Genomic DNA, 56,713 nt, shown 5'->3' on the forward strand with positions numbered 1-56,713 from the left:
TGCGGGAGCAGCCGGATGCCCATGCCCCTTCGGGTCCTCGCCCCGCCGCCCCCCGGCTTCCGCACACCGCTCTTTCCTGCATTCCAGCCATTGTTCGGCGCATCGGTGACGTACCGGTCCGGCTCTGTTGTGATCACCATGGACCGTCTCGCCGATCAACAGGAAAGGCCGGTGCACGCTCGTGGAACCCCGTGGACGCACCCGTTGGGCGATGGGTGGGCTGCTCGCCGGAGGCATCCTCGTCAACTTCCTCGACCGCACCGCGATATCGGTGGCGAGCTCCTCGATCGCCGACGACTTCGGGCTGGACCTCCAGCAACTCGGTGTGGTCCTCTCGGCCTTCACGTGGTCGTACTGTCTGGTCCAGTTACCCGCCGGTCTGCTGGTGGACCTCCTGGGCGTCTCGCGGCTGACCCGGATCGCCTCCGCGTTGTGGGCCGTTGCCGGGCTGCTGACCGCGGTGGCCGGCGGGGTGGGCCCCATCATCGCGGCCCGGCTGCTGCTCGGGGTCGCCGAGGGGCCCTCGATGGTCGGCGCCTCCAAGGCGACCGCGGCGTGGTTCCCGCTCGGCGAGCGCGGCAGGGCGACGGCGATGTTCGACGGCGCCACCAAGCTGGCCAACATGGTGGCGTTCCCCGTCCTGGCGTTCGTGATGAGCGAGTGGGGCTGGCGGGCCGGGTTCCTGTTCACCGCCGTGGTCAGCGCGCTGTTCACCGCGGTGTGGTGGTGGGGGTACCGGGACCCGTCCGCGTACCGGTCGCTGGGTCCGGCGGAGCGGGAGTTCATCCTCAAGGGCGGGGCCCGGGACGTCGACCGGGGCGGGGCGGAGCAGTTCCGCGTGGCGCTGCGCTCCGGCAGGATCTGGATCCTGTCGTGCGGTTTCGCCTGTTACGGCTACACCATCAACATCGTGCTGACCTGGATGCCGGAGTTCCTCCAGCGGGAGTTCCATGTGCAGCTGCTGCAGTCCGGCTTCTATTCGATGATTCCGTGGGCGGTGGCGACGGTGGCCGAACTCATCGTCGGAGGCTGGCTGGTGGACCGGCTGGTGCGCCGGGGCCACCATCCGTGGACGGTCCGCAAAACGGTTCTGACGTGCGGGCTGGCGCTCGGCGCGGCGATCGGCGCCGCCGGGAGTGCCGGGTCACCCGCCGTCGCCGTCGTCTGGATGTCCGTCTCCCTGGCGGGGCTGGCCATTGCCGCGCCCGTCGCCTGGGGCCTCCCGGGGCTGCTCGCACCGCCGGGGACGGTGGGGGCGGTCAGTGGACTGATGAACTTCCTCAATACGGCGGCCACGGCCGGTGGTGTGCTGCTCACCGGCCGGCTGGCGCAGGTGACCGGATCGTTCGACGCACCGTTCCTGTTCGCGGTCGCGGTGCTGGCCTGCGGGGTGGCGCTGTACTGGCTGGCGCTGCGCCCGGCCGCGGTACCGGACGCCGGCCCGGCCCGGCAGCTGCACCGAGTCTGAGGTCCTCGGCAAGCCTCCTTGTGCTTAGGCAACGCACCTGCACATGATGGGCAGTTGCTGTGTCCGTCATCACAGATTCGACACCTGGCGCCCGGGAATCCCTAGTATGGGTGGGCAGTTCTCGGCAGGGGGTGTGGAAAGCAGCTATGCACACTGTCGGCCCTCTCCCGCTCAGGCCTGACACAGCGCCAGGGCACCCCCAGCAGTCGCCGGAGCTGACCGATCCTGCCCCAGACACCACCACTTCAGCGTCGAGTGCCGCTGCGGTCGAGGTTCGCCGCCGATGAACGAGGTAGCTGTCTTAGCGTCTTGCCTGGCGCGATTATCCTGGCCGCCGGAACGGCTGGCCCGGGAGATCAACAAGCGGTGCGGTAGCGGCACCATCAGCAGCAAGGCCCCCTACAACTGGTTGAAGGGGGCCTGCCCCCGGCGCCGGCTGCCGTACATCGTCGCCAAGATCTTGTCCGACCAGCTCGGCGAGCCCATAGCGGTCGAAGCGCTGTGGCCCCAGCACTTCCCCGCGGCACCGTCACCTCAGCGCATCCCCGCTCAACGGCGCCCCATGACGTCCGTGCCGCCGCCGGCCGCCCTGGATCCGGTCACCGCCTCGGTGGACTGGCTGGTGGCCGACGACGCGCCGCCGCCCTCCCGGACGCGCGGCGAGGAGGTCCCCGAGGTCGCGGTCGAGGTGCTGACCGTCAGGATCCAGCAGTTGCGTCAGCTGGACGACAGCTGCAGCAGCGGGCTCGTACTGGACTGGGCGCTCCAGGACCTGCAGTGGGCGAAGAAGCTGGCCGCCACCTACTCCTATGACACCTCGACCGGTCTGCGACTGCACCGGATCATCGCCGAACTCGGCCAGCTCACCGCCTGGTTGACCGCCGACCAGGGCATGGACGAGCTGAGCAATACCCGCTTTCTGAGCGCCCTGAGCGCCGCACGTGCCGCCGGCGACCGGCCGCTCGCCGCGTACATCATCTCCTGTATGAGCTACCGGGCCGTCTGGGCCGGGCGGACGGAGGAGGCGCTGCGTCTGATCCGGATCGCCCGCAAGGGATCGGCGCAGGAGGACATGGGCATCGGTCAGGCGCTGCTGGCCACGCGCGAGGCCAGAGCCCGTGCGGGCCTCGGCGACGAGGCGGGCTGCCGGCGCGCCCTGGACGAGGCCGCCGAGCTGAGCCGGGCCGGCCGGCCCTCGTCCGAGCCGCCCTGGGCCTACTGGCTCACGCCCGCGGTCATGGTGGCCGATGCCGGGCGGGCCTGGCTGGAGTTGGGGCGTCCCCAACAGGCGGAGTGGCATCTCGCACACGGGATCGACCTGCTCCAGGGCAGCCAGCCGCGCAACCTGCTGCTGCACAGCACCTCGCTGGCCGAGGCACGACTGGCGCACCGCGAGGTCGACGGTGCCGCGGAGGCCGCCGCGGAAGCGCTGACCCTGGCCGAGAACATCAGCTCGCAGCGCGCCCACTCCCGGCTGATGGCTCTGCGGCAGCGATTCGTGCGATATGACAGTGCGGTGGCGCGCGAGATCGTGCAACGGGCCGACGATCTGCTGGAAGTGGATCGGACACGGGCGGCGTGCTAGACGGTGAACCCCGAGGTGTGTCAGTGAGCGCGGGCGGTCAGCGTGTGGACGGCCGGCCGGCCGGTGCGGCGGTGGCCGGGAACGCGCCGGCCAGGGCGCGGAACCGGCGCGGAACACCGACCGCGGCTGTGGCCGGGAGCCGGCCGCCGTGCCGCGGTGACGCCTTCGGCAGGCCGTCGGCCCACACCGGCGGTGCAGTGGCACGGGCACGGGTCCTGGTCGTCACACACTGAAGGACGGCCCCTCCCGCCGCGCGCCCCTCGGCGGGACCCCCAGACCCGGAACGGCATCCAGGAGAACAGGAACATATGCGAGTCACCCACGAGGCACCGCTTGCCCCGATGACGACGCTGGGCCTCGGCGGACCGGCGGCGGCTCTCATCGAGCTGCACGACCCCGCGGACTTCCCCGAGTTCGTCGCACTGGCCGACAGCTTCCCCGGCGAGCCCGTCTGTCTGGGCGAAGGAAGCAATGTGCTGGTCAGCGACGCCGGATGCGACAGCGCCGTGCTGCGGATGAGCACCAAGGGCGTACGCATGGCCGGGAGCACCGCCGACGGACGGGTGCTGGTGGAGGTCCAGGCCGGTCATCCGCTCGCCGATCTGGTCGAAACCACCGTCGCCGAGGGCCTCACCGGTATGGAGATGCTGGTGGGCATCCCCGGGACCGCCGGCGCCACACCGGTGCAGAATGTCGGCGCCTACGGCCAGGAGACCGCCGACACCTTGGTGGAAGTGACGGCATGGGACTGGACGTTGCGCCGCACGGTCACCATGGATGCCGCGGCCTGCGGGCTGGGCCACCGCACCAGCGTCTTCAAGCGCTCCCGCCGATGGACCTTGCTGAGCCTGGTCTTTGCGCTGCGCCGGTCCGAGCTGAGCGCGCCGCTCACCTACCGGACGGTCGCCGCCGAGCTCGACGTTCCGGTCGGTAGCCGGGTGCCACTGGACGAGGTGGCCCAGGCGGTGCTCGCCGTCCGGAAGAGCAAGGGGATGGTGCTGGGGTGCAGCGGCACCGACGACCGCTCGGTCGGCAGTGTGTTCCTGAGCCCCGAGATCTCCCCCGCCCAGGCCGAGAGCCTGCGGGCGCGCAACGCACCGGTGAACCGCTTCCCCGACGGCTCGATCCGGGTCAGTGCGAGCTGGCTCATCCGGCAGGCCGGATTCGAGCTGCGTCGGCCGCTCGTCACGGGCGTCCGCATTTCCTCACTGCACTACACCCTGGTCGCCGAGGAGGGTGCGAGCGCCGCCGGTTTCACCAAGGCGGTCGAGATCGTGCTCCAGGAGGTCCTGCGCCGTACCGGAGTACGGCTCACCGCCGAAATCGACGTCCTCTGAACTCGGCCGCCCGCTCCCGGAGTGAGAGAACTCACGCCGCTTCGCCCGTTTCCCCCCTGAACGATTCGGCATTGCGGGGAACGTCAATGCCCGGACGGCAGGTGAGGGGCGCAGTTGACGGGCCGATGGAACGCAAACCAGCATTCCGTCGGGTCTCTTTTCCCGCACGCACTCTCCTCGGGTACGCGCAAGTTCTTTTGCCCGAGGTGATATTCCGGCCCTCTTGATGGCTCGCCGAGAGGGCCGGAAGCGCCCGTCCGCTCCGCCGCGCTCCGGACAATGGTGGCAATTCGCCGGTGAACTCAAGCCGTTGGCAAGGGAAGTCGGGACGAACCGGATCCCCCCATTCCGAGGGCCGCACGAAGCGGAGCACATCCTCCATGCGCTTGACACGACATGCACCCCCGATGGAATATCCGACGGTTGCGAATTCTCGCTGCAACAACCGGAAATGCTCCGGGATTAAAACATCTTTCTTTGGAGGGGACCATGGAGAACATCATCACCAGCATGGACGAATTCGACCTCGACCTCGACATGGAAATCACGGATTCGGCCACGGTCGCCATGAGTGCGCAGGAGTCGAAGCTCATGACGCAGGTCTGTCCGGTCACCTCCTGGAGCTGTTGAGACAGGGGTGCGGGGCGGCGCGAGGACTTCGTCCGCCGCCCCGCACCGACGTCGGGCGAAGCAGGGCGCGCGAAGCGGGGCGGGGAGAATCGTGGGCGGCAGGAGTGACGTCGGTTTCGAGTGCGGGACGGTGGCTCTGGTGCGAGCCGCGGCCCTCCCCCTGCCTTCGGACGACGCACCGGCCAGGCGGCCCCGGCCCGCCGCCGGGGACCCGCGCGAAGAGAGCTGGCTGCGCCGTCAGGTGACCCAACTCGCCGCCGACCCACGGCTCATGGAGGCGGTGAGCCTGGCCAGCGCGGGCCTCGCGGCGGAGGTGGCCCGAGTCGTCACGGGCGAGCGGCTCAGGCTCAAGTCGCTTCGTCGAATCGCGGTGTCACTGACGAAATACCACTCCCGGATGTCCCACCGCCCCACCCCGTTCGGCTTCTTCGCGGGGGTCGGTGTCGCCGGATTCGGATCCGCGCCGGCACGGGAGATGGTCGGTGCCGGGCGCAGCGTGACCCGGCCGGACGCGGACTGGCTGGACGGTGTCCTGGAGACGCTGCTCGATGTCCCGGCCGTATTGGAGCGTTCCCGGCTCACCGCCACCAACCTGCGCACCGTACGAGACGGCCGGCTGGTGCTGGTCGACCACCATGACCGCACAGGGGAGCGGCAGTTGGCGGGCTCGGTGCGCCATACCCGGGTGGTCCGGCACCTCCTGGCGGCCGCGGCGCAGGCCACGCCCTTTCCCGAGCTGGTGGAGGACGGAAAGCGGCAGTTCCCCCAGGCACCCGAGGGCGCGGTCGAACGCAGCATCGGGCAGCTCGTACGTGGCCGCTTCCTGCTCAGCGATCTGACGCCGCCGCCCGACTGCACCGCCCCTCTCGACCACGTATGCGACCGCTTGTACGGACTCGACCATCCGACAGCTCACCAACTGCGCGGCATCAGAGCCGAGTTGACCTCGCTGGACGGCACGCCACCGGACTCCCGGCGAGCCCGGCTGACCGCGGTCTCCGAGCGGATGCGGGCGGTACGGCCGGCCGCTGACGTCCTCCAGGCCGACCTGGCGCTGGAGGTACGGCTGACCCTGCCGTATGAGGTGGCCCGGGAAGCGGAGCGCGCCGCGACGGTGCTGTCGCGGACCTCTCCCGTTCACCAGGGCAATCCGTACCTCCGCGACTACCACCTGGCCTTCCTTGAGCGGTACGGCACCGACAGGCCGGTCCCGGTCCTGGATCTGCTCGACGAGGCCCGGGGACTGGGGCTGCCCCGCGACTACCGGCGGCGCGGCGGCCCGCCGCCCGTCCCGCCCTCCCCCGATAGCACCGCCCGCGACCGCGTCCTCGGCGAACTGCTGATGGACGCCACCCGTCACGGCAGCCGCGACGTGGTGCTCGACGAGGAGACCGTAAGCGCCCTGGAACCGGCCGGGCGCGGACCGGCCCCCCTGAGCATGGAGGTGGGAGCCGAGCTGGTCACACCGGGCTGGGACGCCCTGTGCGGCGGGGACTTCCATCTGGTGCTCGGGCCCCACGCGGTGTCCCCCCTGGCCGGGGCGATGTTCAGCCGGTTTGCTCCGGTGGTCGGCGGCCGGTCGGCCGGGCAGATTCAGGAGCTGGCCCTGCACACCGTGCGGACCGCGCCGCACGACGAGATCCCGGCGTGTGTCGCCTACCGGCCCAGGGTGGCGCGTTCCGGCAATGTGTCCGCCGTCCCGCAGTGGCTGCCCCACCGCATCCCGCTGGGCGTCGGCCCCGCCGCGTCGGAGACCGCACACGATCTGCGCCTGGAGAACCTGGCGGTGTACGCGGACGCGGACAGCCTCCGGCTCGTCGACAGCGCGACCGGCCGAAGGGTGCGGCCGCTGTCGTACTCCATGCTCAACCCGAGCAGCGGTCATCTTCCGTACGTGGCCCGGTTCCTGCTGGAAGTCGGGCAGGAGGGGCGGACCTTCTGTGCGCCGTGGAGCTGGGGAAGCTGGGCCTCGGCGCCCGTGCTGCCCCGGGTGCGCCACGGCCGGACGGTGCTCTCCCCGGCACGCTGGCTGCCGGACCGGGCCCTGCGCGCCGCGGCCGGCCGCGGGGACGAGGAATGGCGCGCAGGGGTCGGACAGTGGCGGCGGCGCTGGGACGTCCCGCGGCAGGTGCTGCTCACCAAAGCGGACCACCGCGTCGCGGCCGACCTCGACGACCCCCTGCACCTCATGGCCTTCCGCGACGAGGTGCGGCGGGCGCCCGGCCTGACGGTGGTGGAGCAGTTCGGAGGCCGAGCCGAGCGGCAGTGGTTCCGAGGCCCCGAAGGCTCCCATGCCGCAGAGTTCTTCTTCCCCGTCTTCGCCAGGCCCACCGGCCGGAACACCGCGCGCGACACCCCCACGACGGCGCCGGTCCCGCTCCCGCTCCCGACGAGCGACACGGACAGCGGCCGCGGAGCGCGGGCTCACCTGCCCGGTGGCGAATGGCTCTACGCCAAGATCTACGTACCCGGGGCCCGCCAGACGGAGGTGCTGGCCCGTCACCTCGCACCGCTGACCGACCCCGGCCTGCTCCGCAGGGCGGGCGCCGACCTCTGGTTCTTCCTCCGTTACGAGGATCCGGCACCCCACATCCGGCTGCGCTTCCACGGCAAGCCGGAATCCCTGTGGCCGGTGCTGCTGCCCGAGCTCCGCTCCTGGGCGCAGGCGCGCGAGGAGGCGGGGCTGCTCGGCAAGGTGGTGCTGGACACCTATGAGCCCGAGGTCGAGCGGTACGGCGGCCCGGCCGCCATCGGCCACGCCGAGCGCTTCTTCCACAGCGACAGCGAATCCGCCGTCACCCTCCTGGCCGGGGCCCCCGACCGGCTGGGCGATCCGACGCTGCCGGCCGCGCTGGGCATCCTCGACATCCTCACCCACCTCGGGGACCCGGACCAGGCGCTCGGCTGGCTCAGCCGCCCGTCGGTACTGGAGCGCAGGGGAGACGTACCGCGATCCCGGAAGCAGGCCCTCGCGGCCCTGCTGGATCCCCACGGCAGGCCCCGGCCGCCGGCCGCCGCGGACGGCTGGGGCGCGGGATGGAGCACCCGCGGCCCCGCGCTGACCGGTCTGCGCGAGGCGCTCTCCGCCGCCGGGACGGACCCCGACCGGACGGGACGGATCGCCCTGAGCCTGACGCATATGCACTGCAACCGGCTGCTCGGCCCGCGCCCCGAACAGGAACTGGCGGCGCATGTGACGGCCCGTGAGGCGCTCGCACTGTGGCTCGGCCGGAAGAGGAACAACAGGTGACCGCGACCGCACCCCATGCTGTGTGCGCCGCGGCGTCGGACATCGCCCACCGCGTCGCCGGCCTGCTGAGCCTCCCGGAGCAGGTGGCCGAGGCCGCCCGTGGCGCCTGCGCCGCGCTGCCGCCCCCACTGCCGCAGGCCGGCTGGCAGCCCGCCTCGCTGCTGATCGGACACCCCGGCATCGCGCTGCTGCACACCAGATGCGCCCGGAAGGACGCCCGTCACGCGGCCCTCGGCCACGCCCATCTCGCGGCGGCCGTGGCGGCGGCCACCGACGCCGGCCCGGCCGCGGTCGGTGACCTGCTGCTGCCCGCGCGGCTGCACGCGGACGCACACGGCGGATACGCCAGGCTGCTGGCACGCAGCGCCGAGATCCATGCCGCATACGTCCGCGCACGGGTAGCCCACCTCGTCGCACGGCGGCAGGAACACGGCCCCGGGCTGGCGTACGGCGACTACGACGTGATCGCGGGCCTGGCGGGAGAGGGACGCGGCCTCCTGCTGGCGGCCGACCACGGCGACGAGCGGTGCGCCTCGGCCCTCGGCGACGTCCTGGACTTTCTCGTCGGCATCAGCCACCCCGTCCGCCCCGCCGGAGGAAACGGAACCGAGGTGCCGGGATGGTGGTGCGCACCCGACCGGTACCTCGTCCCGCGCGACCGCCAGGAGTTCCCGCGGGGCGACTTCAACGTCGGTGTCGCCCACGGGATTTGCGGCCCGCTCGCCCTGCTGTCACTGGCCCACCGCTCCGGGCACCGGGTGTCGGGGATGCAGGACGCCATCCGACGCATGGCCGACTGGGTGCTGAGCATCGGGTACACCGACGGCCGGGGCATGCAGTGGCCCGGCCGCGTCGCCTTCCCCGGCCGCCCCGGAGAGCCTCCCCGTTCCCGGCCCTCCCCGGACACGGGAGCGCGCAGCAGACCCGGGTGGTGCTACGGGACATCCGGCATCGCCTGGACCCTCCGCCTGGCCGGGCAGGCGCTCGGCGACCACCGGATCACGGCCTTGGCCGAGGAGGCGGTCAGCGCTCTCGCACACCGCACACCCGACGGGCCGACGGCCGACGACCCGGGCCTGTGCCACGGCCGTGCGGGCATCCTCCACACCACCGTTCGCATGGCCACCGCCACCGGACGTACCGAATGGTGGGAGGCCGCGGACGACCTCGCCCGGGAACTCGTCGCGGAATTCGACGAGCGAACTCCCTTCGGCTACACCCAGGTTCTGCCGCCCGCACCACCGCCGATACCGTCCCCGAACCCCGCCCCGCACCGCGTCGACAACGCCGGACTGCTGGACGGCGCCACCGGCATCGCCCTCGTACTGGCCGACTACGCCGACGCCCGCCGGGGAACCGCACCCGCCCCGCACAACGGCTGGGACGCGGCGCTCCTCATGGGCTGACGGAACTTGCTTTCCCGCCGGCACGGCGGTTCCGGGGCCCGGGGCGGCGAGCCGTCGGCGGCGGGAGGCGCACCCGACGACGGTGAAAGCACCGGTGAAACCCGGCGACTCAGTACCCGCCAGGCGTCGGCCGGATCTCGAAGCCCGTCAGGCCCTCCGGCTCTTCCTCATGGACGGACACGGTGTTGACGGTCGCCATGGGCGGACCCTCGCGGGCCCAGTCCACCAGCTTCTGAACGGGCTCGGGTTCCCCCTCGAACACCGCCTCCACCGTCCCGTCCGGCAGATTGCGCACCCAGCCGGCCACTCCCTGCTCGTCGGCCGTGCGCCGGCAGGTGTCGCGGAAGAACACACCCTGCACGTCTCCGGAGACCACCACCCGTCTGCGGATCATCCGTGCCTCACCTCGTTCGCTCGCCCCGGCGGTACGAGCGCAGATATATCCCGGCCCCGCGGTCAGGGGGCGGAGGCACGCCCGGACGGCGTACGGCTCACGGAGCGTCCGGCGGCCGAGACGGCACGGGCGAAGTGGACGGCGTCGAGGACGGCCGCCCCACCCACATCGTTGTTGAAGTACGTGTACACGTCGGCCCGGTCCGGCCAGGTGTCGGCGATCCGTCGTGCCCAGGTGGTGAGCGCCTGTCTGCCGTAGCGGGGCTCGGGTTCCGCACGGCCGCCGTGGCAGCGCAGATACCCCCAGTCGGCGGTCCGCCAGAGGGGCGTCACGGGCCGGGAGCCCCGGTCCGCCCAGCACAGCGCGGCGCTGCGCCGCTCCAGCACGGCACGGATCTCCGTGGTCCACCACGAGGTGTGGCGGGGTTCGACCGCCACTCGCGTGCCGGCGGGGAAGCAGCCGAGGCAGGTGTCCAGCAGCCCGGCGTCCGCGTGCAGCGTGGGTGGCAGCTGGAGCAGGACGGGCCCGAGCCGCGGGCCCAGGGCGGCGGCGCGCGACATCAGGCGTCCGACCGGCTCCTGTGGATCCCGCAGCCGCTTGATGTGCGTCAGATAGCGGCTGGCCTTGACGGCCATCACGAACCCGTCGGGGGTACGGTCCCGCCAGTTCGCGAAGGTCTTCTCCTCGGGCAGCCGGTAGAAGGCGGCGTTGCTCTCGAGGGTGGCGAACTGCCGCGCGTACTCCTCCAGCCACAGCCGCTGCGGCTGGTCCGTCGGGTAGAGGACACCGCGCCAGTCCTTGTACTGCCAGCCGGAGGTGCCGACGAGGACGGTCATGGCCGGATGCCTGCCCGGTCCGGGGCGGGGACTATCAGCCGTCGCTCGTAGGAGACCGGCCGGCGGAGCTCGTCCGCACCCAGGACACCGCATCACCCGGCCCAGCGCCCCGACAGGAAGGTCACGGCGAAGACGGTCATCAGCGGCGCCGCGAGGCAGAGATACACGGTTTTCACGCGCGGATTCCGCAGGCTCCATGCGGCCAGGAGCACCCACAGGGGCCACCACAGGAGCGTGGCACGGGGGATGGAGGTGTACCAGTACGACGTGCCCAGTGCCCACAGGCTGAGTCCGACATAGACGGCCTCCGGCCAGCGGCGCTGCCGGGCCAGCACCCCGACCAGCAGCAGGCCGACGATCATGGCGAGGAGTTCGGCCTGGGACATCAGGGCGTACCCGGTGGGCAGTGACTCGGCGAAGGCGGCATGCCAGGTGTTCTGCCAGGCTTCCCAGGGGGCGTGGAAGTCGCGGTACCAGCCGCGTTCTTGGGCGTGCTTCCAGGCCATCCAGTCGCCGGTGTGGATCCGGAGATACCAGCTGTAGACGACGGCCGGCAGTGCGGGCAGCGCCAGCCAGGGCAGTGCGCGCCACTGCCGACGGGTGCGGGCGGTGACGGCGAAGTGGACGGCGAGGGCGGCGGCGAGAAAGAGGCCGCTGACGCGGACGGTGGTGGCCAGACAGGCCAGACCGGCCGCGGCGGGCCAGTTCTGCCGCTGGGCGGCGAGCCAGGCCGGCAGGGCGAGCGCGAGGAAGAGCGCTTCGGTGTACCCCGCCGCCAGGAATATCGCGCACGGTGAGAGCAGGAAGAAGAGGACCGCGCGCTGACCGGCGTTCACGTCGGGCAGATGCAGCCGGGTGACCCGGGCGAGGGCCAGGACGGCAACGGCTCCGGAGACAAAGGAGATCAGCAGGCCTGCCGAGGTCCAGCGCGGGATGACGGTATGGACGGCCCGCAGGAGAAGAGGGAAGCCGGGGAAGAAGGCTTCTCTGTTGTCCCAGCCGTTCACCCACGGCCCGGCCTGACCGGGGAAGTAGCCGTCGCGGGCGATGTGCAGGAAGTGCCCCCAATCCCACTGCTGCCACGGCGCGAGGACGTCGGCCACGTGAGGGGTCTTGCGGTCGTCGGGGAACAGCCACCGGGTGCAGTAGGCGGTGGTCCAGATCCCCGCCCGGGTCAGCAGATACAGCCACAGCACCTCACGGTCGGCCGGCCCCGGGACGAATCGTCGGTGGCGGGAGACCACATCCCCGGGGTGGGGCGAACGAGAGCGGTCGACCGTGCCGGCCGCTATGGCGGTACCGACCGTGCGCGGCGGAGCCGATCGCCGTTGTGGTCCGGCGACGCGGCCGGCGGCGAGGGGCGGATGCTTCCGGCGCAGGCGGGGCGACAAAGCGGGCATGACGGGATCTCCTGCTGGGGATTCGGGCGTGCGGGACCGCCCGGCGGCCGACCGCCGGGTCAGGGTGCGAAGGAGTCAGCGCGGTGGCGCGGTGGACGGCGGGGACATGCCGTGCGTGGCGGTGGAAGTGCCCTGGCCGGTCGGGGGCGGTGACGTGGCGGAAGCTCCCGAGGTGCCCTGGCCGGTCCGGGGCGGCGTAGTGGTGGGCGCTTCCGTTGAGGTCCGGCCGGGAACAGGTGCACCGGTCCCGGGTGAGCGACTGCGGGACGACGTCGGTACGGGGGTCGGCGTGGGAGTCGGCTTGGAGGGAGAAGGCGTGACGGCCGGGACACTGGTGCCCGAGTGGCCGGGCAGCAGTACGGCCGCGGCCGCACCGGTGCCGGCGAAGACCAGGCAGGCGCCGGCGGCGAGCGCGGCGATCCGGCGCCGGCGCATCCGCTCCCCGCGCCGGGTGACGAGCGAGACGGGCGCGAACCGCGCACGGGCCTGTCCGGTGGAGGCGGCTTCCTGGAACAACGACCGCAGCAGGTCATGGGGTTCAGGCACCGGGGGCCTCCTCGATACGCGGGTCCTGCAGACGAAGGGAGAGCGCGGTGCGGCCCCGGACCAGATGCGTCTTGACGGTGCTGGCGGACAACCCGGTCTCACCCGCGATCTGCTCGACGGTCAGGTCGCACACGTAGTGCAGCGTCATGGTCCGACGCTGTTTGACCGGCAGCTGCCGCAGTGCCTCCACCAGTGCCACGGACTCCGGCCCGGGCCCCTCGACATGCGGCGGGGCGCCGCTGCGCTGCCACGCATCCGCGGTACGGCGCCGTACGCGCCACCGGCTCACCGCCAGACGCCAGGCGACCGTGCGGACCCATGCCTCGGGCTGACCGTTCCGGTCGAGCTGACGCCGCCGGCTCCAGCCCTTGGCGAACGCCTCCTGCACCACATCCTGCGCCTCGTGCTGATCGCCGAGCATCACGTACAGCTGCCCGGTCAGCCGTGCGACCGTCTGCGCGTAAAACTCTTCGAACTCCTCGACGGTCAACAGCCACTCCCCGGATCTTTTCGGTCTCACCTGCCATACGCCTGGCGCACGGCATCCGGTCGACACCGGGTGCGAAGATTTCAGCGTGACCGTCATCACAGGCCACGGCGCAGCCGGCACACGGCCCCTGCCGAGCTCCACCCCGCGGCCGGGGACTGCGTGTCAGCTACGTGCGGCAGGCGCCCTTCGCCGGCGGTCCGACCGGCCGACGGCCGATCTCACGCGTCGCCCTGGACCCGCGCGTGAAGGTGCGTGTCGTGCCGGCCGTCCTGTTGCAGATGCGCGCCGCGCAGGGTCCCCTCCCATGCGAAGCCCGACTTGGTGGCCACCCGGCAGGAGGCCTCGTTGCTGACCGAGTGGGCAAGTTCGAGGCGGTGGAAGCCGGCCTCGTCCAGGGCCCAGGCGGTCACCGTGGCGACGGCGCGGGGGGCGACGCCGGCCCCGCGGGCGTTCGGCAGGACCCAGTAAGCGCACTCGGCGAGGCCGTGGACAAGGTTCATCCGGCGCAGGGCCGCCCGGCCGAGGATCTCGCCGTCGTCGGCCCGGGTGATGGTCCATTGAGCGTCCTGCTCCTGCTGCCAGGACCGGTGGGTGGCGGCGATCCACTCCTGGGCTTCGTCCGGCGATGTCACATGGTGCACGTGCCAGCGCTGGATTGTCCGGTCCTGGAAGGCGCGTTGCAGGACGGGGGCGTCGTCCACCTCCCAGGGCCGCAGCAGCAACTCACCGTCGTGCGACGGGAGGGAGGGTTGAGGGATACGGGAGAGGGTCCCCGGCCGGGATCGTGGGTGCCATCGCCAAGGTCATGAACGCATCATGTCCCACGGCGTGGCGCAGAGCGCCGGGTGAGCTGCCGCCCGCCGTACGACGAAATCGGTGTCACGGCAACGGACCAGGCTGGGCCTGGCCGACTCACGCCACCGCCCACGCCCCCGCCACTCCGCTTCCCCCCTCGCCCCCGTCCCGGTGAATCGGTGTCCGCGAGCCGGTCAGCGGGGCGCCCGTGCCGCCCTGCCGTGCCGCGACGATCTCGGCCGCGATGGACAGCGCGGTTTCCTCGGGGGTGCGGGCGCCGAGGTCGAGTCCGATCGGCGAGTGGAGGCGGGCCAGTTCGGAGTCGGTGACGCCCCCTTCCCGGAGTCTGCGGTTGCGGTCCTCGTGGGTGCGGCGTGAGCCCATCGCGCCGACGAAGGCGACGGGCAGCCGCAGGGCCTCCTGCAGCAGGGGAATGTCGAATTTGGCGTCATGGGTGAGCACGCACAGGACCGTGCGGCCATCGGTCGCGGTGCGCTGGAGGTAGCGGTGCGGCCAGTCGACCACGATGTCGTCGGCTTCCGGGAAGCGGACCCGGGTGGCGAAGACGGGGCGGGCGTCGCACACGGTCACGTGGTAGCCCAGGAACTTGCCCGTACGTACCAGCGCCGCGGCGAAGTCGATGGCGCCGAAGACGATCATGCGGGGTGGCGGCACGCTCGACTCGACGAACAGTGTCAGATCGGCCGCGCAGCGCGATCCGCTCTCCGAGACGGCAATGGCGGCGGTGCGACCGGCGTCCAGCAGGGCGCGGGTCTCCGCGACCGCCGTGCGGTCCAGCTCCTGATGCCCGCCGAGACCTCCTTCGTACGAGCCGTCGGGGTGGACGAGCAGCGCCCTGCCGAGCAGTTCGGCCGGGCCCCGGGCCACCCGGACGACTGCCGCCGGCTCTCCCCGGGCGGCGGCCGACAACCCCGCCGCGAACACCTTTCTGCCCGGTGCGTCCGCCCGTACCGGCGTGACCAGGACCTCGATCACCCCGCCGCAGGTCAGTCCCACCGCGAAGGCGTCCTCGGCGCTGTAGCCGAACTGCTCGACGACCGTCCCGCCGTCCTGGAGCGCCTGGGTGCACAGGTCGTACACCGCCGCTTCCACACAGCCGCCGGAGACCGAGCCGATGACCACGCCCCGACTGTCGACGGCGAGGGCCGCGCCGGGGTTGCGCGGTGCGCTGCCGGCGACGGCCACGACGGTGGCGACGGCGAAGTCCCGCCCCTCCTCCATCCATCGGTTCAACTCGTCGGCGATGTCGAGCATCTCGGTCTCCTCTTGGTGTGCGGGCCTGGCGCGCAGGCCGTTGCCCGGCGGGACGGGTGCCGAGCCCCGGACGTCCGGGCGGGCTCAGCCGGTCCCGTTGCCCCCGGTTCCCGCCAGCAGGACACGGTCCGGGCGGATCGGCAGATCCCGGTGGCGTACCCCGGTCGCATGCCGGACCGCGTTGGCGATGGCCGCCGCGGCTCCCACGATTCCGATCTCGCCGATGCCCTTGATCCCGACCGGGTCGTCCGGGTCCGGATCGTCCACCCAGTCCGCCTCGATGAGCGGGACGTCGGCGTTCGCGGCGAAGTGGTAGCCCGCGAGGTCGGCGCCGACATGGCCACCCGACGCCCGGTCCCTGATCGCTTCCTCGTGCAGCGCCATGGAAAGGCCCCAGATCATTCCGCCGATGAGCTGGCTGCGTGCGGTCAGCGGGTTGATGATCCGGCCCGCGGCGAAGATGCCGAGCATCCGCCGTACGCGGACCTCACCGCTGGTCACATCTACCGCGACCTCGGCGAACTGCGCCCCGAAGGAGTGCCGTTCCTTGTTCGCCAGCGCGCCGATGGCCGCGCCGGTGTCCGACCGTGCCGTGATCCCCTGCGGCGGGATGTCACCGCCCAGGGCCAGCTGCTCCCGCAGCTCGCTCACCGCGGCCGTGACCGCCCAGCCCCAGGAGCGGGTGCCCATCGAGCCGCCGGCGATCATCGCCGGGCCGAAGTCACTGTCGGCGATCTTCATCCGGATGCGCGCCGGTGCCACCTCCAGCGCCTCCGCGGCGATCAGGGTCAGCGCCGTCCGCGCTCCGGTCCCGACGTCTGCCGCGGTGATCCGTACCGTGAAGGTGCCGTCCGCCTCCGCCGTCACGGCGGCCGTGGACGGAATGGCCCTCGAAGGGAACGAGGCCGCGGCCGTGCCGGTACCGAGCAGCCAGCGCCCGTCGCGGCGCGTGCCGGGGCGCGGGTCCCGGTCCGCCCAGCCGAACCGGCGGGCGCCCTCCTGGAAGCAGGCGAGCACATTGCGGCTGCTGAACGGCAGACCGGAGACCGGCCCCGCGTCCGGTTCGTTGCGTGCGCGCAGCGCGATCGGGTCGATACCGCACTTCTCGGCGAGCTCGTCGAGCGCGGACTCCAGCGCGAACGAGCCGGGTGCCTCGCCCGGTGCGCGCATGAAGGTCGGGGTGGGCACATCGAGCTTCACCAGGCGGTTCACGGTGTGGTGCGCGTCGGCGTCGTACATCACGCGCCCCGGCTCGGCACTCCGCTCGACGAATTCGTGCACCGTCGAGGTGAGGCTCTGGGCCTGATGGTCGAAGGCACGCAGCCGCCCGTCGGCATCGGCGCCGAGCCTGACCCGCTGCGCCGTCGGGCTCCGGTAGCCGACGAGGGAGAAGGTCTGACGGCGGGTCAGGACAACCCGGACCGGGCGGTGGAGGAGTGTCGCGGCCATCACGGCGCAGACTTGGTGGGGGCGGATCCCCTTGGCCCCGAAGGCGCCGCCGACATGCTCCGAGCGCACGCGTACCGAGGCCGGATCGAGGGAGAACAGCTTCGCGAGCTCTTCCGCCACCCACATGCTGCCCTGATTCGAGTCGACGACTTCGAGACGTCCGCCGTCCCAATGGGCCGTCGCCGCGTGCGGCTCCAACGCGCTGTGGTGCTCTTCCGGTGTGGTGTACTCCGCGTCCACGACGACGGCGGACGCGGCGAGTTCGGCCTGAACATCGCCCTTCTCCGTCTCCGACTGTGCGCCGGGGGAACTCTCCGGTGTGTACGTACCGGGACGTCCGGCGAAGAACGCCACGTCGTGCGGCTCCTGGTCGTACCGGACCACCAGCGCCTCGGCGGCCTCCCGGGCCTGCTCGGACGTTTCGGCGACGATCAGCGCCACCGGCCAGCCCGCAGAGGGCACGCGGTCGCTCTGGAAGACCAGGAGGGTCGGGTCGGGCCGCCCCAACAGGCCGGTGTAGTCCCCGTCGACACGGGGGGCGTTGCCATGATGCAGGACGGCGAGGACGCCGGGCATGGCCAGGACGGGGTCGGACTCCACGGAGCGGATGCGGCCGCGGGCGATGGTCGACAACACCAGCCAGCCATGGGCGAGTTCGGCGAAGGGGATCTCCCCCGCGTACCGTGCCGCTCCGGTGACCTTGTCCCGGCCCTCTATGCGGGTGTGCGCGATACCGACGGCCCTCGTCACCGCGCTCGTTCCGGTCGTCGTGGTCATCAGGCGGCCTCCTCGGTGAGTTCGGTCAGCAGGGCCACGACGAGGTTGCGCATCAGCGTCACCTTGTATCCGTTGTGGGGCAGCGTCTCGGCGGCTGCCAGCTCGGCGTCCACGGCGGCGGCGAACGCGGCGGCGTCCGCCGGCCCCCCGGTCAGCACCCGCTCGGCCTCCCGGGCCCGCCACGGCCGGGACGCGACCGCGCCGAAGGCGAGGCGCACTTCGCGTACCACGCCGTCCTGGACATCGAGGGCCGCGGCGATCGAGCCGATCGCGAAGGCGTACGACGCACGCTCGCGCACCTTCCGGTAGCGGGAGTGCGCGGCGACCGGAGCCGGCGGCAGGGTGATACCGGTGATCAGCGCGCCGGGCGGCAGCGCCGTCTCCAGATGCGGGGTGTCCCCCACGGGCAGATAGAACTCCGCCAGCGGCAACTCCCCTGGTCCGTCCGCGGTTTCGTACTCGACGACAGCATCGAAGGCAGCGAGCGCCACCCCCATGTCCGACGGGTGGATGGCCACACAATGCTCGGAGGCGCCGAGGATCGCATGGTTGTGGTGTTCGCCCTCGATGGCGGGACAGCCGCTGCCGGGGACCCGCTTGTTGCACGGCTTGGCCGAGTCGGTGAAGTAGCCACAGCGGGTGCGCTGGAGCAGATTCCCGCCGATCGTGGCCATGTTGCGCAGCTGCCCCGAGGCGCCGGACAGCACGGCCTGCGCCAACGCCGGGTAGTGGCACCGCACTTCGGGATGGGCGGCGAGCTCACTGTTGGTGACGGTCGCACCGATGCGCAGACCGCCGCCGTCCGTCACCTCGATCCGGCCGAGGGGAAGTTCACGTACGTCGATGAGCAGCGCGGGCCGTTCCACCCCGGCCTTCATCAGGTCGACGAGATTGGTGCCGCCGCCGAGGCAGCGCGCATCGGGATCGGAGCCGAGCAGGGCGACCGCACCGGGGACGTCGAAGACGCGCTGATAGCCGAATTCCCTCATGCCGTCATCTCCACGTCGTCCGTGCCGGCAGCCTCGGAGGAGCCGCTTTCGTGCCGCGGGGCGGGAGGGGACTGCGGCCCAGCGGCCGCCGCCTGCGCGACCGCCTGCACGATCGACACATATGCGCCGCAGCGGCACAGGTTGCCGCTCATCCGCTCCCGGATCTCCTCGGCGGTGAGCGTCGGCACTCCCGCCTCGGGCCGTACGTCGTCGGTCACGGCACTCGGCCAGCCCGCCGCATGCTCCTCGATCACCGCGATCGCGGAGCAGATCTGCCCCGGTGTGCAGTAGCCGCACTGGTAGCCGTCCAGGTCGAGGAACGCCTGCTGCACGGGATGCAGCCGCTCGCCCTCCGCCACGCCCTCGATGGTGGTGATCACGCGCCCCTCGGCGGCCACCGCGAGCTGCAGGCACGAGACGGCCCGGCGTCCGTCGAGCAGCACCGTACAAGCCCCGCACTGGCCGTGGTCACAGCCCTTTTTGGTACCTGTCAGATCGAGCTTCTCGCGCAGCGCGTCGAGCAGAGTGGTGCGGTGGTCGACGGGCAGCGTGTGTTTCTCGCCGTTGATGTTCAGGGTGATGGCGCTGGACGTCGATAGGGCCATGATCAGCCTTCTTTCGCGTATGTGAGGCGCGGCGGGCTTCGGGGCGCGGACCCTGATGCCGACGTGGTCGACCCGGTGGTCGAGCGGTCCCTGTCACGCGGGAGCGGTGAGGGCAGGACGAGGCGGTCCCGGAGTCAAAGTTCGGAAGACGGTCGAGGAGGAGACGGCGTGGTGCGGAGCGCCGTCAGCTCGGGCGCCGACGGCGTAGGCGCTGGACGAGAAAGCAGGTCATGGTGGCTACCGGTCGTCCATAGCGGCTGCATCTGCAGCTATGGTGGACCTAAGCGGACAACTGTCCATTACCTTCGTAACCTACCGGACAGTTGTCCGGTTAGCAAGGCCGGCCATCCGTGAATTCCGGAAGGAGGACGAGTGCAGCAGAAGAAGGACGCGCCACTGCGCTCGGACGCGCAACGGAATCGCGACCGCATCCTGGAAGTGGCCCTGGCGGAGCTGACACAGTCGGCCGACGCCCCGCTGAGCTCGATCGCGAAGAAGGCATGCGTCGGGCAGGGGACCTTCTACCGCCACTTCCCCAACCGCGAGTCACTGGTCCTGGAGGTCTACCGCTACGAAGTCCAGCAGGTCGCCGACACCGCGGCCCAGTTGCTGGAGATCCGCACACCCGACCAGGCCCTGCGGGAGTGGATGGACCGCCTCGCCCAGTACGCCATGGCCAAAGCCGGCCTGGCCGACGCGATGCGCAGGGCTACCAGCAAACAAAACGCCCTGGCCGGTTTGGGACACGGTCCCGTCACCTCAGCCGTCACCCTCCTGCTGAAGGCGAACGAGGAGGCCGGCACCATCCGTCCAGGAGTGACCCCCGACGATTTCGTACTCGCCATCGCCGGCCTCTGGCAGATCGATCCACACGGTGACTGGCAGTCGCGCGCCGGACGGCTCCTGGACCTCGTCATGGACGGGCTGCGCGCCGGCGCTCCCGGAGCGTGACCCACGCGCCCCCGCTCACCGCTAGGACGGCCGCGAGACTCTCGCGGAAGACCTGACCCGTCGTCGAGCCCAGGATTCGGTCATGCGGGGGGGACGTTCCCGGGGGCGTCGGCGCGCCGGTTCACGAGGTGCGGCATCCTGCCGGTATGGACACACCTCTGCGTTCGTGGGCCGATGACCGGCCTGTCACCTCGCCGTTCGCGCTCCCCAGCGGCACGGCTGGGCGCCTCGCCGGGCGGTTCATGCGGTGGACCAACAGACAGCACGACCTGCTCGACGTCCTGGACGTCCAGCCGGGCGACACGGTTCTGGAGGTGGGGTACGGCCCCGGCCGGCTGCTGCGGCTACTGACCGACCGGACCGAGACGGCCGTCATCCGGGGTGTGGACCCCTCACCCGAGATGCGCCATGCCGCTGCCAGGGCCAACCGCGGTGCGGTCCGCACCGGCCGGGTCGTCCTGGACCTCGGCACGGCGGACCACACCGGCCTCGCAGAGGAGAGCACGGACCGCGTCGTGTCGGTCAACAACGTGGGCATCTGGCCGGACCTGGAGGCCGGGCTCCGGGAGCTGCACCGCGTCGTACGTCCCGGCGGCGCGGTGGTGATCGCATGGCACGGCGGTACGTCCCCGGGCCCCCTCACCCGGCGACTGCGCCTGCCCGATGACAAACTCGACCGCATCGAGCACGCTCTGCGGACACTCTTCACGGACGTGACCCGTAGCGATTTGCGGAGCCTCGTCGCCTTCAAAGCCGTGCGCTGAGGGCCGCCGCAGCAGATCCTTCCCCGGACGGACGCCTACCGCCGCCCGGTGACCACAGGATCGGCGCATCCAGGGCAGCCCGGCTCCCGGACCGGTCACCGCGATACCGTCACGGACATGGCTGACGCCCGGTTGACCACGCCCTCGTTCCTCGTGCTCGGCATCATCGACAAGCTGGGCGAGGCCAGTCCGTACGACGTGAAGGTCGAGGCCGCCCGCACGGTGGCGCCGTTCTGGTCGATGCCGCATGCGCAGGTGTACGCGCAGTGCGACCGTCTCGTGGAGGCGGGCCTGCTGTCGGAGGTCCGGCAGTCGGGCGGGCGGAACCGGCGGCTGATGAGGCTGACCGCGGCGGGCCGGGCGGCCTTGGCGGAGTGGCTCGCCGACCCGGCCTTCGTACCGGTCGAAGCGCGCGAGCGCGGCATCCTGAAGCTGTGGTTCGGCGCCCGTCCGGAGGTACTAGCTCCGGTTCAGCTCGACGACCATCACCGCACACTCACGGACTACGAGGAACTCGCCGAGGGCGTGGGCGAGTTGCTGACGCGAGGACAGCGCGAGGCGCTTGAGTTCGGCATCCGCTATGAGCGGATGATGGTCGATTTCTGGCAGTGGGTCGAACAGCGCGAAGCGTGATTCCGCCGCTGGACCGTTGACCACGGCGGCGGATCGCCCTCACTTTCCCCATAGTCCAGAAAGGACTATCTGGAGCGTGAACCGCCCCGACGCACAGGCACTCGGCGTCTGGGCCCTCGCGCTCGGCGTCGGCGTCCTCGGCGCACTGACCGAGGACGGCCTGACCCGACTCCGCCCGGCCCTGCTGGCCCTCCCCGGCGTCGCCCTCACCGTGGCCCTCGTACTGGTCGTCCACGCCATAGAGGTCAACTGGCCCTCCGGCCCCGGCCTGTCCCTGATCGTTCTGGTCGGCGGACTGCTACTGGCGGGCTTGATCGGCCGCGGGCTCTTGCCAGGGCATCGTCCGGACGGAACGCGTACGGAGTAGAAAAATTAGGAAACTCACGTTCGCGCAACCAGGTGCCTGCCCAGCAGTATGTACCGACCTGTCTGAGGGTGATGAGACAGCTCGACACCCACACATGCGAAGACGGAAATCCACACGGCCATCGGCTCGCCGACGACCGGAAACTGGGTCAGGGCTGACGCTCGCCCGGTGTCCCGAGGCTGCTCAGCAGGGCCGGCAGCCGTCCCAGCGCATGGAACGTGCCGAGTGAGTCCATGTAGTCGAGGGCGTGCACGATGAGACCTTCGTGCACCCGCAGGATCAGCAGGCCGGTGATCTCTACCGGGGCGGCCCCAGGCTCGAACGTCGCGGTAGCCCCCCATTGTCCGATCACGACCTCGGGGTCGGCGCTGTCGAAGACAACGACGTCATGAATCTCCTGGAGCCGTACCGAGGTAGCGCCCCAAGCCGCCCGGTAACCGGTCCGGACCTCCTCCCGACCGTGGTATCGACCGGGCCTCCCCGGCGCAAGGAAGGGGAACTCGTGGACGGCGTCGGGTGCGTAGAGATCGGCCAGATCGTCCGCGGACCAGGCGAGCATCGCCCGGTGGTAGGCGGCCAGTACTTCGCGGGGTGACGGGGACGGTGATGACGGTGACATGGTGGACTCCCATCGCTGAGCAAGAGACAGCCCAGCCACGGTAGGCCAACCAGCCGGCCGACCGACCGAAGATCGTCGCGTCGACCGTGGCCGAAGCCATCCGGTCTGCGGGCTCGCCCACAGACAACAAATGGGCAGCGACCCAGCGGAACGGTCCGCGAGGCCACCACTACAGGCCGCACCGGTCGCTCCCGAGCCGCATCCGCACTCGCATCCGCACATAGTCGGCTCCCCCGGGGCCGGGCCGTCGCCCGCCGTCCGCGCGCCAGCCGTGCTTGACGTAAAACCTCCCGGCCCGAGCATTGGCCTCCCACGCCTCCAAAACCCCGCCGTCGAACCCGCCCGCCACCACCCGGCCGGTGAACGCGCTGTGCAACGCACCGCCTGTCCCCCGTCCCCAAACATCCGGATGGACGTGGATCTGGAACAACTGCCGGTAGACCGATGCGTCGATGTCCGCGTCCTTCGGTGGCCCCATCGCGAGGGCCCCTACCACCCTGCCCTCCCGGGTCTCCGCGCACAGCGCGGTCATGCCGGGGGACACAACTACCCTTGCCCATCCGTCCTGCCGCATCTCCCGTGCAGCCGAATCGGCCAGTTCCTCTGCGGCCATCCCACCCGAGGCGTAGTAGGCACTGCGGGCTCTGGTGTGGATTTCCGCCATCGCTTCCACATCCTCGGTCGATGCCACTCGCACTCGAATGCTGTCGTTCATGAGGTGTACGACGCCGAACGCGGGGGGATCCGGTTCCCGTCCTCAGCCTCCCCGCCAGGCTCGGCAGCCCCCGCCGCGCTTGCCGTCGCACCGCCTCACCTTCAACGGCACCGTCATGCCCGCGGGAAGGCGAGGACTGCGAGGACCCGGCGGTGGCCCTCGGTGTCCACCGGCCGGTCCAGCTTGTTGAAGATGTGGACGTAGGCGTTCAGCAACCACCGCCCCAGCGAGGGCATTTGCTGTCCGATGGGACCTCACTCACGTCCTGTTCCGGGCCCGTCCCCGCCGCAGCACCGTCACGGTCTCCCCCGCGGACAGCTGAAGCGTCACTGTCCCCGGCTCCGAGGACCCGACCCTCGCACGACGTCCCGCCCCCGTCCCCGCCGAGCAGGACCTCCGCCCCGAAGTCGATGCCGTGCCGGCGCTTCAGCGTCCGGTCGGATGCGCTGTGCACGCGTACCCACTCCGTACGCCCGTCGCGGCGCGCAGTGTCGGCGCAGGGCTATTGCCTGACGGCCCCGGGGAGCAATCGGCACCTGGTCATCAACGCATGCAATGGCGGGGCGAAGCAGCCTAAGGGCTGTCCCTCAGTCTCCGGGCCGAGACATCCTGCCGACGGTGGCGACCAAGGTACGCAGGACGGTCGTGCCGACGAACACTACCGAGGAGACCGGCCGGCCCACCCATCGCGTCAGATCGTCTTGCAGGTCGGGATCCACCTCGACGGTCACCCGGATGTACCTGCTCTGCATCGTGGTGACCTTGGTGGATCGGGGCCCGGAGACGTCGTCCTGCTCGCGCCGCAATGCGGCGCGGTAGTTTTCCCTGCGCTGGCTCATGCTTCTTCCTGACGCTCGATGAGTTCCTCCGCGAAGTCCATATACGCCGAACCCTTGGCCTGGACCGAGTTCCCGAAAGATTGGGCGTAGAGGTCGAGCCGCGCGATCTGGGTGGCCAGCACCTCGAAACCCCGCTCGGTGAGTGCCTCACGAGCGTCGGCATCGGGCCCGGTGCGCGTGGCATCGGGACGGTTGGTGCGATTGAGCAGGACCGCTGTGCGAGCGGGCTCAGCACGCAGGGACTGCACGTCCGCCATCTCGCCGCGGATGGGTGCCATCCGGTCCAGTTCGATGGGGGCGGGAGTCACGGGCACAATCCACTCACCGGCGTACCTCATGATGCTGCGGGCGATCCGGGGATGGTCCTCCAGCTGGGGCGCATCGAGCACGACGGCCTGCCGGTTGCCGAGGAAGTCGTTCACGCGACGGTGGACGTCCCCCACCGGCAGGGCGATCACCGGAAACGGAAAGCCACCGGCCAGCTCGCTCCAGCGCAGCGCGGAAGCGGCTGGGTCACCGTCGACCAGCAGAGGCGACAGACCCAACTCATGAAGCGCATGGGCCAGCCACACAGCACTCGTCGTCTTTCCGACGCCGGGCTTGAGGTTCACAAACGCACAGCTCAACGGCATAAAGCTGACAATAACGGGCATGATCGTCCAGCTTCGGCCGACACAAGGGCGTGGCTTCGTGGTTCACCCGCACGCGCGTGAGAGAGCGGGGGCTCCTCCAGCCGGTCCGGTGCGGCGTCGACGACGGCGATGGCCGTGTACCGCCACCAGCCGCACCACGGCCTCGGCAGCAGGAGTACCGAGGCCGTTCGCCCGCCTTCGCGGTGGGGGTGCGGCACCCCGGTTCCGACTGACACGGCGCAGCGGTACAGGGCGCGGCACGGCCCTTCAGGACTCGTCGGCCGCGGTGTCGCGCGTGACCAACGCAACGTGCCTGCGCCGGTACACCCCCACGCCGCACACCGCGAGGAGGAGGGCGGCGACCGCGGCCACACCGAGCGCCGTCTGCTCGGCGAACAGCCTTGCCAGCATTTCCAGTGCGCCGATCCCGGCGGTCGCGTAGACCAACGCCCAGCCCGCTCCCCCCACGAACAGTGCGGGGAGGTAACGCAGCAGGGGCATGCGCATACTCCCCGCGAGGAAGTTGGCAGCAGTCTGGAAACCGACGGTAAGGAAGGAGAGTGCCACCACCGGCGCGCCCCACCGCTGGATCGCCCGTTCGGCGCGCTCGAACTTGGCCAGGGAGATCCGCTCAGCGAACCTGCTGCGCCTGACACCGGCACCGGCGAGCCACCCGACGGCGAATGTCCCTCCGGCTCGCAGCAGAACGATCACGTAGAGACCTGCGGCCGTGAGCGCGACCTTATCCACGACGCCTCGCCCTCGGCGCCAGGCCCTCGCCGTGGCCGGTTTCCCCCGCCACCCGCTTTCGCGGTTCTCGTCGAAGCGGGCACACGACGGGCACGAGCCTGTTGTCCATACCTCACCCGCATCTGCTTCTGCCGGTTCCGTCCCTGCGTTCGTGCCGGGGCGGCGCCGGTACCCGGGCCCGACGCAGAGCACTGCTGCATCTGGGGCTTCCAGGTACGGCCCCTCGCCAGGGTCACCCGACACAGCCAGGGTAAGCGAACGCGCGTGCCCCAGGTGGACGGCGCTGGGTCCCGGAGAGGGAAGACATGGCTTCTCGGCCATCGAAGCTGCGGACGGCCTCGCTGAGCGGCGTCGCCGGGTGGCATCGCGCGGCAGGGCCCTGCAATGATCAGATCTGGGCGACGCAGAGGCCATGCCGTGGCCTGGGCCGGCGAGGACCTCAGACGCTACGCGCCGTCCCCTCGAAACCCGGCGCGGTCTCCTAGGCGATGAAGAACACGAGCTGTTCACCGAGGTCCTGTTGGGGCGCCTCGGCTACCACCTGCGCCGCTGCCGCGCCGAAGCCGCGAATCTCGTCGATCGGATGAACACGCTGCTACAGCAGGTGCCCGCCTCCTCCGGACATCTCATGAAACTCATCCGTTTTCAGGGATACGCCTCGGAAGCGGAAACTGCCGAGAACACGGCCCATATGAGCTCCCGGCGCCCATCGTCATCGCCCTGGTGCGTCGCTGGGTGCGCCGGAGATCGTCCCTACAGCCGTAGCTACCTCTGCCCTACCCGAGGAACGACAAGCGCACTTGACAGTTGTCACCCCACTGGAGACAACCACAACATGCCCCACACGCGTTGCCTGAGCGGTACAGGGCCCGCAAGGGTGCGGCGGCAGCGCAGCCCCAGGATCCGACTTGGAGCAGATTCATCGCCGCTCCAGTGACCCCGTCGACGTCGGCCCCACCGAACGAACCGGCGCGGCGGGCACCCGGCCGTGCAGCCCTGTCTCCCGGGAGCGCGCGAGAGCCGGCAACCGGACCAGGCCTGGCGGGGGCCCCGCTCAAGGTCACCCCAGGAAGCTCACGCGTACCTGCCGGTGTGGATTGTCCACGTTCGTGTCCACCAAGCAGACGGACTGCCAGGTGCCGAGTGCCATCCGGCCCGAGATGACCGGGAGGGTGGCGTGGGGTGGGACGAGGGCGGGCAGGACGTGGTCGCGGCCGTGGCCGGGGGTGCCGTGGCGGTGGCGCCAGCGGTCGTCGGCCGGGAGGAGGTCGTGCAGGGCGGCCAGGAGGTCTTCGTCGCTGCCTGCGCCGGTTTCGAGGACGGCGATGCCGGCGGTGGCGTGCGGAACGAAGATGTTCAGCAGGCCGTCGCGGCCGTCTGCCGTCTCCCGGAGGAATGCGGCGCAGTCGGCGGTGAGGTCGGCGACGGTCTCTGTCGAGCCCGTGGTGACGTCAAGGGTGCGGGTGGTGAATGCGGTGCTCATACGTTCATTTTCGTACGGACAGCCTGCCCGCGTCCGCAACCCCGCGGGCCGCTCCCGCAATGCCACCTCAATACTCCGGCAACAAAAGTCCACCAGCCGAGATGACGTTTGACCCCTCTCGCAGCGCACCGCTACGTTCAGCGACATGTCTACATCAGCCCTGCTCACCACGCGCGGTCACATCGACCTGCTGCGGGTGGCCTCTGCGGCGTGTCGCCGCGGCGGCTGTTGTTGATGCCGTTGCGCCGCTGTTGCCGTTGCTGAGGCCGTTCCAGGTTTCGCGTTTCGCGGTGCTTTGTGGCCACGCGCGGCTTGTTGCGGCTATGCGCGACCGTTTCGAGGCCTTGTCTCCTTCTGTCTTGCTCTGCTGTGGTTGCCTTTTGGTGCTTCGCAGCGACTGTTGCAGATTGTTTCGCTCGTAGCTATTCGCTGGATTGCGGGTTTGTTCGTTTGCCCGTTGGCCCGTTTGGCGTGCTGGCGTTTCGCTGGTGCTTTTGTTGCCTCCGTCTGTGCCCTGTGGCCTGTGGTGTCCGTCGTGCGTCCGGGTGAGCGGCTTCCTTCTCCCGCCCCCCGCCTTTCCCCCTCCCCGTGGAGCATTCATGACTCTCGATCAGGCCGTGGCGCGCCATGGCCCACCCGATATATCCGATGAAGCAGTGCGTCCGTCCCTTGCGAAGGGTGTGGAGACGGGGGTGAAGTCCGGGTCCGGCGCCGAGGGGCTCGAGCTTGTTCGCGTTGATCCGGTTTCCGGTCGCCGGTGGTCGGTGCCGCGGTGGTTGCGCCGTACCGTGGGGCCCGTCGCGCTGCTGGCGCTGTGGCAGGTACTCAGTGCGAGCGGTGCGCTGGAGTCCGACATTCTGGCGTCGCCCGGGACCATCGCCGCCACCGGCGGAGACCTGATCTCGGACGGAACACTGCCGTCGGCGATGCTGGTCTCTCTTCAACGCGTCGCGGTCGGACTGCTGTTGGGTGGCGTGACCGGTGTGGTGCTGGCGCTCGTGTCGGGGCTTTCCCGGCTCGGCGAGGATCTGGTCGATGCGACCGTGCAGATGCTGCGCTCCATTCCCTGGGTGGGCGTCATTCCGCTGTTCATCATCTGGCTGGGCATCGGCGAGGCGCCCAAGATTGCGCTGATCTCGCTGGGTGTGGCGTTCCATCTGTATCTGAATGTCTATGCCGGAATTCGTGGCGTCGATGCCCAGTTGGTGGAGGCGGGGCAGTCGCTCGGGCTGAGTCGATGGGGCCTGATCGGGCATGTGATATTGCCCGGCGCGCTTCCGGGAGCCATGACCGGGCTGCGCTATTCGCTGGCCACCGCATGGCTCGCGCTGGTCTTCGGTGAGCAGGTCAACGCCGATGACGGCCTCGGTTTTCTGATGAACCAGGCCAGGGAATTCTTCCGCACCGACGTGATCGTGGTGTGCCTGGTGGTCTACGCGATCCTCGGGCTCATCGCCGATTTTCTCGTCCGTACCCTCGAAAGGCTGCTGCTGCAATGGCGACCGACGTTCACGGGTCAGTGACCGATAACGCGCAGGGACGGCAGAGCTCGCGCGCCGCGGTCTCCGGTGCCGCCGTACAGGTCGGCGGACTGGTACGCGCCTTCGGCGGACGAGCCGTCATCGACGGTCTTCATCTGTCCATCCGGCCGGGCGAGTTCGTGGCGTTGCTCGGGCGCAGTGGCTGCGGCAAGTCGACGTTGCTGCGGGTTCTGGCCGGGCTCGACCAGGAGATCGAGGGCGAGGTTCTGGTGCCGCGCCGCAAGGCCGTGGCGTTCCAGGCGCCGCGGTTGATGCCCTGGAAGCGGGTCTGGCGGAATGTGCTGCTGGGGCTGCCGGGCCGCCCGGAACGGAGCACTGCCGCACGGGCGTTGGAAGAAGTCGGACTCGGCCATCGGGCGGACGCCTGGCCCAAGACGCTCTCCGGCGGGGAAGCCCAGCGTGCGTCGCTCGCCCGCGCCCTGGTGCGTGAACCCGATCTGCTGCTGCTCGACGAGCCGTTCGGTGCCCTCGACGCACTGACCCGGATCAAGGCCCAGCGCCAGGTGGCCGAGCTGTGGCAGGAGCGCGGCTGCGCGGTCCTGCTGGTCACCCATGACGTGGCGGAGGCCCTGCTGCTCGCGGACCGGGCGCTGGTGATGGAGGGCGGCCGGATCGCGTACGAGACCACGGTGGATCTGCCGCGGCCGCGCGATATCTCCGATCCTCGCTTCGGTGCGTTGCGCGCCCAGCTGCTCGACCGGCTCGGCGTGGAGGACGAACCCGATGTGGAGGACGGTGTGGCGGGCGAGGAAGGCAGGGAGAGCGTGGAGGGCGTGGAGGGCGGTGGAGGTGCTGGTGGCGCCGAAGGCGAGCCGGAGGCCGCCGGGCCCCGCACGGCGGACGCCTCCCCCACCGCCGTCTGACCTCGCCCGCGGATTGAGCGGCAGGCAGCCGGCCGTCATCGCCGCGCAGTCGCCACCCCGACCGACCCGATACGAGCCGATACCGGCCCGATGCGCCCCGGATCTGAGCCCGATCGCGGCCGTAACCGCAGGCTCCCGGAACCGGCAACCGGAGCCCGGCAACCGAACACACCCACCCGACACCCAGCACCAGCCACCCCGTCACCCCGTCCCCCCAAAGCCTCCTCCCCCACCCCACTCCCCCACATCCGCTCCAGCCCACCCCAGCTCCCCCCTCCCCACCCAAGAACGAAACGGACAACACCCCATGAGAGCACGCCATATCGCCCCAGCCGCCCTGCTGCTCCCGCTCACCCTGCTGCTGGCCGCCTGCAATGGTTCGTCGGGGGCCAAGGGGGCCGGCGGGGGGACCGGCAGTGGGACCGACGGCAAGGGGTCGCTGACCCTCAACGTCGGTGATCAGAAGGGTGGTTCGGAGGCGTTGCTGCGGGCCGCCGGAGAGTTGGACGACCTTCCGTACAAGATCAAGTGGTCGACCTTCACCTCGGGGCCGCCGCTGCTGGAGGCGGTCAACGCGGGAGCGGTGGACGTCGGTGCGGTCGGCAACACGCCGCCGGTGTTCGCCGCCGCGGCGAAGTCGAAGATCAAGGTGATCGCCGGGACGCACAGCAGGTCGGACGGTGAGTCGATCCTGGTGAAGAAGGGCTCCCCGCTCAAGCGGCCGGCGCAGCTGAAGGGCAAGTCGATCGCCGTTGCCCAGGGCAGCTCGGCGCACTACCAGCTGATTGCCTCGCTGAAGAAGGCCGGGCTGACCCCGAAGGACGTCACGCTCAACTACCTGCAGCCGGCCGATGCGCTCGCCGCGTTCACCCGGGGGAAGGTGGATGCCTGGGCGGTGTGGGACCCGTACACCTCGCAGGCCCTGGACCAGGCCGACGCCCGGGTGCTGACCACCGGGCAAGGGGTCGTCAACGGACTGAGCTTCCAGGTTGCCGCGCCCGCCGCATTGCACGACAAGAAGAAGTCGGCGGCGCTGAAGGACTACACGGACCGGTTGCGGCGGGCACAGAACTGGGTGTTCAAGCACCCCGACGTCTGGGCGAAGGCCTGGGCGAAGGAGACCGGGCTGCCGGACAAGGTGGCCCTGGACGCGGTCAAGCGCACCCGGGGGACGGCGGTCACGGTCGCCGTGGACAAGGCCGCCGTCGCCTCCGAGCAGCAGATCGTCGAGTCGTTCGCGGCGCTGAAGCTGATCCCCCGCTCCTTCGACTTCGGGGAGTTCGTCGACCCCCGTTTCAACGGTGACCTGCCGCCTTCGAGCACCGCGCCGCGTACCTATGGAAAGGGTCAGTGAGATGTCCGTACACCTGCATTGGTTTCTGCCGACAGGCGGCGACGGGCGGACCCTCGTCGACCGCCATGCCTATACCGACGGCGGCATCCGGCGTGACCGCATCACCCCGGTCAGCGGGGTACGGGCCCCGGACATCGAGTATTTGGCCCAAATCGCCAAGGCTGCCGAGCAGTTGGGTTTTGAAGCGGTGCTCACGCCCACCGGTACGTGGTGCGAGGACGCCTGGCTGACGACGGTGGCGCTCACCCAGGTCACCGAGCGGCTGAAGTTCCTGGTCGCGTTCCGGCCGGGGGTGATCTCGCCGGTGCTGGCGGCCCAGATGGCCGCGACCTATCAGCGGATCTCGCGCGGGCGGCTGCTGCTGAATGTGGTGACCGGGGGCGATTCGACCGAGCAGCGGAGGTTCGGCGATCATCTCGACCATGACCGGCGGTATGCCCGTACGGATGAGTTTCTGCAGGTCGTACGTGGTGTGTGGGGCGGGAAACCGTTCGACTTCCGGGGCGAGCACTATCAGGTCGAGGGCGGTCTGACGGCGCTGCCGCCGGACCCGCTGCCGCAGATCTGCTTCGGCGGCTCGTCCGCCGCGGCGGGGCCGGTCGCCGCCCGGAATGTGGATGTGTACCTCACCTGGGGCGAGCCACCCGAGGAGGTCAAGCAGAAGATCGACTGGATTCGTGGGCTGGCGGAGAAGGAGGGCCGTACGGTCCGGTTCGGTATCCGGCTGCACACGATCTCCCGGGACTCCTCCAAGGAGGCCTGGGCGACCGCCGGCCGGCTGCTCGACGACCTCGATCCGGAGACGGTCGCGGCCGCGCAACAGGCGCTGGGCAGGAGCGAGTCGGTGGGGCAGCAGCGGATGCTGGCGCTGCACGGCGGCTCGCGCGACAAGCTGGAGATCTCGCCCAATCTGTGGGCGGGGGTCGGCCTGGTACGGGGCGGTGCCGGCACCGCGCTGGTCGGCAGCCATGCCGAGGTGGCCGACCGGATCGAGGAGTACCACTCCCTGGGCGTCGAGCACTTTGTGCTCTCCGGCTACCCGCATCTGGAGGAGGCGTACTGGTTCGGTGAGGGCGTACGGCCGGAGCTTGCCGCCCGCGGGCTGCTGGATGCCGGGCCCTCTCCCCTGGACGGTGTCCCGGCCGCCCCTGGCCGCCCGGCGTCCGCACCGGGCGGCGCGCCGCTGCTGATCGCCGGCGGCCGCTGAGCCGGATTCCGTGGGGCCGTGGGGGCGCACGGCGGTCGTTGCCGCTGAGCGCGCCCCCACGGCCTTCGACCGGCCCTGCTGCCGGTACCGGGGAGCCGATGCGGCGCGCACCGGGAAAGGGCGCAGCGCGGCAGGCCGCGGAAACTGCCCGCGCCCCGGGGGAAGACAACCAGCCCTCCCCGGGTTAGGTGAATCATGAACTACACCGGGGTGCGTGAGGTCGAGGTCGTGGTGATCGGTGCCGGGCAGGCCGGTCTGGCCGCCGCCTTTCATCTGCGGCGGGTCGGTTATGCGCCGGACCGGGACTTCGTGGTGCTCGATCACGCTCCGCGCCCCGGCGGGGCCTGGCAGTTCCGGTGGCCGACGCTGACGTACGAAAAGGTGCACGGCATGCATGCGCTGCCCGGCATGGAACTGACCGGTGCCGATCCACGGCGCCCGTCGTCCGAGGTGATCGGCGGGTACTTCGACAGCTATGAGCAGACCTTCGGGCTGCGGGTGCACCGGCCGGTGAGCGTGACGGCCGTGCGCGAGGGCGACGACGGACGGCTGCTGGTCGCGACGTCGGAAGGGGACTATGCGGCACGGGCCGTGATCAATGCGACCGGGACCTGGGACCGGCCGTTCTGGCCGCGGTTTCCCGGACAGGAGACGTTCGGCGGCCGTCAGCTGCACAGCTCTCAGTACGAGGGTCCGGAGGGCTTCCGCGGCGCGCGGGTCGTGGTGGTGGGCGGCGGGACATCGGCCGTACAGCAGCTGCTGGAGATCGCGCCGGTCGCGGCCGCGACGACGTGGGTGACACGCCGGCCGCCGGTCTTCCGCGAGGGTCCGTTCGGCCAGGAGCAGGGCCGGGCCGCGGTCGCCCTGGTGGAGGAGCGGGTCCGGCAGGGGCTGCCGCCGCGGAGCGTGGTGAGCGTGACCGGGCTGCCGATGACCGAGGCCATCCGGCAGGCCCGGGAGAGCGGCGTGCTGGAGCGGCTGCCGCTCTTCGAGCGCCTCACGCCCACGGGCGTGATCTGGGACGACGGACGCACGGCCGAGGCCGATGTGATCCTTTACGCGACGGGCTTCCGCGCCGCCATCGACCATCTCGCCCCGCTGCGGCTGCGCGAGCCGGGCGGCGGTATCCGGATGGACGGCACCCGCACGCTGCGCGATGCGCGGATCCATCTCGTCGGATACGGGCCGTCGGCGAGCACCATCGGCGCCAACCGCGCGGGACGTGCCGCGGTCGGCGACATCCGTCGCATGCTCGCCGCCACCGTTCAACCAGTCCGTGGGGAGCGGGGGTTGGCCGACAGTCTCGCCTCGTAGGGCGGGGCCACGTGCCCGACGGGGCGGCGCAACCGTAGTCCGTAAACCGCCGAAACGCCCGCGCGACAAAACGCCACAAAGACCCTCCCCATGGGAACCCCCATACGAATCCTCGGACGAACAGTTGCTCCCGGGAGCAGTTGTTCGCCGGTAAGCATGATCGAGGAGGGGAGGGGTTCAATTGACTCGCTGCAACCGGCGATGATGACGGGGCGCGAGCGGCGGGCTGCAGACCGTTACCACGCCTCCGGTCCATCCCCCTTGCTGGGCCGGGGAGTTGAGTCCCACAACTTCAAGGAGAAGATCCCGATGGACATCCTCACCGCTCTCTTGGCCAACGTCCTCCACCTCGTGGGTTGGCTCGTCTGACAGACCTCGCCCCGAGGCGCCGCCCCTCCCTGTCCCGGGACGGGCGGCGCTTGTCTGTGTTCCGGCGGGCTATTTCTCCAGCTTCTGCCGGGAGGTCTCCGGAAGGGTCAGATAGACGAGGAACGAGACGAGGCACAGCGCGGCCACGTACCAGGGGAAGAGGTCGGCGTGGCCGGCCTGCTTGAACCAGGTGCCGACGTAGGGAGCCGTGCCGCCGAAGAGGGCGACGGTGAGTGAGTACGGGAAGCCGATCCCGGCGGCACGCACCCGCGCGGGGAACACCTCGGCGTTCACGGCAGCGGCGACCGAGGTGTAGCCGGTGAGCAGCACCATGCCCGCGCACTGCACCAGCAGCAGCGAGAAGAACGCGTCGCTGACCAGGTGCAGCAGCGGTACGGCCAGGACGGCGAAACCCAGCGAGAAGCCGAGCAGCAGTGGTTTGCGGCCGATGCGGTCCGAGAGCATTCCGCCGAGCGGCTGGAGCAGGGCGAAGAAGACGAGCGAGAGGGTGCCGACGATGAGCGAATCGCCCTTGTCGAAGCCCGCGTTGACCTGTGCGTAGGTGGGCAGGTAGGTCGTCCAGGTGTAGTAGGCGATGGTGCCGCCGGCGGTGATACCGCAGATGAGCAGGGACTGACGGGGGTGGCGGCGCAGCGCCTCGAAGAGGCCGGGGCGGTCGGCCGCCTGCTGCTCGGGGCTTGGGGTCTCCCCTGCTCGAACGGAGTGGAGAGCTTGGGGAAGTGTCTCCTGGGCGCCGCGCCGGATCCACAGCCCCAGCAGGCTCAGCAGGGCGCCGACGAGGAACGCCACCCGCCAGCCCCACTGCCCCATCTGCCGCTCGGTGAGCAGCGCCGCGAGCAGCGCGGCGGTTCCGGAGGCCAGCAGCTGGCCGAGGGTCGTGGACACGTACTGGAAGCTGGAGAACAGCCCGCGCCTGCCCGGTCCCGCCGATTCGACGAGGAAGGTCGTGGAGGCCGCGAACTCGCCGCCCACCGACAGACCCTGCACCAGACGGGCGACGACCAGGACGAGGGGGGCCAGCAGACCGGTGGCGGCGTAGGTCGGGGTGAGCGCGACCAGCAGACTGCCGCCGCCCATCAGCAGGATGGTCAGGGTCAGTGCGGTCCGTCGGCCCCGGCGGTCGGCGATCGCGCCCATCAGCAGCCCGCCGACCGGGCGCATGAAGAAGCCGACCGCGAAGACGGCGAAGGTGGAGAGCAGCGGCACCAGGGCGTTGCCGGCGCCCTCGGGGAAGACCTGCCCGGCGAAGTAGACCGCGAGGAAGGAGTACGCGTACCAGTCGTACCACTCAACGGCGTTGCCGATGGAGGCGGCGGCCAGCTGCCGCAGGCGTGACGGCGGGCGGGCACCGCTCGGCGCCTGGTCCTTGGCTATGTGCTCGGCACTCGACATGGTCCTCCGCTCCTGGTTCTTCTCCTGGGCCTGCGGCTGGGGCAGGATGAGCCGACAGGTGATCATGTACCGCGGAAGCGGATGGCCGCCAGAGGCTGTGGCTACCGAAAGGAGATGGCAATGTGCGTGTAGCACTGTTCGTCACCTGCATCAACGACATGCTCCATCCGCGGACGGGGCAGGCGGTGGTGACGCTGCTGGAGCGGCTGGGGGTGGAGGTCGGCTTCCCCGCCGAACAGAGCTGCTGCGGCCAGCCACAGTTCAACACCGGATACCGGCATGCGACCGAGCCGCTGGTGCGCCGTTTCGACCGGGCGTTCAAGGACTACGAGTATGTGGTCACCCCGTCCGGCTCGTGTGCCGCGATGGTGCGTGACAACTATCCGCGGATCGGCGCGAAGGCGGCCGCCGAGGGGCGCGGCCGGGGACTCGTCGACGCGGCGGCGGTCGCGGTGCCCAAGATGTACGAGTTGACCGAGTTCCTGGTGGACGTGCTGAAGGTGGAGGATGTCGGTGCCTCTTACCCGCATACCGTCACCTACCACCCCACCTGCCACGGGCTGCGGATGCTGGGGCTGGGCGACCGGCCGCGGCGGCTGCTGGAGCACGTCAAGGGGCTGGAGCTGCGGGAACTGCCGGGCGCCGAGGAGTGCTGCGGGTTCGGCGGCACCTTCGCGGTGAAGAACCCGGCGGTCTCGGCGGCGATGGGCGCCGACAAGGTCCGTCACATCGTCGGTACCGGGGCCGAGGCGGTCTGCACGGTCGACAACTCCTGTCTGCTGCACATCGGCGGCACCCTCACCCGCCAGGGCTCGGCGGTCCGCCCGGTCCATATCGCGGAGATCTTGGCCAGTACGGAAGGGAGCGTGCTGTGAGCGGCACCTACCTGGGCATGCCGGCGTTCCCCCGGGCCGCCGCCGCGTCCACCCGCGACACCCGGCTGCGCGCCAACCTCACCCATGCCACCCACACCATCCGCGACAAACGCGCCAAGGCCGTTGCGGAGCTGGACGACTGGGCGCAACTGCGGGCCGCGGGCGCCGCGGTGAAGGACCGTACCCTGCGCCATCTCGACCATTATCTGGAGCAGTTGGAGTCCGCGGTCGTCGCCGCGGGCGGGCAGGTCCACTGGGCGGTGGACGCCGACGAGGCCAACCGGATCGTCACCCGGCTGGTGCGGGAGACCGGCGAGACGGAGGTCGTCAAGGTCAAGTCGATGGCGACGCAGGAGATCGGGCTGAACGAGGCGCTGGCCGGGGCCGGTATCCATGCGTACGAGACGGATCTGGCCGAGCTGATCGTGCAGCTCGGCCACGATCTGCCGTCGCACATCCTGGTCCCGGCGATCCACCGCAACCGCTCGGAGATCCGCGACATCTTCGTGCGGGAGATGGGCTCTTGGGGCCGCCCGGCGCCGGAGGGGCTGACCGACTCCCCCGCCGAGCTGGCCGAGGCGGCGCGGCTGCATCTGCGGGAGAAGTTCCTGTCCGCGAAGGTCGGGATCTCGGGGGCCAACTTCATGGTCGCGGAGACCGGCACGCTGGTCGTCGTGGAGTCCGAGGGCAACGGCCGGATGTGTCTGACCCTCCCCGAGACACTGATCTCCGTCGTCGGCATCGAGAAGGTGGTGCCCAGCTGGCAGGACCTGGAGGTCTTCCTGCAGCTGCTGCCCCGCTCCTCCACCGCCGAGCGGATGAACCCGTACACCTCCACATGGACGGGCACCACGGACGGCGACGGGCCGCGGACCTTCCATCTGGTACTGCTCGACAACGGGCGGACCGACACCCTCGCCGATACCGTCGGGCGGCAGGCGCTGCGCTGCATCCGCTGCTCGGCCTGTCTGAACGTCTGCCCGGTGTACGAGCGGGCCGGCGGGCATGCGTACGGCTCGCCGTACCCCGGCCCCATCGGCGCCATCCTCACTCCGCAACTGCGGGGTATCGAAGGCTCGTTGGAGGCCTCGCTGCCGTATGCCTCGTCGCTGTGCGGGGCCTGTTACGAGGTGTGCCCGGTCGCCATCGACATCCCCGAGGTGCTGGTGCACCTACGGGAGCGGGTCGTGGAGGGCGGGCCGGTCACCCGGGGCGGGGCGCGCACCGTCCTCAAACCGGCCAGGGGGCATGCCGCGGAGCGGGCCGCGATGCGCGCGGCGGGCTGGGCGTTCGATCACCCGGGCGCGCTGCGTGCCGGGATGCGGCTGGGGGCCCGCACCCGTCGGCTGCATCCACGGCGGCTGCCGGGACCGGGCCGCGCCTGGTCGCAGACGCGCGATCTTCCCGTGGTGCCGGCCGAGTCCTTCCGCGACTGGTGGCAGCGCACCCGTGGCACATCGTCGGAGCAGCGAGGGGAGACCAGGTGACCAGCCGGGACGTGGTGTTGGCACGGGTGCGGCAGGCGTTGGCGGATGTGCCGCGCGGCACGGAGCCGGGCGGTCCGCCGGTGGCCCGGGACTACCACCGCGTGCACGGGGCCCGGACGCCCGAGCAGACCGTCGATCTGCTCGCGGAGAATCTCGCCGACTACCGGGCGATCGTGCATCGCACCGACGCGGAGGGCCTGCCGGGGCTGATCGGCCGGCTGCTGGCGGAGCGCGGGGCGCGGACGGTGCTGGTGCCGCCGGGCCTGGATGCCTCCTGGACGACCGGCACCGACGTCACCCGCGTCGAGGACCGCGCGTCGAGCACGCCCGGTGAACTCGACGCCGTGGACAGTGTGCTGACGGGTTGCGCGGTGGCCATCGCGGAGACCGGCACGCTGGTCCTGGATGCGGGACCCGACCAGGGCAGACGCCGGATCACGCTGGTGCCGGACCATCACCTCTGTGTCGTCCGCGCCCCTGACCAGGTGGTCGGCTCGGTGCCGGAGGCGCTGCCGCGGGTGGCGCCGGACCGCCCGCTGACCTGGATCTCCGGTCCGTCCGCGACCAGCGACATCGAACTCGACCGGGTGGAGGGGGTGCACGGGCCGCGGACGCTGGAGGTGATTCTGCTGGCGACGGCGCAGAAAGCGGACTGAGCGGAAGCGGCCGTGGCCGCGGAGGGCTGCGACAGGTGTGCGACCCCGTTGTCAGTGGGGATTCCTACACTGATCGGGATGTCCTTCGCACACGCGGTGCGGGGGTGCGCATCCGGGGGGAGGGAGCAGATGGTGCTGCGGCAGGGCTTACCACCACGGCGTTCCGGCGCGGCAGGCCGCTCACCCGCACCGGAGCCCGGAGCGCCGTCCCTTGCCGCTCCGCCGGACTCCGCACCCTCCCGGCTGCTGACCTGGCTGGGGCGGTTGGGCGTCCCGGCCGCCGCGTTCGCCGTGTTCCAGACACTGCTGGGGATCCTGCCGCAGAATCTCGCGGGCGAGGCGGCGCGTTACTGCGTGGCGGCAACGGCCGGTGCCGGGGTCGGCGCGGTGGTGTGGCTGGCGGCCGCCCTGCTGCGGACGCGGGCCGCGGCGGCGGCCGCCATCGCCGCACCCCCGCCCGGCCCCGCGCCGTCACCCGCCGGATCGCTTCCCGAGCTGATGGACGGCACGTACCAGGCGCTGCGGCGCGGCCTCTCGGTGATCGAGGTGTCCGGGCGCGGACCGCTCACCGGCTGGCCGCACTCTCTCGCCGAGAGCGATCCACCCGTGCATCCGACGGCGTTCGGTACGGCGTACGGGCTGCATCTGCTGCTCGACATCGCGCCGTACGACGGCCGCATACGGGCGGGGCAGGTGGCCGAGACGCTGTGGCGGCTGCGGCTTCCCGGCGGCGGATGGGCCGCCCGCTCCCAGGGCAGCGGGGCCCGGCCCGAGGTGTCCGCGGTGGTGCTGGGTGCGCTGGCCCGGGCCGGCGCCGATCCACGGCTGCTGGAGGCCGAAATACGCTCCTGCGAGGTGCTGTGGAACCCCGACCATGACGCCTCCGGGCTGGCGAACACCTATGTCGTGACGAATGTCCTGCGTGGGCTGCTGCGGGCGGCCCCCGGCTCCAGCGCGCTGGACGGACTGCGCGAGGTGCTGGTCAACGGCGCCACGGCCGACCCGGCGCGCGGCAACCACCGCTGCTGGGGCGCGGCGCTGGCCACCGGCCGCGGCAACCCGGCGCCGTCCGCTGCGCACACCGCGCGGGCCGTGGTGGCGCTGGACCGGGCCGCACGTGTGCTGGGCGAGGACGAGCGGCAGCGCACGGTGCGCGAGGAGGGGCTGCGCTGGCTGCTGGCCGGCCCGGCGGCGCCGTCGGGTGGCGTGGCCGATCTGCAGAACTGCCAGGAAGAGGTGCGGCGGCCGGACGAGGAGGATCCGCTGCATCAAGAGCTGCTGTCGGTGCGGCATTTCGCGGCCGCGTGGGTGGCCCGTGCGCTGATGACGGACGGAGCCCGCGAGGTCGCGGCCGGGGAAGTGGGGCTGCCGGCCTGGGAGGCACAGCTGACCATGGCCGTGGCGCGGGTGCAGGGTATGCAGCGGGGCGGGGTGTGGCGGTGGGACGACGGGCCCATGGGGCACCCGGTGTGGATGGCGTATCAGGGCCTTTCGGTACTGCGGCGACATGCGTTGATGGTCTACCGGCCATGAGGCGGGCGGGATTCCGCGGAGGCGGGGAGTAGGGGGCGGTGACGCCCATGGCCGGGTGAGGGGCCGCGGGGCGGTGCTGCTCATGGCCCGGGTGAGGGGCCAGGGGCGGGGCGGGCGGGTGCGGGTGGTGAGCGGCGGGACGGTCGGGGGCGGCGAAGGGGAGTCAGACTCATGCAGGTCGAGGAAGCCCGGCGACTGCTGGCGGAACGGCTGGGCGGCGGGCCGGCGCCGCCGTCGCCCGAGTCGGCGCGCGCGGTGACCGCCCAGCTGGCCCACCCGGACACCCTCGGTCCGCTGGTGCGCCGATTATCCGCCGGGGATCTCGATCTGGCGGAGTGCACCCGGCTCTCGTACCGCCATGTGCTGGGCTTCGACAAACTGTTACTGCTGGCCGGTGCGCCGCGGTTCATGCTGCGGGTCCATTTCTGGCACGGCGGGGCCGGACCGGTCCCCGAGGACATCCACAACCACCGGTGCGCGATCGCCTCGGCGGTGGTGCGCGGCCGCGTCCGTATGGAGTGCTACGAGCCGGCCGCTGACGGTGTGCCGGCGACCGCCTACCGGGAGACCATCGACGGCCCCGGCGGTGCCTGGCGGCTGCGGCGGGTCGGGGACGCACGGCTGCGGCTGGTGTGTACGGAGCAGTACGGCGCAGGGCGGAGCTACGGCCTGGCCGCCCGTACGCTGCACCGCGTGATGAGCGAGGAGCCGACGGTGACGCTGTTCCTGGAGACCGCCCCACAGCGGTCGGTGACCGATGTCTACGTCAGGAACAGCAACCGTGTCAGGGGCAGCGGTGCCGGGCGCAGCGGCTCGGCCGCAGACGGCGGCCCCGCCACGGACAGCGGTTCCGCCGCGGACAGCGGTTCCGCCACGGACAGCGGCGATGACCGGATCGGCGGCGCTCTCAGGACCGGCGGCGCCGAGCGTGTGGATCCGCCGCCCAAGACTCCGCTGCCACCGGCCGTCTACCTTGCCGAACTCGATTCCCTGGCAGGCTCTTTGGGCTATTGAAAGGGGGTTGCGGCGGGCGCCCGAAGCGGGCCGTCATGGCCCGGAGCCCGGCGGCGTCCAGCCCGCCGCCCAGTGCCTGGCGGATCACGTCGAGGTTGTAGGCGTCCACGCCGATCTGGGCCAGCTCGGCGGGCCGTGCCCACAAAAAGGCCTGATCCGGGCTGGGCAGTACGACGTCCAGCGTCAGCGGGCGGACGAGGAAGTTCTCCTGGTGGTTGTGGACCCGGCGGCCCTGATAGTCACTCAGGAAGCTGGCGGATCCGGTGTGCGCGACGATGGTGCCGAGGAGACCGGTCTCTTCCTTCAGCTCCCGTAGGGCGGCGCTCTCGGCCAACTCCCCACGATCGAGCTTCCCGCACGGCACACCCCACGCGCCGGGCAGAAAACGCTCGCGGTAGCTACGGCGCACGATCAGCACACTGGCGTCGTGCACCACCACCGCCGCGGCCAGATAAGTGTCGGCTGCAATCTGGTTCATCGGACATCTCGCAATCCGAAGAGACGGGCGCAGGCCCGTGGCGGAGGTCCACCGTACCGGCGATGACTCAGCTACGGGCCGGTTCCGGGGGCACCCGCCGGAGCACCGTGAGGCGACTACCCCCGCGGGGAGACCGGGCGCTCGAAGAAGGTCTCCAACGAGACGGTCGCCTGGGTTCCGCTGACCCCCTCGATCGCATACAGCCTGCGCAGGACGTCCTGAAGCCCCTCGGTGGTGGCGGTTCGCACCTTCACCAGGACGGAGGCACTGCCCGCGATCACATGGGCCTCCTGGATCTCGGGGATGGCCAGGAAGGCGGCAGCCGAATCGCCCATCCATGCGGAGGACTCGACCATGACGAACGCCAGTACTCCGCGGCCGAGGGCCACGGGGTCCACGTCCACGGTCGTACGGCGGATCACGCCGCGCTCCCGGAGCTTGCGGACCCGCTCATGGGCGGCACCGGCCGAGAGGCCGACCGCCTTGCCGAGCGCCGCATAGGCCTGCGTGGCGTCCTGCTGGAGCAGGGCGACGAGTTCGCGGTCGACGTCATCCATGCTTGCCACCATATCCCGTTCCGAGATATCACTACACTGCCGAATGTGGTTCAGGTCACCACCCGAGAGGCTTAACTATGTCTAATTCCTTGGCGACTTCGCCATACGAGATACTGGACGACCGCTTCCGGACCGGAAGGTGCGCGAACGGCGACGAACGCCTGGAGAAGCTGTACGAGAACTGCCGCTGGGCCGAGGGCCCGGTCTATCTGCCCGCCTGGCGCCAGTTGATCTGGAGCGACATCCCCAACGACCGGATGCTGCGCTGGGACGAACCGACCGGCACGGTCGGCGTCTTCCGTTCCCCGGCCGGACACAGCAACGGCAACACCCTCGACGGCCAGTCCCGGCTGATCAGCTGCGAGCAGGGCAACCGCCGCGTCACCCGCACCGAGCACAACGGGACCCTCACGGTGCTCGCCGACCGCTTCGAAGGCAAGCGGCTCAACAGCCCGAACGACGCGGTCGTGCACTCCGACGGCACCATCTGGTTCTCCGACCCGGACTTCGGAATCACCAGCGACTATGAGGGCCACCGCGCCGAGAGCGAGATCGGCGCGTGCCATGTCTACCGGATCGATCCCTCGACGGGCACCGTCACCCTTGCCGCGGACGGTTTCGGTGGACCGAACGGACTGGTCCTCTCCCCCGACGAAGAGCAGCTGTACGTATCGGACACCCGCGCCGGTCAGATCCGGGTCTTCGACGTACGAGCGGACGGGTCGCTGTCGGACGGCAGAATCTTCGCCGAAACCACGGACGGGCAGAGCCGGTTCGACAACATCCGCTTCGATGACGAGGGGCGGCTGTGGGCGGCCGCCATGTCCGGCGGGGTGCACTGCTATGACCCGGACGGCACCCTGATCGGGCGGCTCCGCGTCCCCGAGGCGGTCTCCAACATCGCCTTCGGCGGCCCGAAGAACAACCGCCTCTTCATCACCGCGACGACCACGCTGTACTCACTGGTGATGTCGGTGACGGGGGCGCCCCGGATCCGCTGTCCGCGCTGATCCCGTCAGGGTCGGCGCTGCCCCGGGCGAGGTCCGCACCTACCCTGCCGAGGCCCACCGGCCGGCCTCCGCGGGCGGACGGACCGCCGGCCCGGAGCATGTCCGGCGCGCCGTCGCCGAAGCCGGCCCGGTGCCTGGTGGTGACGACACCAGGCTCAGCTCACACCCCCCTGTCACCGCGCCGTGCTGTCAGGCTGGCTGTCATGAATCCATCCACGACCTTGATCACCGGCGCCACCCAGGGCCTGGGCCGCGGCCTCGCACTCGATCTCGCGGCCCGTGGCGGCACCGTCCTGCTGCACGGCCGCGACCGCACCCGGCTGGAGAGCGTGGCGGCCGAAGTACGGGCCGCCGCCCCCCGGTCCACCGTCCGTACCTACCTCGCCGACCTGGCCGACCTCGACCAGGTACACGCGATGGCCGCCCGGATCCGTGCGGCGGAACCCCGGCTCGACGGCTTGATCAACAACGCCGTCGCGGGCGGCGGCGCTGAGCCGCTCACCCGCGAACTGAGCCACCAGGGCTACGAGTTGCGCTTCGCCGTGAATCACCTCGCCCCGTACGCCCTCACCCGCGATCTGCTGCCGCTGCTGACCGCCTCGGCGCCGGCCCGCGTGGTCAATGTCGCCTCGATCGGCCAGGAGGCCCTCGACTTCGACGACATCATGCTGGAGCGGGACTACGAGGGGCTGCACGCCTACTGCAAGAGCAAGCTCGCGCTGATCATGGCGACCTTCCATCTGGCCGCCGAGCTGGAGGGCACCGGCGTCACGGTGAACACTCTCCATCCGGCCCACCTGATGGACACCAAGGGAGTACGCGAGTACGGCCTGACCCCGGCCACCGACATCGACGAGGGGGTTCGCCCGACCGTCCGGCTGCTCCTCGACCCCGACCTCGCCTCCACCACGGGCCGCTACTTCGACCAGTTCACCGACACCCGGGCACACGCCCAGGCATACGACGCCGAAGCCCGGGACCGCCTGATGAAGCTGACCAACGACCTCATCGACCGGGCCTGAGCTGCGGGACCAGGGGTGCAACGGGCGCCGGCGAGAGCCGGCGCGGAGACCTCGGCGACAGCGACGCGGGATGTCGTGATCCAGCGGACCAGCCGCTCCCCGGCTGCCGTGAAGGCCGGGCGGACGGCCCGCACGGTGTCACCACGCCCCGCCACCGCGGACCACGGAATCGCTCTTCGTGTGAGCGGCGGTGTGGAAGCGGTTCTTTGTGAAGTGGCGTGCGCAAGGGTTGTCTTGGGCGCAGAGGATGTTCGATCCTGCTGCTTCCTGTTGCCTTACGTTCGGAGCTGTGGAATGTGCGCACACCGTGTCAGCCGCCGATCGTTCCTCGCCGCCGGCACCGCCCTCGCGGGCTGGGCGGCCTTCTCCGCGCAGAAGCAGTCCTTCGCGGCCGAGGCCGCTGCCGCCGAGGGCGGTGAGTGGAATGCCCGACCGAGGGTTTTCCAGGTCAACCGCGAGGCGGCCCGCGCCCGGCTCATCCCGTTCCACACCACCGGAGCGGCGCTCGCCGGGGACGTCGAGCGGCCCCCCTACTACCGTTCGCTCAACGGCAGTTGGCGCTTCCACTGGTCGAAGAACCCGGACGAACGCCCCCAGGACTTCCACCGGCCCGGCTATGACGACAGCGGCTGGGACCGGATCACCGTGCCCGCCAACTGGGAGATCGAGGGCTACCCCGAGCCGATCTACCTCAACATCCGCTACCCGTGGATCGGCTATGAGACCCCCGAGCCTCCGCACGTCCCGGAGGGCTTCAACCCGGTCGGCTCCTACCGCCGCAGCTTCACCGTGCCGAAGGACTGGCGCGGCCGCCGCACCCTGATCTCGTTCCAGGGGGTGAAGTCCGCGTTCTTCGTCTGGGTCAACGGTGAGCGGGTCGGCTACAGCGAGGACAGCTACACCCCCGCCGAGTTCGACCTCACCGACCGGCTGAAGGACGGCGAGAACTCACTGGCGGTCGAGGTGTACCGCTGGTCCGACGGCAGCTGGCTGGAGGACCAGGACATGATCGACCTGTCCGGGATCTTCCGCGACGTCTACCTCTACTCCATACCCGGGACACACCTCCAGGATCTGCACGTCCGCACCGATCTGGACGCCACCCAGAGGGACGCCGAACTGACGGTGACCGCGACGGTCCGCGACCGCGGCGCGGGCCACCCGCCCGGTGCCGGCCGACCACGGGCCGCCGGTGAACACCGCCTGACCGCCACCCTCTACGACGCCGACGGCACACCCGTCCTGCCGAAGCCGCTCACCGCCACCCTGGCCTTCGACGACGGCAACGAGGTGACGGTCGCACCGAAGACCACCGTCAAGGCACCGGCCCTGTGGTCGGCGGAGGCCCCGCACCTCTACACGCTCGTCCTCACCCTCACCGACCCCGCCGGCCGTACCGTCGACATCCAGCGCACCCGCCTCGGCTTCCGCAGCATCGTCCACGGCCCCGGCACCTTCACCGTGAACGGCAAGCCGATCGTCTTCCGCGGCGTCAACCGCCATGAGTCCGACCCGGACCACGGCCAGGCCGTCACCAAGGAGCGGATGCTGCAGGACATCCGCATCATGAAGCAGCACAACATCAATGCGGTGCGCACCTCCCACTACCCCAACCATCCGCACTGGCTCGATCTGTGCGACGAATACGGCCTGTACGTCGTCGGCGAAGCCAATCTGGAATCGCACGGCGTCCGCGACCGGCTGCCCGCGAGCCTGCCGGAGTGGACCGACGCCTGTCTGGACCGGATGCGCTCACTGGTCGAACGCGACAAGAACCACCCCTGCGTGGTCGTGTGGTCGCTGGGCAACGAGGCGGGCCAGGGCAGCACCTTCCGGACGATGGCGGACTGGACGCACCGTCGCGACCCGTCCCGTCCGGTCCACTACGAGGGCATGAACGAGGTCGCCGATCTCCACAGCGAGATGTACAGCAAGCCCGACGAGGTGGAGAGGTATGGCAAGTCGGGGAATCCGACACCCTTCATGCTGTGCGAGTACGCCCACTCGATGGGCAACAGCACCGGCAACTTCCAGGAGTACTGGGACGTCTTCGACCGCTACCCCAACCTCCACGGCGGCTTCATCTGGGACTTCGTCGACCAGGCCATCCGCCGCCCCGTCCCGGGCGACGGGCAGCGCACCTACCTCTCCTACGGCGGGGACTGGAAGCCCGGCTACCCCACCGACGGCAACTTCTCCTGCAACGGCATCGTCTCCTCCGACCGGGAGCTGCACCCGGCGATCCACGAGGTCAAGAAGGTGTACCAGGTGGTGCGGATGGCGGCCGCCGATCTCACCGCCGGCTCGGTCAAGGTCACCAACCGGCAGCTCTTCCTGGACCTGGACGCCTATGAACTGCGCTGGGAGGTCACCCGGGACGGCAAGCGCATGCAGCACGGCACCCGGCCCGCTCCCGACGCCGCACCCGGCGCGGATGCCACGGTGACGCTTCCGCTGCAGCGCCCCCGGCAGCCCGAGCCCGGCGCCGCGTACTGGCTCAACCTGTCCTTCGTGCTGCGTCGCGACACCCGGTGGGCCCACGCCGGCCACAGCGTCGCCGCCGAGCAGTTCGCCCTCCCCTGGTCCGCCCCGGCCCCCGCCGATCCGGGGCCCGCCGCCCTCCCCCCACTGACGCTCTCCGAGACCGGCACATCCGTCACGGTCAGCGGCCGGGACACCGAACTCGTCCTGGACAAGGCCACCGGCACCCTCACCTCCTACCGGCACCGCGGCCGCACCCTGCTCACCGGCGGCCCGGTACCCAACTTCTGGCGTGGCCCGACCGACAACGACATCGGGCGCGGCGCCCAGAACTCCCTGCGGACCTGGCGCGACGCCGGCGCCCGGCGCACCGTCACCGCCGTCAGAGCGGCCCAGCCGTCCCCCTCCGAGGTGACCATCGACATCACCGCCACATTGCCCACCTCACCGCTCACTTCCCAGTGGGACACCGTCCTGACGGTGCGCGGCGACGGCGAACTACGCATCAAGCACACCCTGCGACCCGGTGGCCGGCTGCCCGACCTGCCGATGGTCGGCGCACTGCTCACCGTCCCCGCCGGGCTGGACACCTTCGACTGGTACGGCCGCGGCCCGCACGAGAACTACTGGGACCGGCGCACCGCCGCGTTCGTCGGCCGCTACCGCAGCACCGTCGACGCCCAGTACGGGCCGTACATACGCCCCCAGCAGACCGGCAATGTCACCGACGTGCGCACCGCCTCCCTCACCGACCGGGACGGCACGGGCCTGCGGATCTGCGCGGAACCGGGCGCGGACGCGCCGCTGCTGGAGCTGAGCGCGCTGCACCACACCCCGGCGGACCTGGACGGACCACGGCATCCGTACGAGCTGAAGCGGCGGGGCGAGACACAACTGGGCGTCAACCACCGGCAGATGGGCGTCGGCGGGAATGATTCCTGGGGAGCGCCGCCGCTGGAGAAGTATCTGCTGCACGCGGACCGGACGTACAGCTACGGGTACCGGCTGTCGCCCGTCCAGAGGAACGGGAGGGACGGGAGAGAAGGGTGACCCTGGTCTTGGTAGGCATCGGGTGCGTACCAAGACCAGAGGCCTGGGTAGCTCCCCGGTCCGCCCCCAAACTCTCTGTCATCGCCACCCGGCACACGACAGAGAGGCCCCGGCATCATGAACCGCATCGACGAGGCCCACGTCAACGCCCCCTCCTGGGGCGCAGGTTGGACCGCGGCCGTCCAGCGTCCCAGCGAGGGCTTCCACAAGAACTGGGCGCGGGAAGGGTTCGCGGACCAGACCGTACGCCAGGTCGTGCGGGTCACCGGAGCCGGCACCTCGGCCCGTATCAAGCTCTCGCACCGCTACGGGAGCAGCCCGCTGGAGGTGGCGGGTGCCACGATCGCCCGTACGGATCGGGGAGCGGCCGAGCAGACCGGCACGGTGCGTCGGCTCACCTTCGGCGGGGCCGATGCGGTGCGGATCCCGGCGGGCGGTGAGGTCTACAGCGATGCCGCGGAGGTGAGCGTGGCGCCGTTCGAGTCACTGACGGTGTCGCTGTACTTCGCACGGCCGACCGGCCCGGCCTCGTTCCACGCCCAGGCGTACGCCACCACCTATCGGGCCGCCGGCGACCAGCTCGCGGCGGCCGATCCGGCGGTGTTCGGCGAGACGACGGTGTCCTGGTACTACCTCGCCGCCGTGGAGCTGGCGGACGGCGGTCCGGCGCGTGACGACACGGTGGTGGTCTTCGGCGACTCCCTCACGGACGGCTTCGCCTCGGCCATCGACGGCAACCACCGCTACTCGGACGCACTGGCCGAGCGGCTGGCCGCCCGCGGCACCCCGCGCCCCGTGCTCAACCAGGGCATCGGCGGGAATCTGCTGCTGAGCGACTCGGCATGGTTCGGCGACCGGGCCGGCGACCGCTTCCGCCGCGATGTGCTCGACCAGCCGGGCGTGCGCTCGGTGGTGGTGCTGGTGGGCCTCAACGACATCGGCTTCAGCGAGATCGAGCTGCCGACGTACCGGCCCAATCCGGATCGCTCCGTCGGTGAACTCATCGCCGGGTACCGGGAGTTGATCGGTATGGCCCGCGCCGCGGGGGTGCGGGCCACCGGGGGGACGATCATGCCGTTCAAGGGTTCGGAGTACCACACACCGGCCGCCGAGGCGAAGCGCCGCGAGGTCAATGACTGGATGCGCACCTCGGGCGAGTTCGATGCGGTGGCCGACTTCGCCGCGGCGCTGGCCGATCCGGCGGACCCGGACGCGCTCGCGCCGCCCCATGACAGCGGTGACCACAAACACCCCAACGACGAGGGCTACCGAGTCATGGCTGACGCCGTCGACGTCGACGCACTCTGATCCCGGCAGGCGCGTGCCCGAGTCCGGGGGGCGGGCGCCGATGTTCCCGGTGCCCGGTTCACCTCACCTCTCTTGGGCGGAGGCGCTCCCGCGCTCCAGGCGCTCGGCGATCCGGAAGGTTTCGAGCACGACCAGAGTGTCGTCGTCGACGGTGAATTCCGGGTCGCCGAGCTCATGGCGCAGGTCCGGGCCGTGCCAGAAGGCCTCGTGGGCGGACCGCCAGGCGGCCACCGTCGTATGGCCCTCGCCCTCGGCCATGGCGTGCGCCCGGTCGACCTCCGCCAGGCGGACCACCCGTACCCCGGTCACCTCGATCACGGCCACCGGCCGGCCGGCGGAGTCGGGCATGACCGACCGTTGACCGGCGGACGGCAGCGGCTCCTCGCACCGCTCGTACTCGGTCAGCAGGCCGGTCGTGGCGGTCTTGCCACCGGAGAGCACCGCGGCGACGAGCCGGTCGCGCAACGGCCCGGGGAAGCCGAGTGCGAACTGCGGGAGGTCCAGGTGATCCTGGTGCGGGGGCATACCGCGCAGCGTAGGCGCTACGGGCGCGGTGCGGGTGTGGTTCCGCGGGCGGCGCGGGCGGTATGCAGGGCCCAGCCGATCAGCGGGAGCTGGCCGGGCAGCCGTGCATAGGCCAGGGCCTTGAGCGGCGCCGGGCGGTGCCGCCAGTCGTGGGCCATCTTGATGTTGGCCGGGAAGACTGCGGCGAACAGGCCCGCGGCGGCCAGGGCGCCGGCCCGGCGGGTGCGCGGCAGGGCGACGGCGGCGGCGACGGCGAGTTCGGCGACGCCGCTGGCGTACGTCCAGGTGCGGGGGCTGCCGGGCAGCTGCCGGGGCACGATCGCGTCGAACGGCTTCGGCGCGAGGAAGTGCAGGGTCCCCATCCCCGCCAGCAGACGGGCCAGCGCGCGGGCGGATCGGTCGTCAGCTGTCACGGAGAGCTCCCGGATCGGACGGACGGAGCGAAGGCAGGAGGCGGGCCGGCCGGTCACCGGGCCGGCGGCCGAGGAATGGGTGCGGCGGCCACCCCGACCACTGAACTGGCCGCCGCGACTCCGACCTTACCCGCGGGTCACTTACGGGGCCATCACTTGATCGTCCGCCGGGGTGAGGTGTGCGTCACGCCGTACCAGCGCCGCATAGCGGCCCTCGGCGGCGAGCAGTTCGTCATGGGTGCCGCGCTCGGCGATCCGGCCGGCGTCCAGCACGACGATCTGGTCGGCGTCGCGGACCGTGGAGAGGCGGTGCGCGATGGTGAGGGTGGTGCGGCCCGCGGACAGCTCGTCGATGGCCTGCTGTACGGCGTGTTCGGTGCGGGTGTCCAGGGCACTGGTCGCTTCGTCCAGGACGAGGACGGGCGGGTCGCGCAGGATGGTGCGGGCAATGGCGAGGCGCTGTTTCTCGCCGCCGGAGAAGCGGTAGCCGCGCTCGCCGACAAGGGTGTCGTAGCCGTCGGGGAGGGCGGCGATGTGGTCGTGGATCTGGGCGGCCCTGGCCGCGCGGGCGATCTCGTCGTCGGTGGCATCGGGCTTGGCGAAGCGGAGGTTGTCCGCGACCGAGGCGTGGAAGAGATAGGTCTCCTGGGAGACCACGCCGACCGAGCGGGCGAGAGTGTCGAAGTCGAGGTCGCGGACGTCCGTGCCGTCGAGGGTGACCCGGCCCCCGGTCACGTCGTAGAGCCGCGGCACGAGATAGCTCAGGGTGCTCTTGCCGCTGCCGGTCGGTCCTACGACGGCCAGGCTGCCGCCGGCCGGGACGGTCAGATCGATGCCGTCGAGGGTGAGGGCGGCCTCGGGGTCGTAGCAGAACCGGACGTTCTCGAAGCGGATCTCGCCGCGCGGCGCCGGGAGGCGGACCGGCTCGGCGGGCTCGGTGATGGCGACCGGCAGATCGAGGTACTCGAAGATGCGCTGGAAGAGCGCGAGCGAGGTCTGCATCTGTACGCCGGTGGACAGCAGCGAGACGGTCGGCCGCAGCAGGCCCTGTTGCAGCGACACGAAGGCGACCAGGGTGCCGAGGGAGAAGGCCGGGCCGCCGAGCTGGAGGACCATGCCGGCCGCCCAGTAGATCAGCGCGGGCATGGCGGCCATGACGATCCCGATGGTGGCCATCCGCCAGCGGCCGGCCATGTTGGCGCGGACCTCCAGGCCGACCAGCCGCTCGGACTCACCGGCGAAGGTCTTGGTGAGGGAGTCGGCGCGGCCCATCGTGCGGCCGAGCAGGATGCCGCTGACCGAGAGGGATTCGGTGACCATCGCGGACATCGCGGCCATCTGCTTCTGCCGCTGGGTGGTGATCTTCTTGCGTTCGTTGCCGACCCGGCGGCTGATCCAGACGAAGAGCGGAAGCAGCAGCAGGGAGACGACGGTCAGCCGCCAGTCGAGGGCGAGCATGGCGCAGACGGTGGCGATCACGGAGGTCAGATTGGAGACCAGGGAGGTGGCCGTGGAGGTGACCGTCGCCTGCATCCCGCCGATGTCGTTGGCGATCCGGGACTGGACCTCGCCGGTGCGGGTGCGGGTGAAGAAGGCCAGCGGCATCCGCTGGAGTTTGGCGTAGACGGCGGTGCGCAGATCGTGCATGACGCGCTGGCCGACGGTGGTGGACAGCAGGGTCTGCAGGACGCCGAAGACGCTGGTGGTGACGGCGGTGGCGATCATGCCGAGGGCGAGCAGGGTCAGCAGTCCGGAGCGCCGGCCGGGTATCGCCACGTCCAGGATCTCGCGGAGGAGAAAGGGGGAGGCGACCGAGACCAGCGAGGAGGCGCCGACGAGCAGGCCGACGAGGGCCAGCCGGGCGCGGTAGGGGCGGAAGAGGGCGAGGATCCGCCGCAGTGGGACCGGATTTTCCGGGTCCTTGGGCGGTGGGGTCCACTCTGGTTCGTCGCTGCGCATGGGCTCCTTCGAGGGGTGCGGCTTCCCGGGGGGAGGGACAACAGGCATGCGGATACCGGGACAAGCATCGTGGAGCTTAGCTCATTGTTACCTATGCTCACAATGAATTAAGTCCTGTCATCCGCTATCCTCGCGCCATGCCCTCCCCCGAGCCGACGGTCAGCACCACCAACCTCGCCGAGCAGCTGGTACGGCTGACCCGCCGGATGCACCGCGCCCAGAAACACCACCTGGAGCATGTGGACATCGCCTTCACCCCCGCGCAGTCCCGGCTGCTGCGGATCGTCGGCCACTACCGCGGCACCCCGCCGCGGATGGCCGACCTCGCCGAGCGGCTGGAGGTCGTCCCCCGAGCGGTGACCACACTGGTGGACGCGCTGGAGGCGCATGGCGCGGTGCGCCGGGTGCCCGATCCGGCCAACCGCCGGGTCGTACGGATCGAGCTGACCGACACCGGCCGTTCCACGCTGCGCGCGTTGCGCAGCGCGCGGCGGGCCGCGGCGGAGGAGATCCTGGCCCCCCTGACCGCCGATCAGCGCGAGGTGCTCGGCGGCCTGCTGTCCACCCTGGTCGACGGGCCGGACAGACCGCACTGAGCTGACGCGCAACCGGAGGAGTGCCGCCATGCCCCTGCTGGAGCCCAACCCCCAGGCCCTGCGCCCCACCGCCACCGGCAGCCCCGCGCACGACCGGGTGGCCGGCGAACGGGCCTCGGGCACTCCGGAGCCACTGCGCGGCGAACTGATCGCGCTCCTGGGGCCGGACAAGGTACTCCACAAGATCTCCGACCTGGTCCGTTACGCCTCGGACGCCAGCCCGTACCGCTTCGTCCCGCAGGTCGTGGTGGTGGCCGAGGACCTCGACGACATCTCCGCGGTCTTCTCCTACGCCCACGGCAGGGGCCGCAACGTCGTCTTCCGCGCCGCCGGGACCTCGCTCAACGGCCAGGCGCAGGGCGAGGACATCCTCGTCGACGTCCGCCGGCACTGGAGCGGGATCCAGGTCCTCACCAATGGTGCCCGCGCCCGGATCCGGCCCGGCACCACCGTGCTGCGCGCCAACACCACCCTGGCCCGGTACGGCCGGCTGCTCGGACCCGATCCGGCCAGCGCCCTCGCCTGCACCCTCGGCGGCGTGGTCGCCAACAACGCCTCCGGGATGACGGCCGGCACCACCCGTAACTCCTACCGGACACTGGCCTCGGTCACCCTCGTCCTGCCGTCGGGCACGATCGTGGACACCGCGGAACCGGACGCCGACGCGGAACTGGCGCAGGCCGAACCGGCGCTGTGCGCGGGCCTGCTGGCGCTGAAGGCGGAGATCGAGGCGGATCCGGAGCTGGTGGCCAGGATCCGCGCCAAATACGGGATCAAGAACACCAACGGCTACCGCCTGGACGCCTTTCTCGACGGCGCGACACCAGTACAGATCCTGCGCGGGCTGATGGTCGGCTCCGAGGGCACCCTCGGCTTCATCGCCGAGACGGTCTTCGACACCCTGCCGCTGGACCGGCACACCTCCAGTGCGCTGCTGTTCTTCCCGACGCTCCGTGCCGCGGCCGCAGCCGTGGCGCGGTTCAACGCGGCGGGCGCGCGGGCCGTGGAGCTGATGGACGGCAATACGCTGCGCGCCTCGGTGCGCGTGGCCGGGGTGCCCGCCGACTGGGCGGCGCTGCCCAAGGAGACCGCCGCACTGCTGGTGGAGTTCCGGGCACCCGACGAGGCCGCCCAGGAGGCGTACGAGCGAGCCGCGGCACAGGTGCTGACGGAGCTGGAACTGGTCGCTCCGGTCGCGTCCGTCACCAATGCCTTCACCCGGGACCCGGCGGCCATCGGCGGCTACTGGAAGGCCCGCAAGGCGTTCGTGACCGCGGTGGGCGGTACCCGGCCGTCCGGAACGACGCTGATCACCGAGGACTTCGCGGTACCGCCGGACCGGCTCGCCGACGCCTGTACGGCCCTGCTGGAACTGCAGGTGCGGCACGGTTTCGACGCGGCGGTCGCGGGCCATGCCGCACACGGCAATCTGCACTTCCTGCTCGCCTTCGACGCGGCGAAACCGGCGGATGTGGCGCGCTACTCCGCGTTCATGGACGCCTTCTGCGAGCTGACCGTCCGGCGCTTCGACGGATCGCTGAAGGCGGAGCATGCCACCGGCCGGAACATCGCACCGTTCCTGGAACTCGAATGGGGCCCGCGGGCAACGGAGTTGATGTGGCGGATCAAGGAAACCGTGGACCCGCACGGCATTCTGGCGCCGCGCGTCCTGCTCGACCGCGATCCGCAGGCGCATCTGCGCGGACTGAAGACCCTTCCGGAGACCGAGGCCGTCGCCGACCCGTGCATCGAGTGCGGCTTCTGCGAGCCGGCCTGCCCCAGCGGGGATCTCACCACCACGCCCCGCCAACGGATCGTGCTGCGCCGCGAGATGCAGCGCCAGGCGCCGGGCTCCCCGGTCACCACCGCACTGCTGGACTCGTACGGCTATGACGCGGTGGACACCTGCGCCGGTGACTCCGTCTGCCAACTGGCCTGTCCGGTGGGCATCGACACCGGCGCGCTGATGAAGGACTTCCGGCACCGGCGCCACACACCGCGCGAGGAGTGGATCGCGGCGCAGTCCGCCCGGCGGTTCGAGGCCGTCGAGAAGGCGGCACGGCTGGCGGTGGCCGCCGCCGACCGGATCGGCGACCGGCTGACGGCGTCGCTGACCCGCGCCGCCCGCAGGGCCGTACGCCCCGATCTGGTGCCCGAGTGGCTCCCGCGGATCCCCGGCGCGGCGGCCCGCACGCTGCCCGTGACACGGCGGGCCGGGGCGGCCGCGGTGTACTACCCGGCGTGTGTGAACCGGATCTTCGGTGAGCCGGCCGGGTATCGGGGGCCGTCGCTGCCGGAGGCGGTGGTGGCGGTGTCACAGCGGGCGGGACGGCCCGTGTGGATCCCGTCGGACGTGGCCGGGACCTGCTGCGCCACCATCTGGCACTCCAAGGGATATGAGCGCGGCAATACGGTGATGGCCAACCGCATCGTCGAGGCGGCCTGGGGGTGGACGGCCGGCGGCAGTCTGCCGCTGGTGGTGGACGCGTCCTCGTGCACCCTGGGCCTCACCCGTGAGGTGGTGCCCTATCTGACACCCGACAATGCCGCGCTGCACGCCGAGCTGACGGTCGTCGACTCGGTCGTCTGGGCCGCCGAGGAGCTGCTGCCGCGGCTGGAGGCGGTGCGCACGGTCGGCTCCGCGGTGCTCCATCCCACCTGTTCCATGCAGCACTTGGGGGACGAGGCGCAGCTGCGCCGGGTCGCCGAGGCGTGTGCGCGGGAGGTGGTGGTGCCGGACGACACGGGCTGCTGCGCCTTCGCCGGTGACCGCGGAATGCTGCACAGGCAGCTGACGGAGTCGGCCACCGCGAAGGAGGCGGCCGAGGTGACCGCGCGGCACTTCGACGCGCATCTGTCGGCGAACCGGATGTGCGAGATCGGCATGGATCACGCGACGGAGGGCCGGGGCTATTACTCGGCCCTCCTGGCGTTGGAGCGGGCCACGCGCCCTGCTCCCCAGCCGCTGCCCACCGGCCGCCGCAGCCCTCACCCGCCGCTCGGGCCGGGCCCGTTCGGCGGGTGAGGGTGCGTGTCAGCGGGTGACGTGCAGGGCCACCGCTCCCTTGGCCGGGACCGAGAGCTGTGCTTTCCCGTCGTCCCCGACGGTGACCGTATGGCCGTCACACGAGGACGGCGCGGCCGCGACGACATTGCAGTACGTGCCGGCGGGCAGCGAGGTCGCGAAGGTCTGACCCAGCTCGGCATCGCCGTTGTTGAGGGCCACGAACCCCTTGCCGCCCCGGGCGAAGGCGAGGGCGCTGCCCCCGTTGTCCCACCAGTCCGTCAGCTCCGCCGAGCCCACCGCATTGCGGAACCCCACCATCCCGGTGATCGCCTGCTTGGCGTGCTCGTTGGTCCAGCCGCCGCTGCCGCTGGGCGGCCCGGCGTCCTTGTCGGACCACTCGTAGCCGGAGTGGACGTTCGGTGAGCCGTAGGGCGAGGCGAGCATGAAGACATTGGCCAGGGTGTAGGCGGCGCCGTCCTTGTAGGTCAGCGTGGAGCCGTTGCGCTCGGTGTCCCAGTTGTCGACGAAGGTGCGGGCCTTGTCGCCGGGGAGCTTGCCGTCCGCGACGGACTTGAGCTGGGCGAGGTTGCCGCCCTGGAAGGCGCTCTTGAGGTGGCTGCCGTAGCGGAACTCGTCGACATCGCCGATGCCGGTGTACTCCTCGGGCTGGACCGCCTCACCGGCGCCGTAGATGACCTCCTGCGCCCAGTAACCCGGGTCGCGCATCTTGCCCTTGATGGCGGCGAGGTCGGTGGCGGAGATGTGCTTGGCGGCGTCCACCCGGAAGCCGTCCACACCCAGCGACCGCAGGTCGTCGAGGTACTTGGCGATGGTGATACGGACGTGCTCGCTGCCGGTGTCGAGGTCGGCGAGCCCCACCAGTTCACAGGTCTGGACGTCCTTGCGGTCGCCGTAGTCGGAGATGCTCTTGCGGCAGCCGTGGAAGTCCTGGTCCTGGTAGGAGCCGGGGTAGTGGTACTTGGTGTACTGGGTGCCGCCGGTGCCCGTACCGGATCCGGCCGCCATGTGGTTGATGACGGCGTCGGCGATGACCTTGACGCCCGCGCCGTGGCAGGCGCTGACCATCGAGGCGAACGCGCTCCGGTCGCCCAGCCGTCCGGCGATCTTGTAGCTGACGGGCTGGTACGAGGTCCACCACTGGTCGCCCTGGATGTGCTCGGAGGCGGGTGAGACCTCGACATAGCCGTAGCCGGCCGGGCCCAGCTGATCGCTGCAGGCCTTGGCGACGTCCGCGTACTTCCACTCGAACAGCGTGGCGGTGACGGTCTTTTCACCGGGTGGGGCGGCCTGGGAGGACCACGGCGCGAAGGTGGCGAGGCCGGCCGCGGCCAGCACTCCGGCCAGGGCCCCGCCCAGCACACGGGAACGTTGCTGCATCTTGCGGCTCCTTCGTCATGGGGCGCGGCACCACACACCGCACCCACGAGAGCAGCCACGCGCCAGGCCGCCGTGGGGGGATTCCGCATCGGAGCCTGCCGTTTACCTCGCGGACACGTCAAGGTTTTCCGCAAGGCTTTTCAGTGACTTGCGAAAGGTGCTGACGGCGACACCTCCGGTGTTGCCGTAAGCCGTCCGGTATTGCGGCAAAGAGTCCAAGAGTGCCGCATCAAGAGTCCAATCGGCCCTCTTGTGCCTCAGGCCGTCGGCCGACAGGGTCCTGACCGAGGTTCACGTA

51 protein-coding genes are annotated in these 56,713 nt (G+C 70.9%); 27 read left to right on the top strand and 24 right to left on the bottom strand.

Going from position 1 to position 56,713, the window contains the following annotated elements; genetic code table 11:
- The first annotated feature begins 181 nt into the window (after positions 1-181).
- From ACWGI6_RS22235 to ACWGI6_RS22260, 6 genes are all read left to right on the top strand, one after another.
- Positions 182-1,468, top strand: coding sequence for an MFS transporter (locus ACWGI6_RS22235; RefSeq protein ID WP_453269129.1), 1,287 nt, complete (start codon positions 182-184; stop codon positions 1,466-1,468).
- A gap of 283 nt (positions 1,469-1,751) precedes the next feature.
- Positions 1,752-3,053 carry a hypothetical protein gene (locus tag ACWGI6_RS22240; RefSeq protein ID WP_453269130.1) on the top strand — a complete coding sequence of 434 codons (1,302 nt, stop codon included), beginning with the start codon at positions 1,752-1,754 and terminating at the stop codon, positions 3,051-3,053.
- A gap of 308 nt (positions 3,054-3,361) precedes the next feature.
- On the top strand, positions 3,362-4,390 hold the full coding sequence (locus tag ACWGI6_RS22245) for a UDP-N-acetylmuramate dehydrogenase (RefSeq protein ID WP_453269131.1): 1,029 nt from the start codon (positions 3,362-3,364) through the stop codon (positions 4,388-4,390).
- Positions 4,391-4,879: 489 nt separating this feature from the next.
- Positions 4,880-5,020 carry a hypothetical protein gene (locus ACWGI6_RS22250; protein ID WP_164993100.1) on the top strand — a complete coding sequence of 47 codons (141 nt, stop codon included), beginning with the start codon at positions 4,880-4,882 and terminating at the stop codon, positions 5,018-5,020.
- A gap of 91 nt (positions 5,021-5,111) precedes the next feature.
- The gene (locus tag ACWGI6_RS22255) at positions 5,112-8,270 is read left to right on the top strand and encodes a lantibiotic dehydratase (protein WP_453269132.1); all 3,159 of its coding nucleotides are present in this window, start codon (positions 5,112-5,114) and stop codon (positions 8,268-8,270) included.
- On the top strand, positions 8,267-9,676 hold the full coding sequence (locus tag ACWGI6_RS22260; protein WP_453269133.1) for a lanthionine synthetase C family protein: 1,410 nt from the start codon (positions 8,267-8,269) through the stop codon (positions 9,674-9,676). The genes ACWGI6_RS22255 and ACWGI6_RS22260 overlap by 4 nt, the downstream gene beginning before the upstream one ends.
- A 109-nt stretch (positions 9,677-9,785) precedes the next feature.
- Here the strand turns inward: ACWGI6_RS22260 and ACWGI6_RS22265 are convergent, their stop codons facing one another.
- From ACWGI6_RS22265 to ACWGI6_RS22310, 10 genes are all read right to left on the bottom strand, one after another.
- A complete protein-coding gene (locus ACWGI6_RS22265; RefSeq protein WP_453269134.1) occupies positions 9,786-10,070 on the bottom strand; it encodes an acylphosphatase in 285 nt (94 codons plus the stop codon).
- A gap of 62 nt (positions 10,071-10,132) precedes the next feature.
- Positions 10,133-10,906: a DUF72 domain-containing protein gene (locus ACWGI6_RS22270; protein WP_453269135.1), complete on the bottom strand. Its 774-nt coding sequence runs from the start codon at positions 10,904-10,906 to the stop codon at positions 10,133-10,135.
- 92 nt (positions 10,907-10,998) lie between these two features.
- Positions 10,999-12,306, bottom strand: coding sequence for a mannosyltransferase family protein (locus ACWGI6_RS22275; RefSeq protein WP_453269136.1), 1,308 nt, complete (start codon positions 12,304-12,306; stop codon positions 10,999-11,001).
- 75 nt (positions 12,307-12,381) lie between these two features.
- Complete coding sequence (locus ACWGI6_RS22280) at positions 12,382-12,852, bottom strand: hypothetical protein (protein WP_453269137.1); 471 nt, start codon at positions 12,850-12,852, stop codon at positions 12,382-12,384.
- Entirely contained in the window at positions 12,845-13,342 is a 498-nt protein-coding gene (locus tag ACWGI6_RS22285; protein WP_453269138.1) for a SigE family RNA polymerase sigma factor, read from the bottom strand. The genes ACWGI6_RS22280 and ACWGI6_RS22285 overlap by 8 nt, the downstream gene beginning before the upstream one ends.
- A 218-nt stretch (positions 13,343-13,560) precedes the next feature.
- On the bottom strand, positions 13,561-14,064 hold the full coding sequence (locus ACWGI6_RS22290; protein WP_453269139.1) for a GNAT family N-acetyltransferase: 504 nt from the start codon (positions 14,062-14,064) through the stop codon (positions 13,561-13,563).
- A 190-nt stretch (positions 14,065-14,254) separates the two neighbouring features.
- Positions 14,255-15,412, bottom strand: a complete 1,158-nt coding sequence (locus ACWGI6_RS22295) for an XdhC family protein (RefSeq protein ID WP_453269140.1) — start codon at positions 15,410-15,412, stop codon at positions 14,255-14,257.
- Positions 15,413-15,496: 84 nt separating this feature from the next.
- Positions 15,497-17,638: a xanthine dehydrogenase family protein molybdopterin-binding subunit gene (locus tag ACWGI6_RS22300; protein ID WP_453269141.1), complete on the bottom strand. Its 2,142-nt coding sequence runs from the start codon at positions 17,636-17,638 to the stop codon at positions 15,497-15,499.
- Positions 17,638-18,627 (bottom strand): FAD binding domain-containing protein, encoded by a 990-nt coding sequence (locus tag ACWGI6_RS22305; protein WP_453269142.1) that lies wholly within the window; start codon positions 18,625-18,627, stop codon positions 17,638-17,640. Before ACWGI6_RS22305 ends, ACWGI6_RS22300 begins: the two co-directional genes overlap by 1 nt.
- Positions 18,624-19,232 (bottom strand): (2Fe-2S)-binding protein, encoded by a 609-nt coding sequence (locus ACWGI6_RS22310; protein ID WP_393905279.1) that lies wholly within the window; start codon positions 19,230-19,232, stop codon positions 18,624-18,626. The genes ACWGI6_RS22305 and ACWGI6_RS22310 overlap by 4 nt, the downstream gene beginning before the upstream one ends.
- Positions 19,233-19,604: 372 nt before the next feature.
- On the opposite strand from ACWGI6_RS22310, the gene ACWGI6_RS22315 reads away from it, so the two are divergent.
- From ACWGI6_RS22315 to ACWGI6_RS22330, 4 genes are all read left to right on the top strand, one after another.
- Positions 19,605-20,183: a TetR/AcrR family transcriptional regulator gene (locus ACWGI6_RS22315; protein ID WP_453269143.1), complete on the top strand. Its 579-nt coding sequence runs from the start codon at positions 19,605-19,607 to the stop codon at positions 20,181-20,183.
- A gap of 146 nt (positions 20,184-20,329) precedes the next feature.
- Positions 20,330-20,947 (top strand): class I SAM-dependent methyltransferase, encoded by a 618-nt coding sequence (locus ACWGI6_RS22320; protein WP_453269144.1) that lies wholly within the window; start codon positions 20,330-20,332, stop codon positions 20,945-20,947.
- A 117-nt stretch (positions 20,948-21,064) separates the two neighbouring features.
- Positions 21,065-21,580 carry a PadR family transcriptional regulator gene (locus ACWGI6_RS22325; RefSeq protein ID WP_453269145.1) on the top strand — a complete coding sequence of 172 codons (516 nt, stop codon included), beginning with the start codon at positions 21,065-21,067 and terminating at the stop codon, positions 21,578-21,580.
- Positions 21,581-21,656: 76 nt separating this feature from the next.
- A complete protein-coding gene (locus tag ACWGI6_RS22330; protein WP_453269146.1) occupies positions 21,657-21,947 on the top strand; it encodes a hypothetical protein in 291 nt (96 codons plus the stop codon).
- A gap of 148 nt (positions 21,948-22,095) precedes the next feature.
- Here ACWGI6_RS22330 and ACWGI6_RS22335 read toward each other — a convergent pair whose 3' ends face one another.
- The 7 genes from ACWGI6_RS22335 to ACWGI6_RS22365 all read right to left on the bottom strand — a co-directional run bounded on the left by ACWGI6_RS22335 (position 22,096) and on the right by ACWGI6_RS22365 (position 26,985).
- On the bottom strand, positions 22,096-22,566 hold the full coding sequence (locus tag ACWGI6_RS22335; protein WP_453269147.1) for a nuclear transport factor 2 family protein: 471 nt from the start codon (positions 22,564-22,566) through the stop codon (positions 22,096-22,098).
- 169 nt (positions 22,567-22,735) lie between these two features.
- Positions 22,736-23,230 (bottom strand): N-acetyltransferase family protein, encoded by a 495-nt coding sequence (locus tag ACWGI6_RS22340; protein WP_453269148.1) that lies wholly within the window; start codon positions 23,228-23,230, stop codon positions 22,736-22,738.
- 164 nt (positions 23,231-23,394) lie between these two features.
- The gene (locus ACWGI6_RS22345; RefSeq protein ID WP_453269149.1) at positions 23,395-23,517 is read right to left on the bottom strand and encodes a hypothetical protein; all 123 of its coding nucleotides are present in this window, start codon (positions 23,515-23,517) and stop codon (positions 23,395-23,397) included.
- Positions 23,518-23,868: 351 nt separating this feature from the next.
- Positions 23,869-24,120, bottom strand: a complete 252-nt coding sequence (locus ACWGI6_RS22350) for a hypothetical protein (RefSeq protein ID WP_453269150.1) — start codon at positions 24,118-24,120, stop codon at positions 23,869-23,871.
- Entirely contained in the window at positions 24,117-24,773 is a 657-nt protein-coding gene (locus ACWGI6_RS22355) for a nucleotide-binding protein (protein ID WP_453269151.1), read from the bottom strand. Before ACWGI6_RS22355 ends, ACWGI6_RS22350 begins: the two co-directional genes overlap by 4 nt.
- 246 nt (positions 24,774-25,019) lie before the next feature.
- A complete protein-coding gene (locus ACWGI6_RS22360) occupies positions 25,020-25,502 on the bottom strand; it encodes a DedA family protein (protein WP_453269152.1) in 483 nt (160 codons plus the stop codon).
- A gap of 1,060 nt (positions 25,503-26,562) precedes the next feature.
- The gene (locus ACWGI6_RS22365) at positions 26,563-26,985 is read right to left on the bottom strand and encodes a secondary thiamine-phosphate synthase enzyme YjbQ (RefSeq protein WP_453269153.1); all 423 of its coding nucleotides are present in this window, start codon (positions 26,983-26,985) and stop codon (positions 26,563-26,565) included.
- Between the two features lie 145 nt (positions 26,986-27,130).
- Here ACWGI6_RS22365 and ACWGI6_RS22370 point away from each other — a divergent pair, with 145 nt between their 5' ends.
- The 6 genes from ACWGI6_RS22370 (at position 27,131) to ACWGI6_RS22395 (ending at position 33,264) form a co-directional block, all read left to right on the top strand.
- Positions 27,131-27,220, top strand: a complete 90-nt coding sequence (locus ACWGI6_RS22370; protein ID WP_355780374.1) for a putative leader peptide — start codon at positions 27,131-27,133, stop codon at positions 27,218-27,220.
- Between the two features lie 364 nt (positions 27,221-27,584).
- Entirely contained in the window at positions 27,585-28,508 is a 924-nt protein-coding gene (locus ACWGI6_RS22375) for an ABC transporter permease (RefSeq protein WP_453269154.1), read from the top strand.
- Positions 28,481-29,389, top strand: coding sequence for an ABC transporter ATP-binding protein (locus ACWGI6_RS22380; RefSeq protein WP_453269155.1), 909 nt, complete (start codon positions 28,481-28,483; stop codon positions 29,387-29,389). The genes ACWGI6_RS22375 and ACWGI6_RS22380 overlap by 28 nt, the downstream gene beginning before the upstream one ends.
- 307 nt (positions 29,390-29,696) lie before the next feature.
- A complete protein-coding gene (locus tag ACWGI6_RS22385) occupies positions 29,697-30,743 on the top strand; it encodes an ABC transporter substrate-binding protein (protein WP_453269156.1) in 1,047 nt (348 codons plus the stop codon).
- Between the two features lies 1 nt (position 30,744).
- Positions 30,745-31,950, top strand: coding sequence for an LLM class flavin-dependent oxidoreductase (locus ACWGI6_RS22390; RefSeq protein WP_453269157.1), 1,206 nt, complete (start codon positions 30,745-30,747; stop codon positions 31,948-31,950).
- A gap of 195 nt (positions 31,951-32,145) precedes the next feature.
- Positions 32,146-33,264, top strand: a complete 1,119-nt coding sequence (locus ACWGI6_RS22395; RefSeq protein ID WP_453269158.1) for an NAD(P)-binding domain-containing protein — start codon at positions 32,146-32,148, stop codon at positions 33,262-33,264.
- A 438-nt stretch (positions 33,265-33,702) separates the two neighbouring features.
- Here the strand turns inward: ACWGI6_RS22395 and ACWGI6_RS22400 are convergent, their stop codons facing one another.
- The gene (locus ACWGI6_RS22400; protein ID WP_453269223.1) at positions 33,703-35,046 is read right to left on the bottom strand and encodes an MFS transporter; all 1,344 of its coding nucleotides are present in this window, start codon (positions 35,044-35,046) and stop codon (positions 33,703-33,705) included.
- 122 nt (positions 35,047-35,168) lie between these two features.
- Between ACWGI6_RS22400 and ACWGI6_RS22405 the strand changes: the two genes are divergently transcribed.
- The 5 genes from ACWGI6_RS22405 to ACWGI6_RS22425 all read left to right on the top strand — a co-directional run bounded on the left by ACWGI6_RS22405 (position 35,169) and on the right by ACWGI6_RS22425 (position 40,611).
- Positions 35,169-35,921, top strand: coding sequence for a (Fe-S)-binding protein (locus ACWGI6_RS22405; RefSeq protein ID WP_453269159.1), 753 nt, complete (start codon positions 35,169-35,171; stop codon positions 35,919-35,921).
- Complete coding sequence (locus ACWGI6_RS22410) at positions 35,918-37,408, top strand: lactate utilization protein B (RefSeq protein WP_453269160.1); 1,491 nt, start codon at positions 35,918-35,920, stop codon at positions 37,406-37,408. The genes ACWGI6_RS22405 and ACWGI6_RS22410 overlap by 4 nt, the downstream gene beginning before the upstream one ends.
- Positions 37,405-38,064: a LutC/YkgG family protein gene (locus ACWGI6_RS22415; protein WP_453269161.1), complete on the top strand. Its 660-nt coding sequence runs from the start codon at positions 37,405-37,407 to the stop codon at positions 38,062-38,064. Before ACWGI6_RS22410 ends, ACWGI6_RS22415 begins: the two co-directional genes overlap by 4 nt.
- 78 nt (positions 38,065-38,142) lie before the next feature.
- A complete protein-coding gene (locus ACWGI6_RS22420; protein ID WP_453269162.1) occupies positions 38,143-39,597 on the top strand; it encodes a hypothetical protein in 1,455 nt (484 codons plus the stop codon).
- 171 nt (positions 39,598-39,768) lie between these two features.
- Positions 39,769-40,611, top strand: coding sequence for a hypothetical protein (locus ACWGI6_RS22425; RefSeq protein ID WP_453269163.1), 843 nt, complete (start codon positions 39,769-39,771; stop codon positions 40,609-40,611).
- Here the strand turns inward: ACWGI6_RS22425 and ACWGI6_RS22430 are convergent.
- Positions 40,505-41,089 carry an NUDIX hydrolase gene (locus ACWGI6_RS22430; protein ID WP_453269164.1) on the bottom strand — a complete coding sequence of 195 codons (585 nt, stop codon included), beginning with the start codon at positions 41,087-41,089 and terminating at the stop codon, positions 40,505-40,507. The two genes, ACWGI6_RS22425 and ACWGI6_RS22430, sit on opposite strands and share 107 nt — an antisense overlap.
- A 116-nt stretch (positions 41,090-41,205) precedes the next feature.
- Positions 41,206-41,646, bottom strand: coding sequence for an Lrp/AsnC family transcriptional regulator (locus ACWGI6_RS22435; protein WP_393905304.1), 441 nt, complete (start codon positions 41,644-41,646; stop codon positions 41,206-41,208).
- Positions 41,647-41,735: 89 nt separating this feature from the next.
- Here ACWGI6_RS22435 and ACWGI6_RS22440 point away from each other — a divergent pair, with 89 nt between their 5' ends.
- From ACWGI6_RS22440 to ACWGI6_RS22455, 4 genes are all read left to right on the top strand, one after another.
- On the top strand, positions 41,736-42,656 hold the full coding sequence (locus ACWGI6_RS22440; protein ID WP_453269165.1) for an SMP-30/gluconolactonase/LRE family protein: 921 nt from the start codon (positions 41,736-41,738) through the stop codon (positions 42,654-42,656).
- A 203-nt stretch (positions 42,657-42,859) separates the two neighbouring features.
- Positions 42,860-43,678, top strand: a complete 819-nt coding sequence (locus tag ACWGI6_RS22445) for an SDR family NAD(P)-dependent oxidoreductase (RefSeq protein ID WP_453269166.1) — start codon at positions 42,860-42,862, stop codon at positions 43,676-43,678.
- A 294-nt stretch (positions 43,679-43,972) separates the two neighbouring features.
- Entirely contained in the window at positions 43,973-47,209 is a 3,237-nt protein-coding gene (locus tag ACWGI6_RS22450) for a glycoside hydrolase family 2 TIM barrel-domain containing protein (RefSeq protein ID WP_453269167.1), read from the top strand.
- A 117-nt stretch (positions 47,210-47,326) separates the two neighbouring features.
- Positions 47,327-48,517: a GDSL-type esterase/lipase family protein gene (locus ACWGI6_RS22455; protein WP_453269168.1), complete on the top strand. Its 1,191-nt coding sequence runs from the start codon at positions 47,327-47,329 to the stop codon at positions 48,515-48,517.
- A 63-nt stretch (positions 48,518-48,580) separates the two neighbouring features.
- Here ACWGI6_RS22455 and ACWGI6_RS22460 read toward each other — a convergent pair whose 3' ends face one another.
- The 3 genes from ACWGI6_RS22460 to ACWGI6_RS22470 all read right to left on the bottom strand — a co-directional run bounded on the left by ACWGI6_RS22460 (position 48,581) and on the right by ACWGI6_RS22470 (position 51,414).
- Entirely contained in the window at positions 48,581-49,042 is a 462-nt protein-coding gene (locus tag ACWGI6_RS22460) for an ASCH domain-containing protein (RefSeq protein ID WP_453269169.1), read from the bottom strand.
- 17 nt (positions 49,043-49,059) lie between these two features.
- A complete protein-coding gene (locus ACWGI6_RS22465) occupies positions 49,060-49,455 on the bottom strand; it encodes a DoxX family protein (protein WP_393905310.1) in 396 nt (131 codons plus the stop codon).
- A gap of 141 nt (positions 49,456-49,596) precedes the next feature.
- Entirely contained in the window at positions 49,597-51,414 is a 1,818-nt protein-coding gene (locus ACWGI6_RS22470) for an ABC transporter ATP-binding protein (RefSeq protein WP_453269170.1), read from the bottom strand.
- A 137-nt stretch (positions 51,415-51,551) separates the two neighbouring features.
- Between ACWGI6_RS22470 and ACWGI6_RS22475 the strand changes: the two genes are divergently transcribed.
- Positions 51,552-52,010: a MarR family winged helix-turn-helix transcriptional regulator gene (locus tag ACWGI6_RS22475; RefSeq protein ID WP_453269171.1), complete on the top strand. Its 459-nt coding sequence runs from the start codon at positions 51,552-51,554 to the stop codon at positions 52,008-52,010.
- Between the two features lie 28 nt (positions 52,011-52,038).
- Entirely contained in the window at positions 52,039-55,035 is a 2,997-nt protein-coding gene (locus ACWGI6_RS22480; protein ID WP_453269172.1) for an FAD-binding and (Fe-S)-binding domain-containing protein, read from the top strand.
- A 9-nt stretch (positions 55,036-55,044) separates the two neighbouring features.
- On the opposite strand, the gene ACWGI6_RS22485 is transcribed toward ACWGI6_RS22480, so the two are convergent.
- On the bottom strand, positions 55,045-56,415 hold the full coding sequence (locus ACWGI6_RS22485; RefSeq protein WP_453269173.1) for an alpha-amylase: 1,371 nt from the start codon (positions 56,413-56,415) through the stop codon (positions 55,045-55,047).
- Positions 56,416-56,713 lie beyond the last annotated feature (298 nt).

Source organism: Streptomyces sp. NPDC054786, assembly GCF_053611685.1.

Bases quoted from the DNA above. Each gene is read 5' to 3' on its own strand.
- ACWGI6_RS22240 (WP_453269130.1), top strand. From the start codon at position 1,752: ATGAACGAGGTAGCTGTCTTAGCGTCTTGCCTGGCGCGATTATCCTGG.
- ACWGI6_RS22245 (WP_453269131.1), top strand. From the start codon at position 3,362: ATGCGAGTCACCCACGAGGCACCGCTTGCCCCGATGACGACGCTGGGC.
- ACWGI6_RS22250 (WP_164993100.1), top strand. From the start codon at position 4,880: ATGGAGAACATCATCACCAGCATGGACGAATTCGACCTCGACCTCGAC.
- ACWGI6_RS22265 (WP_453269134.1), bottom strand. From the start codon at position 10,070: ATGATCCGCAGACGGGTGGTGGTCTCCGGAGACGTGCAGGGTGTGTTC.
- ACWGI6_RS22270 (WP_453269135.1), bottom strand. From the start codon at position 10,906: ATGACCGTCCTCGTCGGCACCTCCGGCTGGCAGTACAAGGACTGGCGC.
- ACWGI6_RS22275 (WP_453269136.1), bottom strand. From the start codon at position 12,306: ATGCCCGCTTTGTCGCCCCGCCTGCGCCGGAAGCATCCGCCCCTCGCC.
- ACWGI6_RS22295 (WP_453269140.1), bottom strand. From the start codon at position 15,412: ATGCTCGACATCGCCGACGAGTTGAACCGATGGATGGAGGAGGGGCGG.
- ACWGI6_RS22300 (WP_453269141.1), bottom strand. From the start codon at position 17,638: ATGACCACGACGACCGGAACGAGCGCGGTGACGAGGGCCGTCGGTATC.
- ACWGI6_RS22305 (WP_453269142.1), bottom strand. From the start codon at position 18,627: ATGAGGGAATTCGGCTATCAGCGCGTCTTCGACGTCCCCGGTGCGGTC.
- ACWGI6_RS22310 (WP_393905279.1), bottom strand. From the start codon at position 19,232: ATGGCCCTATCGACGTCCAGCGCCATCACCCTGAACATCAACGGCGAG.
- ACWGI6_RS22320 (WP_453269144.1), top strand. From the start codon at position 20,330: ATGGACACACCTCTGCGTTCGTGGGCCGATGACCGGCCTGTCACCTCG.
- ACWGI6_RS22325 (WP_453269145.1), top strand. From the start codon at position 21,065: ATGGCTGACGCCCGGTTGACCACGCCCTCGTTCCTCGTGCTCGGCATC.
- ACWGI6_RS22335 (WP_453269147.1), bottom strand. From the start codon at position 22,566: ATGTCACCGTCATCACCGTCCCCGTCACCCCGCGAAGTACTGGCCGCC.
- ACWGI6_RS22340 (WP_453269148.1), bottom strand. From the start codon at position 23,230: ATGGCGGAAATCCACACCAGAGCCCGCAGTGCCTACTACGCCTCGGGT.
- ACWGI6_RS22345 (WP_453269149.1), bottom strand. From the start codon at position 23,517: ATGCCCTCGCTGGGGCGGTGGTTGCTGAACGCCTACGTCCACATCTTC.
- ACWGI6_RS22350 (WP_453269150.1), bottom strand. From the start codon at position 24,120: ATGAGCCAGCGCAGGGAAAACTACCGCGCCGCATTGCGGCGCGAGCAG.
- ACWGI6_RS22355 (WP_453269151.1), bottom strand. From the start codon at position 24,773: ATGCCCGTTATTGTCAGCTTTATGCCGTTGAGCTGTGCGTTTGTGAAC.
- ACWGI6_RS22365 (WP_453269153.1), bottom strand. From the start codon at position 26,985: ATGAGCACCGCATTCACCACCCGCACCCTTGACGTCACCACGGGCTCG.
- ACWGI6_RS22370 (WP_355780374.1), top strand. From the start codon at position 27,131: ATGTCTACATCAGCCCTGCTCACCACGCGCGGTCACATCGACCTGCTG.
- ACWGI6_RS22375 (WP_453269154.1), top strand. From the start codon at position 27,585: ATGACTCTCGATCAGGCCGTGGCGCGCCATGGCCCACCCGATATATCC.
- ACWGI6_RS22380 (WP_453269155.1), top strand. From the start codon at position 28,481: ATGGCGACCGACGTTCACGGGTCAGTGACCGATAACGCGCAGGGACGG.
- ACWGI6_RS22385 (WP_453269156.1), top strand. From the start codon at position 29,697: ATGAGAGCACGCCATATCGCCCCAGCCGCCCTGCTGCTCCCGCTCACC.
- ACWGI6_RS22390 (WP_453269157.1), top strand. From the start codon at position 30,745: ATGTCCGTACACCTGCATTGGTTTCTGCCGACAGGCGGCGACGGGCGG.
- ACWGI6_RS22395 (WP_453269158.1), top strand. From the start codon at position 32,146: ATGAACTACACCGGGGTGCGTGAGGTCGAGGTCGTGGTGATCGGTGCC.
- ACWGI6_RS22400 (WP_453269223.1), bottom strand. From the start codon at position 35,046: ATGTCGAGTGCCGAGCACATAGCCAAGGACCAGGCGCCGAGCGGTGCC.
- ACWGI6_RS22420 (WP_453269162.1), top strand. From the start codon at position 38,143: ATGTCCTTCGCACACGCGGTGCGGGGGTGCGCATCCGGGGGGAGGGAG.
- ACWGI6_RS22425 (WP_453269163.1), top strand. From the start codon at position 39,769: ATGCAGGTCGAGGAAGCCCGGCGACTGCTGGCGGAACGGCTGGGCGGC.
- ACWGI6_RS22430 (WP_453269164.1), bottom strand. From the start codon at position 41,089: ATGAACCAGATTGCAGCCGACACTTATCTGGCCGCGGCGGTGGTGGTG.
- ACWGI6_RS22435 (WP_393905304.1), bottom strand. From the start codon at position 41,646: ATGGATGACGTCGACCGCGAACTCGTCGCCCTGCTCCAGCAGGACGCC.
- ACWGI6_RS22445 (WP_453269166.1), top strand. From the start codon at position 42,860: ATGAATCCATCCACGACCTTGATCACCGGCGCCACCCAGGGCCTGGGC.
- ACWGI6_RS22450 (WP_453269167.1), top strand. From the start codon at position 43,973: ATGTGCGCACACCGTGTCAGCCGCCGATCGTTCCTCGCCGCCGGCACC.
- ACWGI6_RS22455 (WP_453269168.1), top strand. From the start codon at position 47,327: ATGAACCGCATCGACGAGGCCCACGTCAACGCCCCCTCCTGGGGCGCA.
- ACWGI6_RS22460 (WP_453269169.1), bottom strand. From the start codon at position 49,042: ATGCCCCCGCACCAGGATCACCTGGACCTCCCGCAGTTCGCACTCGGC.
- ACWGI6_RS22470 (WP_453269170.1), bottom strand. From the start codon at position 51,414: ATGCGCAGCGACGAACCAGAGTGGACCCCACCGCCCAAGGACCCGGAA.
- ACWGI6_RS22475 (WP_453269171.1), top strand. From the start codon at position 51,552: ATGCCCTCCCCCGAGCCGACGGTCAGCACCACCAACCTCGCCGAGCAG.
- ACWGI6_RS22480 (WP_453269172.1), top strand. From the start codon at position 52,039: ATGCCCCTGCTGGAGCCCAACCCCCAGGCCCTGCGCCCCACCGCCACC.
- ACWGI6_RS22485 (WP_453269173.1), bottom strand. From the start codon at position 56,415: ATGCAGCAACGTTCCCGTGTGCTGGGCGGGGCCCTGGCCGGAGTGCTG.